Source organism: Streptomyces sp. T028 (assembly GCF_048159505.1).
Lineage (GTDB): Bacteria > Actinomycetota > Actinomycetes > Streptomycetales > Streptomycetaceae > Streptomyces.
Window position 1 is genome coordinate 57172 of record NZ_JBLRVZ010000013.1, and the last position, 55601, is coordinate 112772.

Annotated in this window: 57 protein-coding genes (1 of these 57 running past the window's edge); 40 read left to right on the forward strand and 17 right to left on the reverse strand. The window is 71.0% G+C overall.

The annotated features are described in order from the left end of the window. The 6 genes from ACLZN2_RS14560 to ACLZN2_RS14585 all read left to right on the forward strand — a co-directional run. Positions 1-176: the end of a flavin-containing monooxygenase gene (locus tag ACLZN2_RS14560; RefSeq protein ID WP_416978866.1), read on the forward strand. Its footprint begins 1825 nt before the window's first position; the window shows 176 of its 2001 coding nt (coding positions 1826-2001); its start codon lies beyond the left edge, outside the window; its stop codon occupies positions 174-176. A 74-nt stretch (positions 177-250) separates the two neighbouring features. Beyond that, on the forward strand, positions 251-1003 hold the full coding sequence (locus ACLZN2_RS14565; protein ID WP_416978867.1) for an SDR family NAD(P)-dependent oxidoreductase: 753 nt from the start codon (positions 251-253) through the stop codon (positions 1001-1003). Positions 1004-1082: 79 nt separating this feature from the next. Beyond that, complete coding sequence (locus tag ACLZN2_RS14570; RefSeq protein ID WP_416978868.1) at positions 1083-2360, forward strand: CaiB/BaiF CoA transferase family protein; 1278 nt, start codon at positions 1083-1085, stop codon at positions 2358-2360. A 35-nt stretch (positions 2361-2395) separates the two neighbouring features. After that, positions 2396-3178 (forward strand): enoyl-CoA hydratase/isomerase family protein, encoded by a 783-nt coding sequence (locus tag ACLZN2_RS14575; protein WP_416978869.1) that lies wholly within the window; start codon positions 2396-2398, stop codon positions 3176-3178. A 33-nt stretch (positions 3179-3211) separates the two neighbouring features. Further along, on the forward strand, positions 3212-4333 hold the full coding sequence (locus tag ACLZN2_RS14580) for an acyl-CoA dehydrogenase family protein (protein WP_416978870.1): 1122 nt from the start codon (positions 3212-3214) through the stop codon (positions 4331-4333). Continuing rightward, on the forward strand, positions 4330-5382 hold the full coding sequence (locus ACLZN2_RS14585; RefSeq protein WP_403834056.1) for an acyl-CoA dehydrogenase family protein: 1053 nt from the start codon (positions 4330-4332) through the stop codon (positions 5380-5382). The genes ACLZN2_RS14580 and ACLZN2_RS14585 overlap by 4 nt, the downstream gene beginning before the upstream one ends. A gap of 349 nt (positions 5383-5731) precedes the next feature. Here ACLZN2_RS14585 and ACLZN2_RS14590 read toward each other — a convergent pair whose 3' ends face one another. From ACLZN2_RS14590 to ACLZN2_RS14600, 3 genes are all read right to left on the reverse strand, one after another. Continuing rightward, on the reverse strand, positions 5732-6448 hold the full coding sequence (locus ACLZN2_RS14590; RefSeq protein WP_403834058.1) for a hypothetical protein: 717 nt from the start codon (positions 6446-6448) through the stop codon (positions 5732-5734). A gap of 54 nt (positions 6449-6502) precedes the next feature. Then, positions 6503-7369, reverse strand: a complete 867-nt coding sequence (locus tag ACLZN2_RS14595; RefSeq protein ID WP_403834060.1) for an SDR family NAD(P)-dependent oxidoreductase — start codon at positions 7367-7369, stop codon at positions 6503-6505. Between the two features lie 63 nt (positions 7370-7432). After that, complete coding sequence (locus ACLZN2_RS14600; RefSeq protein ID WP_416978871.1) at positions 7433-8890, reverse strand: FAD-dependent oxidoreductase; 1458 nt, start codon at positions 8888-8890, stop codon at positions 7433-7435. Between the two features lie 346 nt (positions 8891-9236). Between ACLZN2_RS14600 and ACLZN2_RS14605 the strand changes: the two genes are divergently transcribed. Then, complete coding sequence (locus tag ACLZN2_RS14605; RefSeq protein WP_416978872.1) at positions 9237-10085, forward strand: MaoC/PaaZ C-terminal domain-containing protein; 849 nt, start codon at positions 9237-9239, stop codon at positions 10083-10085. A gap of 238 nt (positions 10086-10323) precedes the next feature. Here ACLZN2_RS14605 and ACLZN2_RS14610 read toward each other — a convergent pair whose 3' ends face one another. From ACLZN2_RS14610 to ACLZN2_RS14620, 3 genes are read right to left on the reverse strand one after another with little or no spacing between them, the layout of a single operon-like run. Beyond that, complete coding sequence (locus ACLZN2_RS14610; protein WP_416978873.1) at positions 10324-10497, reverse strand: hypothetical protein; 174 nt, start codon at positions 10495-10497, stop codon at positions 10324-10326. Beyond that, positions 10494-10655, reverse strand: coding sequence for a hypothetical protein (locus tag ACLZN2_RS14615; RefSeq protein ID WP_416978874.1), 162 nt, complete (start codon positions 10653-10655; stop codon positions 10494-10496). Before ACLZN2_RS14615 ends, ACLZN2_RS14610 begins: the two co-directional genes overlap by 4 nt. 1 nt (position 10656) lies before the next feature. Continuing rightward, positions 10657-10884, reverse strand: a complete 228-nt coding sequence (locus ACLZN2_RS14620) for a hypothetical protein (protein ID WP_416978875.1) — start codon at positions 10882-10884, stop codon at positions 10657-10659. Positions 10885-11200: 316 nt separating this feature from the next. On the opposite strand from ACLZN2_RS14620, the gene ACLZN2_RS14625 reads away from it, so the two are divergent. From ACLZN2_RS14625 to ACLZN2_RS14685, 13 genes are all read left to right on the forward strand, one after another. Further along, positions 11201-11353: a hypothetical protein gene (locus ACLZN2_RS14625; RefSeq protein WP_416978876.1), complete on the forward strand. Its 153-nt coding sequence runs from the start codon at positions 11201-11203 to the stop codon at positions 11351-11353. A gap of 350 nt (positions 11354-11703) precedes the next feature. Further along, positions 11704-12795: an NAD(P)H-dependent flavin oxidoreductase gene (locus ACLZN2_RS14630; RefSeq protein ID WP_416978877.1), complete on the forward strand. Its 1092-nt coding sequence runs from the start codon at positions 11704-11706 to the stop codon at positions 12793-12795. 314 nt (positions 12796-13109) lie between these two features. Next, the gene (locus tag ACLZN2_RS14635; protein ID WP_416978878.1) at positions 13110-13874 is read left to right on the forward strand and encodes an enoyl-CoA hydratase family protein; all 765 of its coding nucleotides are present in this window, start codon (positions 13110-13112) and stop codon (positions 13872-13874) included. A gap of 3 nt (positions 13875-13877) precedes the next feature. Beyond that, a complete protein-coding gene (locus tag ACLZN2_RS14640) occupies positions 13878-15014 on the forward strand; it encodes an acyl-CoA dehydrogenase family protein (protein ID WP_416978879.1) in 1137 nt (378 codons plus the stop codon). Between the two features lie 9 nt (positions 15015-15023). After that, a complete protein-coding gene (locus ACLZN2_RS14645) occupies positions 15024-16058 on the forward strand; it encodes an acyl-CoA dehydrogenase family protein (protein ID WP_416978880.1) in 1035 nt (344 codons plus the stop codon). A 29-nt stretch (positions 16059-16087) separates the two neighbouring features. Next, positions 16088-17014, forward strand: a complete 927-nt coding sequence (locus ACLZN2_RS14650; RefSeq protein WP_416979003.1) for an SDR family oxidoreductase — start codon at positions 16088-16090, stop codon at positions 17012-17014. A 628-nt stretch (positions 17015-17642) separates the two neighbouring features. Next, a complete protein-coding gene (locus tag ACLZN2_RS14655) occupies positions 17643-18206 on the forward strand; it encodes a cysteine hydrolase family protein (protein ID WP_416978881.1) in 564 nt (187 codons plus the stop codon). A gap of 106 nt (positions 18207-18312) precedes the next feature. Next, on the forward strand, positions 18313-19215 hold the full coding sequence (locus tag ACLZN2_RS14660) for an alpha/beta fold hydrolase (protein WP_416978882.1): 903 nt from the start codon (positions 18313-18315) through the stop codon (positions 19213-19215). A 220-nt stretch (positions 19216-19435) separates the two neighbouring features. Beyond that, positions 19436-20758, forward strand: coding sequence for an aromatic ring-hydroxylating oxygenase subunit alpha (locus tag ACLZN2_RS14665; protein ID WP_403834087.1), 1323 nt, complete (start codon positions 19436-19438; stop codon positions 20756-20758). 1 nt (position 20759) lies between these two features. After that, positions 20760-21332, forward strand: a complete 573-nt coding sequence (locus ACLZN2_RS14670) for an aromatic-ring-hydroxylating dioxygenase subunit beta (protein WP_416978883.1) — start codon at positions 20760-20762, stop codon at positions 21330-21332. A 16-nt stretch (positions 21333-21348) separates the two neighbouring features. Further along, on the forward strand, positions 21349-21546 hold the full coding sequence (locus ACLZN2_RS14675) for a ferredoxin (protein ID WP_383708472.1): 198 nt from the start codon (positions 21349-21351) through the stop codon (positions 21544-21546). Between the two features lie 25 nt (positions 21547-21571). Further along, positions 21572-22327, forward strand: a complete 756-nt coding sequence (locus ACLZN2_RS14680; RefSeq protein WP_416978884.1) for a putative quinol monooxygenase — start codon at positions 21572-21574, stop codon at positions 22325-22327. Between the two features lie 129 nt (positions 22328-22456). After that, positions 22457-23560 carry a VOC family protein gene (locus tag ACLZN2_RS14685; protein ID WP_416978885.1) on the forward strand — a complete coding sequence of 368 codons (1104 nt, stop codon included), beginning with the start codon at positions 22457-22459 and terminating at the stop codon, positions 23558-23560. Positions 23561-23629: 69 nt separating this feature from the next. On the opposite strand, the gene ACLZN2_RS14690 is transcribed toward ACLZN2_RS14685, so the two are convergent. After that, positions 23630-24409, reverse strand: coding sequence for an IclR family transcriptional regulator (locus ACLZN2_RS14690; RefSeq protein WP_416978886.1), 780 nt, complete (start codon positions 24407-24409; stop codon positions 23630-23632). A 199-nt stretch (positions 24410-24608) separates the two neighbouring features. On the opposite strand from ACLZN2_RS14690, the gene ACLZN2_RS14695 reads away from it, so the two are divergent. From ACLZN2_RS14695 to ACLZN2_RS14710, 4 genes are all read left to right on the forward strand, one after another. Beyond that, on the forward strand, positions 24609-25538 hold the full coding sequence (locus ACLZN2_RS14695; RefSeq protein ID WP_416978887.1) for a hypothetical protein: 930 nt from the start codon (positions 24609-24611) through the stop codon (positions 25536-25538). Positions 25539-25590: 52 nt separating this feature from the next. Beyond that, positions 25591-26811: an NAD(P)/FAD-dependent oxidoreductase gene (locus ACLZN2_RS14700; protein WP_416978888.1), complete on the forward strand. Its 1221-nt coding sequence runs from the start codon at positions 25591-25593 to the stop codon at positions 26809-26811. Positions 26812-26904: 93 nt separating this feature from the next. Further along, positions 26905-27912 (forward strand): ABC transporter substrate-binding protein, encoded by a 1008-nt coding sequence (locus ACLZN2_RS14705; RefSeq protein ID WP_416978889.1) that lies wholly within the window; start codon positions 26905-26907, stop codon positions 27910-27912. Between the two features lie 138 nt (positions 27913-28050). Beyond that, a complete protein-coding gene (locus ACLZN2_RS14710; protein WP_416978890.1) occupies positions 28051-28851 on the forward strand; it encodes an IclR family transcriptional regulator domain-containing protein in 801 nt (266 codons plus the stop codon). Between the two features lie 221 nt (positions 28852-29072). Here ACLZN2_RS14710 and ACLZN2_RS14715 read toward each other — a convergent pair whose 3' ends face one another. Beyond that, positions 29073-30821 (reverse strand): FAD-dependent monooxygenase, encoded by a 1749-nt coding sequence (locus ACLZN2_RS14715; protein WP_416978891.1) that lies wholly within the window; start codon positions 30819-30821, stop codon positions 29073-29075. 274 nt (positions 30822-31095) lie between these two features. On the opposite strand from ACLZN2_RS14715, the gene ACLZN2_RS14720 reads away from it, so the two are divergent. The 12 genes from ACLZN2_RS14720 (at position 31096) to ACLZN2_RS14775 (ending at position 42967) form a co-directional block, all read left to right on the forward strand. Next, on the forward strand, positions 31096-32280 hold the full coding sequence (locus tag ACLZN2_RS14720; RefSeq protein ID WP_416978892.1) for an FAD-dependent monooxygenase: 1185 nt from the start codon (positions 31096-31098) through the stop codon (positions 32278-32280). A gap of 19 nt (positions 32281-32299) precedes the next feature. Next, positions 32300-33283, forward strand: a complete 984-nt coding sequence (locus ACLZN2_RS14725) for a dihydrodipicolinate synthase family protein (protein ID WP_416978893.1) — start codon at positions 32300-32302, stop codon at positions 33281-33283. Further along, positions 33280-34743, forward strand: a complete 1464-nt coding sequence (locus ACLZN2_RS14730; protein WP_416978894.1) for an aldehyde dehydrogenase family protein — start codon at positions 33280-33282, stop codon at positions 34741-34743. The genes ACLZN2_RS14725 and ACLZN2_RS14730 overlap by 4 nt, the downstream gene beginning before the upstream one ends. A 23-nt stretch (positions 34744-34766) precedes the next feature. Next, a complete protein-coding gene (locus ACLZN2_RS14735) occupies positions 34767-35282 on the forward strand; it encodes a cupin domain-containing protein (protein ID WP_416978895.1) in 516 nt (171 codons plus the stop codon). 193 nt (positions 35283-35475) lie between these two features. Next, positions 35476-36372, forward strand: a complete 897-nt coding sequence (locus ACLZN2_RS14740) for a hypothetical protein (RefSeq protein ID WP_416978896.1) — start codon at positions 35476-35478, stop codon at positions 36370-36372. Positions 36373-36391: 19 nt separating this feature from the next. Beyond that, entirely contained in the window at positions 36392-36964 is a 573-nt protein-coding gene (locus tag ACLZN2_RS14745; RefSeq protein WP_416978897.1) for a 3-phenylpropionate/cinnamic acid dioxygenase subunit beta, read from the forward strand. 61 nt (positions 36965-37025) lie between these two features. Further along, the gene (locus ACLZN2_RS14750) at positions 37026-38447 is read left to right on the forward strand and encodes an aromatic ring-hydroxylating oxygenase subunit alpha (protein WP_416978898.1); all 1422 of its coding nucleotides are present in this window, start codon (positions 37026-37028) and stop codon (positions 38445-38447) included. Beyond that, on the forward strand, positions 38440-39147 hold the full coding sequence (locus ACLZN2_RS14755; RefSeq protein WP_416978899.1) for an SDR family NAD(P)-dependent oxidoreductase: 708 nt from the start codon (positions 38440-38442) through the stop codon (positions 39145-39147). Before ACLZN2_RS14750 ends, ACLZN2_RS14755 begins: the two co-directional genes overlap by 8 nt. Continuing rightward, complete coding sequence (locus ACLZN2_RS14760; RefSeq protein ID WP_416978900.1) at positions 39144-40391, forward strand: NAD(P)/FAD-dependent oxidoreductase; 1248 nt, start codon at positions 39144-39146, stop codon at positions 40389-40391. Before ACLZN2_RS14755 ends, ACLZN2_RS14760 begins: the two co-directional genes overlap by 4 nt. A gap of 10 nt (positions 40392-40401) precedes the next feature. Then, entirely contained in the window at positions 40402-40590 is a 189-nt protein-coding gene (locus ACLZN2_RS14765; protein WP_381009589.1) for a ferredoxin, read from the forward strand. Between the two features lie 455 nt (positions 40591-41045). Continuing rightward, positions 41046-41591 carry a cupin domain-containing protein gene (locus tag ACLZN2_RS14770; protein ID WP_403834130.1) on the forward strand — a complete coding sequence of 182 codons (546 nt, stop codon included), beginning with the start codon at positions 41046-41048 and terminating at the stop codon, positions 41589-41591. Between the two features lie 134 nt (positions 41592-41725). Beyond that, on the forward strand, positions 41726-42967 hold the full coding sequence (locus ACLZN2_RS14775; RefSeq protein ID WP_403834133.1) for an FAD-dependent monooxygenase: 1242 nt from the start codon (positions 41726-41728) through the stop codon (positions 42965-42967). 213 nt (positions 42968-43180) lie between these two features. Here ACLZN2_RS14775 and ACLZN2_RS14780 read toward each other — a convergent pair whose 3' ends face one another. Next, positions 43181-44305 (reverse strand): cytochrome P450, encoded by a 1125-nt coding sequence (locus ACLZN2_RS14780; RefSeq protein WP_416978901.1) that lies wholly within the window; start codon positions 44303-44305, stop codon positions 43181-43183. A 187-nt stretch (positions 44306-44492) separates the two neighbouring features. Here ACLZN2_RS14780 and ACLZN2_RS14785 point away from each other — a divergent pair, with 187 nt between their 5' ends. After that, the gene (locus ACLZN2_RS14785; RefSeq protein ID WP_416978902.1) at positions 44493-45140 is read left to right on the forward strand and encodes a TetR/AcrR family transcriptional regulator; all 648 of its coding nucleotides are present in this window, start codon (positions 44493-44495) and stop codon (positions 45138-45140) included. Between the two features lie 102 nt (positions 45141-45242). On the opposite strand, the gene ACLZN2_RS14790 is transcribed toward ACLZN2_RS14785, so the two are convergent. Together ACLZN2_RS14790 and ACLZN2_RS14795 are read right to left on the reverse strand one after the other, a co-directional pair. Continuing rightward, positions 45243-45509 (reverse strand): hypothetical protein, encoded by a 267-nt coding sequence (locus tag ACLZN2_RS14790; RefSeq protein ID WP_416978903.1) that lies wholly within the window; start codon positions 45507-45509, stop codon positions 45243-45245. Between the two features lie 163 nt (positions 45510-45672). Further along, a complete protein-coding gene (locus ACLZN2_RS14795) occupies positions 45673-46275 on the reverse strand; it encodes a TetR/AcrR family transcriptional regulator (protein ID WP_416978904.1) in 603 nt (200 codons plus the stop codon). Between the two features lie 45 nt (positions 46276-46320). Between ACLZN2_RS14795 and ACLZN2_RS14800 the strand changes: the two genes are divergently transcribed. Both ACLZN2_RS14800 and ACLZN2_RS14805 read left to right on the forward strand, forming a co-directional pair. Further along, positions 46321-46731 (forward strand): hypothetical protein, encoded by a 411-nt coding sequence (locus ACLZN2_RS14800; protein WP_416978905.1) that lies wholly within the window; start codon positions 46321-46323, stop codon positions 46729-46731. Positions 46732-46833: 102 nt separating this feature from the next. Continuing rightward, complete coding sequence (locus ACLZN2_RS14805; protein ID WP_416978906.1) at positions 46834-47118, forward strand: hypothetical protein; 285 nt, start codon at positions 46834-46836, stop codon at positions 47116-47118. Here ACLZN2_RS14805 and ACLZN2_RS14810 read toward each other — a convergent pair. Then, positions 47111-49117 carry a Tn3 family transposase gene (locus ACLZN2_RS14810; protein ID WP_416978907.1) on the reverse strand — a complete coding sequence of 669 codons (2007 nt, stop codon included), beginning with the start codon at positions 49115-49117 and terminating at the stop codon, positions 47111-47113. The genes ACLZN2_RS14805 and ACLZN2_RS14810 overlap by 8 nt on opposite strands. 59 nt (positions 49118-49176) lie before the next feature. Here ACLZN2_RS14810 and ACLZN2_RS14815 point away from each other — a divergent pair, with 59 nt between their 5' ends. Continuing rightward, positions 49177-49305: a hypothetical protein gene (locus ACLZN2_RS14815; RefSeq protein WP_416978908.1), complete on the forward strand. Its 129-nt coding sequence runs from the start codon at positions 49177-49179 to the stop codon at positions 49303-49305. Positions 49306-49422: 117 nt separating this feature from the next. On the opposite strand, the gene ACLZN2_RS14820 is transcribed toward ACLZN2_RS14815, so the two are convergent. The 5 genes from ACLZN2_RS14820 to ACLZN2_RS14840 form a co-directional block, all read right to left on the reverse strand. Further along, positions 49423-50070, reverse strand: coding sequence for a DUF4158 domain-containing protein (locus ACLZN2_RS14820; protein ID WP_416978909.1), 648 nt, complete (start codon positions 50068-50070; stop codon positions 49423-49425). A 370-nt stretch (positions 50071-50440) separates the two neighbouring features. Continuing rightward, positions 50441-51298 carry a carbohydrate ABC transporter permease gene (locus ACLZN2_RS14825; protein ID WP_416978910.1) on the reverse strand — a complete coding sequence of 286 codons (858 nt, stop codon included), beginning with the start codon at positions 51296-51298 and terminating at the stop codon, positions 50441-50443. A 2-nt stretch (positions 51299-51300) separates the two neighbouring features. Beyond that, positions 51301-52242: a carbohydrate ABC transporter permease gene (locus tag ACLZN2_RS14830; protein ID WP_416978911.1), complete on the reverse strand. Its 942-nt coding sequence runs from the start codon at positions 52240-52242 to the stop codon at positions 51301-51303. Between the two features lie 66 nt (positions 52243-52308). Continuing rightward, positions 52309-53652 carry an ABC transporter substrate-binding protein gene (locus tag ACLZN2_RS14835; protein ID WP_416978912.1) on the reverse strand — a complete coding sequence of 448 codons (1344 nt, stop codon included), beginning with the start codon at positions 53650-53652 and terminating at the stop codon, positions 52309-52311. 85 nt (positions 53653-53737) lie between these two features. Further along, positions 53738-55207 (reverse strand): glycoside hydrolase family 32 protein, encoded by a 1470-nt coding sequence (locus tag ACLZN2_RS14840; RefSeq protein ID WP_416978913.1) that lies wholly within the window; start codon positions 55205-55207, stop codon positions 53738-53740. Positions 55208-55601 lie beyond the last annotated feature (394 nt).

Here is a 55601-nt window from a genome sequence, read left to right on the forward strand (position 1 = left end):
GGCAGCACCCCGGCACCGCGAACGGCTACTACCGCAACGCCGCCGGGCGGGCCTGGGTCACCTGCCCGTGGCGGCTCGTCGACTTCTGGACGATGCTCCGGGCGCCCGACCCCGACGCGCTGCTTCTGCACCGGGGGCCGGCCGGGGCCTCGGCCCACCGGACCACGGCGGACTGAACTCCCGTACGGGCACTGCACAGGACCCGGCACGGGCGGGCCCGCATCGCACGAACGAAGGGAACCGAACGACCATGGGCATGTTCGACCTCACCGGACACGTGGCACTGGTGACCGGTGCCGGCCAGAACGCCGGGGCCGGCATCGCCCGCGCGCTGGCGCGGCAGGGCGCCGCGGTGGCCGTCAACGACCTCCGGCCGGAACGGGCCGAGGAGACGTGCGCCGAGATCGAGAAAGCGGGGGGCCGGGCGGTGCCGGTTCCGTTCGACGTCACCGACATCGACGCCGTACGGGCGGAAGTCGCGCGGGCCGCGGACGCGCTCGACGGGACCGTCGACATCCTGGTGAACAACGCCGGGATCCCCGCCGACATGGGCTACGGGCCGTTCCGGGACATCGCTCCGGAGCGCTGGCGCGGTCCGGTCGAGATCAACCTGTTCGGCGCGATGAACTGCGTGCACGCCGTTCTGCCGGGCATGCGGGAGGCCGGCTGGGGCCGCGTTGTGCAGATCTCGTCGGGCGCGGGACGGACCGGCCTCGCCATCGGGGTGTCGCTGTACGGGGCGGGCAAGAGCGGCGTCGAGGGGTTCATCCGGCACGTCTCCCAGGAGGAGGCGAAGGCCGGGATCACGGCGAACACCTTGGCGCTCGGGCTGATGCAGAGCGCCGGAGGCCCGGGGATCGACCGGATCGCGGAGGGCATCCCGGTCGGCCGTCTCGGCCGGCCCGAGGACGTCGGCGCGGCCGTCGCCTTCCTCGCCTCCTCCGAGGCGTCCTGGCTCACCGGCCAGACGGTCGACCTCAACGGCGGGAGCCACACACGCTGAGTACGACGGGCGTCGGCATCCAAGGGGTGCCGGCGCCGGTCCGCTCACCGAGACCGACCGAACAGGAAGGGCCAGGACCGTGGGTTTTCCGCTGGCGGGCGTCCGCGTCATCGACGTGAGTTCCACGTTCATGGGGCCGTACTGCACGATGCTCCTCGCCCAGTGGGGCGCCGAGGTGATCAAGGTGGAGCCACCGGGCGGTGACGTGGTCCGCAGGATCGGTGACGTGCGCGGCACCTCGATGGGGCCGGTGTTCCTCAACGTCAACCGGGGCAAGCGGAGTGTGGTGCTCGACCTGAAGCAGGGCGGGGCCCGTGACCTCCTGGACCGCCTGGTGGCGGGGGCGGACGTGGTGGTGCACAACATGCGGCCCGGCGCCGCCGAACGCCTCGGTCTGTCGGCGGACGCCGTGCTGCGGGTCAACCCGCGTGCCGTGCACTGCGCGTTCCGCGGGTTCGGGGCGGGCGGGCCGTACGAGGACCGGCCGGCCTACGACGACGTCATCCAGGCGGCGAGCGGCATGGCCGCGCTGCAGGGCGGGGCGGGCGGAGCGGAGTACGTCCGCACGGCTGCGGCGGACAAGATCGTCGGACTGATGGGGACGGCGGCCGTACTGGCGGCGCTGCACGGCCGCGAGGTGACGGGCCGGGGTCAGGCGGTCGAGGTACCCATGCTGGAGACGATGACCCAGTTCATGCTCCTGGAGCAGCAGGGCGGCTGGGTGTTCGATCCGCCCGCCGGGCCGCCCGGGTACGCGCGTACGGCGTCACCGCACCGGCGGCCGTGCCGGACCAAGGACGGCCATCTGGCCGTGATGATCTACACGGACGCCCAGTGGCACGCGTTCTTCGACTGTGTCGGCCGGCCGGAGCTCGCCGACGACCCGCGGTACCGCACGATCCGGGAGCGTACCGAGCACATCGACGAGCTGTACGCCTTCCTCAACGACGAGATGGCGGCCCGGACGACCGACGAGTGGCTCGCCGAGCTGGAACGGCGGGACATCCCCGCCGCTCCGGTCAACACCGTCACCGACCTGTTCGACGACCCGCATCTGCGTGCGACCGGCTTCTTCGAGAGCGTGGAACACCCCACTGAGGGACCGCTCCGGCTGCCCCGACAGCCCGTCGGCTTCGGGCCGGACCCGCGGCCCGCGACGGCGGGGGACGGGAACGTCTCGCACGCCCCGGGTCTCGGGGAACACGGTCTCGCCGTGGCACGCGAGGCCGGCCTGGACGAGGCCGAGATCCGGCTGCTCCTCGCCTCGGGGGCACTGGGCGCACCCCGTGGCGCCGCCCCGCGCACCGGACGTCCGGCGCCCAGAGCGACGCTGGGCTCGACGGGGCGACTCGCATGACACCCGCACCACTGGCGACACCGACTGGGACGGCTATGGCAGACCTCGAGTACTCCGTGAAGGACCACATCGCGACGATTCTGCTGAATCGTCCGCACCGCAGGAACGCGTTCACCCTGGACATGGTCGACGCCTGGGCGGACCGGCTGCGCCGGGCCGAGGACGATCCGCAGGTCCGCGTCATCGTCGTCACGGGATCGGGCGGCTCCTTCTGCTCCGGGGTGGACCTGTCCGACTTCAAGGGCGAACAGCGCGACCCGCTCGGCGAGAAGGAGTTGCTGACCCGCCGGGTGCACCGGGTCGCGGTGACCCTGGAGGACGTCTCCAAGCCGGTGCTCGCCGCGGTCGACGGGCCGGCCGTGGGCGCCGGGATGGACATGGCGCTGCTGTGCGACATCCGGTTCGCGTCGCGCACGGCCCGCTTCAGCGAGGGTTACATCAAGGTGGGACTCGTGCCGGGCGACGGCGGCTGCTGGCTGCTCCCGCGCGCGGTGGGCACCGCGACCGCGCTGCGGCTGCTGTGGACGGGCGACTTCGTGGCGGCCGACGAGGCCCTGCGGATCGGCCTCGTGGAGGAGGTGTACGAGGCCGAGGAGCTCCTCGACCGTGTGTACGCCTTCGCGGCACGGCTCGCCGAACGGCCCCCGGCCGCCGTCCAGATGATCAAACGCGCGGTGCACCAGGGCGCCCGGCACGATCTGCGCACCGCCCTCGACCTCATCTCCTCCCACCAGGCCGTGATCACGTCGACCCGGGACTCGGCCGAGGCGTACGCCGCCTTCCGGGAAAAGCGTGCCGGGGTCTTCACCGGAAGCTGACCGCCGATGTCCCGAACCCCAGAGAGGCCCGTCATGAGCCCACCGCCGCCCCTCGACGCCGGCACCGAACTCCGCGCCCGGGTCCGGGAACTGACCGCGTGCTGGCGTGCGGCCGGCCGGTACGTGCCGCGCAGCGACTCCTGGCTGCGCTCCTTCGACCTGGAGTTCAGCAAGGCGCTCGCCGCGGACGGGCTGATCGCCATGACGTACCCGAAGGAGTACGGCGGCGCGGGCCGCAGCAACGTGGAGCGGCTGGCCGTCACCGAGGAACTGCTGCGGGCCGGGGCGCCGGTCGCGGCCCACTGGATCGGCGACCGGCAGATCGGCCCGGCGATCCTGAGGCACGGCAGCCCTGCGCTGCGTGCGGAGATCCTGCCTCGGATCGCCGCCGCCGAGGCCGTGTTCTGCCTGGGCATGAGCGAGCCCGAGGCGGGCTCCGACCTGGCCGCCGTGCGCACGTCCGCGACCCCGGTCACCGGCGGATGGCTGATCTCCGGACACAAGATCTGGACCAGCCACGCCCACCGGGCGACCCACGCCTACGTCCTGGCGCGCACCGCGCGGACGGAACGCAAGCACGAGGGCCTGACGGAGTTCATCCTCGACATGGACGCCGACGGTGTGTCCACCACGCCGATCCCGGACCTCGCCGGTGAACACCACTTCAACGAGGTGCGCTTCGACGAGGTGTTCGTACCCGCCCACCGGGTGATCGGGACGGTCGGCGACGGCTGGCGGCAGGTCGTCGAGCAGTTGTCGTTCGAGCGCGGCGGCGCGGAGCGCGTCCTGTCCAGCTATCCGGTCCTGGCCGAGCTGGTCGCGCACGCAGCCGAGGAGCGGGACGACGCCGAACTCCGCTCTCTTGTGGGGTCGTTGGTCGCGCGACTCGCCGTGTTGCGGCGGCTGTGCCGGGAGGTGGCCGGTCGGCTGGACGCCGGGCAGGCGCCCGTACAGGAGGCTGCCGCGCTGAAGTACCTCGGGAACGCCTTCGAGGTCGACGTCGTGGAGGCCCTGCGCCGTACCGGCCGGTGCCGCGAGCCCTCCCCCGACGGTGTCTACGGCCAGGCCCTGCTAGCCTCCCCCGGCTTCGGGCTGCGCGGTGGCGCCGCCGAGGTCCTGCTGTCCCTCGTCGCCCGTCAGGAGACACGTGCATGAGCGAGTACGCGGAGGAGTTGCGCGACCTGGTGGCGTCCGTCGTCCCCGACCGCACGTCGGCGACGGGGCCCGACGGGGCGCGGGAGGTGTGGGAGAGCCTGCGCGGTCTGGGGCTGCCCCGGATCGGCGTGCCCGAGGAACGCGGGGGCTCGGGCGGCGCCCTGGAGGACCTGCTGGTGGTCGTCGGGGCGCTGGCCGCCCGCGGCGTCGGCGTGCCGGTGGTGGAGTCGTCGGTCGCGGACTGGGTGATCTGCCACGGTCGGCCGCTGGACGACTCCCCCGCCACCCTGGTGCTGCCGGACGGGCCGCCGACGGTAGGGGACGACATGGACGGCGGGACGCTCACCGGGGAGATCCCACTGGTCCCCTGGGCACGCGACGCGGCGTTCCTGGTGGTGTGCCGGCCCGGGCTGGAGGCCCTGGTCGTCGACCTGCGGCACGCGTCGGTGAGCGTGGTGCCGGGTGAGAACCTGGCCGGAGAGCCGCGGGACACCGTACTGCTGGACGGTACGCCCGCCCTGCCGGTCGCCGCCGGGCCCGGGTACGAGGCGGTGCGCGCGCGTCTGGCCCTGCTGTGGTCGGCGGCGGTGGCCGGTACCGCGCGCGGGGCGTACCTGCTGACGAAGGCCTACGTCTGCGAACGCCATCAGTTCGGCGCCCCTTTGACACGTCTGCCGGCGGTGTCGTCGGGGCTGGCGCTGATGAAGGTGCACCTGCTGCAGGCGGACGCCGCACTCGCCCTCGCCCGGGAGGCGATGACGGCGGGCGGCCCGGACGCGGCCGGTGCCGGGCCGCGGGTTCCGGACGCCGTCGCCGTGGCGCGCCTCACCACCGCGCGCACGGCGACCGAAGTCGCGCGCATGGCACACCAGTTGCACGGCGCCATGGGCATCACCCAGGAGTATCCGCTGCACCACCTCACCCGCCGGCTGTGGGCCTGGCGCGACGCCGTGGCCACCGAACGGGACTGGGCCGACGCACTCGGCCGGCGAGCGGCGGACCTCGGCGAGACCGGTGTCTGGACCTGGCTGACAGCCACTGGAGCGTAGAGAGCCGTCGTCATGCGGTGAGTTCTCTCTGAGGAGACCATGGCGCTGGAACCGCTGCGGCGAGGAGGCGCCGCGGGTCCGTCTTCGCTCCTGGGGTCGGCTTCCTTCCCCCATCGCCTTCTTTGCGGAACCCGGTTCGGGTTCGTGGTCTTCGGGGCCGGCACGACTCTTCGCCCCTGTCCTCGATGATCCGGGGGGCTGTCACCGGTCCCGGCGGCACCGACTCGCCGGGAAGGAAGGCCGCGTGTGAGATCCGGACCGTGCCGGCGCGCTGTCGGTACCTGTCGGCAGCTCAGCGCCTCGACGACGCGATGAGCCTGATCGCCTGGCACGCCGGTGACGACGAGGTCTAGGAAATGGGCGAGTTGAACGCGTTGCGTTCGCGTCCCGGACCGGTGAAGACGAAGTCCAGTTCCACCACCGAGCCGAAGAGACTGAGTCCGGTCGCGAACAGGTCGGTGCGGATGTGGACTTGGGCGCCGTGACGACCGTAAGCGTATTCCTCGGTCCGGGAGAACACCTCGGAGGCGGCCATGCGCTCGTCGATCTCCCGGTCGCCGTCCTCACCGCGGGCCTTGAGGACCTGCAGGCCCTGAACACGGGCGGCGAACTCCGGGTTCGCCGCGATCTCCTCGCGCAGCCCGGTCACCGCGGCCTCCAGGTCCTCCAGCCGGCCGTAATGGAGACCGAAGTGCAGGTACGACTCCGGCCACTGGGACCGCTGTTCGAGGAACGCCGTGAGCGCGGGGTGCTCGTCGTCGGTGCCGGCGCCCAACTGCCGGGCGATGACGGCTTCGAGTTCGAGCTGTGCGGGCTTCAGCGCGAACAGGTAGACGATGTTGTCGGCGCGGGCGGGGGTGTCCCGGTCCATCGCGATGACGTAAAGCGGCTCGTCGGAGAACTGGTTGGGGAACTCCTGGACTCTGGCCCCGAGCAGTTCGAAGAACCGGGTCGCGAGCGCCCGTTCCCCCGGGCGGAAGTGGAGGGCGAGGTGCCCCAGGCTCGTGCTCGGCAGGGGGACCGTCGTCGGCGGTGTGCGCTCGGGTGCGGGGTTCTTCGTGGCCATGTATGGCTCATCTCCTCGGTGTCGTGGCCGGGTTCACTGGGACGGCGGCCGGATTCACTGGGAAGGCGGTGGGGTGAAGCGGCTGCGTGCGGGGGCCGGTGGGCGGCGCGCGGTCAGCTGGTCGGCGCGGTCGCGCATGGCGGCCAGCACCGACTCGGGCTGGGTGACGATGTAGAACTCCCCGTCGGCGGCCTGTTGCAGGATGGTCGCGGCGGCCTCCTCGGCGCCGATGGCCCGTTCGCGGACCCGGAACATGGCCTCGCGCTCCTTCTCGGCCGCGGCCAGGTCACCGCTGTCGACCCCGCCCGCCCGGTCGAAGATGCGTGAGGTCACGGCCCCGGGCAGCACCGCGCCCACCTGGATGTGCCCGTCTCCGGCCAGGCCGACCTCCTGGTGGAGGCACTCGGTCATGGCCAGGACGGCGTGTTTGCTCATGATGTACGGGGTCTGCAGCGGCCACGCGGTCACGGCGCCGACGGACGCCATGTTGAGCACGCAGGCCGGTTCGGACTGGGCCAACAGATGTGGCATGAAGGCCCGTATCCCGTGGAACACGCCGCTGATGTTGACCGATACGAGACGTTCGAAGTTGGCCACGGGGGTGTCCCAGAGGTAACCGAACTGCAGGATGCCCGCGTTGTTGACCAGCAGGCGCACCGGTCCGGACTCCTTGACCACGCGGTCGGCGAGTGCCTGTACGGCGGTCGCGTCCCGCACGTCCACGAGGGCCGCGGTCGCCCGCCCCCCGTCGCGCGTGATGTCGGCGCAGGTGTGCTCCAGCGCGGCCTCGTCGACGTCCACGAGGACGACGTTCATCCCGAGGGCGAGCGCGGCGTGACGGGCGAGCCCCGCTCCGACGCCGGCGCCCGCCCCCGTGATCACGGCGGTTCCACCGCCGAACACTTCCACCGAACTGGGCATGGCCTCTCCCTTCCGGCCCCTGGCCTGTGTGCATACGTCGAACCGGGCACCCGCCCCGCCGTCTCACCCGCGTGCCGCCGCGCGTCCGGCACGGCGGCCGAAGAAGCTCCCGTCGCCGAGGGAGATCCCGCTCGCGTATCCGCCCGCGGCGATCCCAGCGGTCGTACGCCCCGCCGCATACAGTCCCTCGATCGCCTCGCCGTCGACGTCGAGGACGGCGCCGTCGATGTCGGTGCGCAGGCCGCCCAGGGTGAATCCGGAGGTCTGGCCGCGCAGGTCGTAGACCCCGTACGGCGGGCGCAGCGGACGTACCCACGGGGCGGCCTTGTGGTGGACCGGGTCATGGCCCTCGGCGGCGTGCCGGTTGTAGAGGCCGAGCGTGGCCGCGAGTGCTCCGGGCGGCACGCCCATGGCCTGCTCCAGTTCGGCGATGTCCTCGGAAACCCAGGTCGGCGGAGGGACCCGCATCGACGTGGCCGCGCGGTCGGCGGCGGCCGCTTCGGCGGCCTCCTCGTCGGCGACCACGAAGCTCTGGCTGCCGTGGTGGAGGAGCAGTTCCTGGCCGATGCGGCCGGGGTAGGTGTCCTCGTTGATGACACGTTCACCGCGGCCGTTGACGACGACGCCCCGGACCATCAGGCCGGGGTCGGCGTGCACGGCTGCCTCGCAGGCCCACAGGTGGGCGGTGTCCGCGCCGACGGCCTGCGCGGCCCGGATCGCCCGGCCGTCGTGCTGCTCGACCGCCGAGCCGGGGCGCCCGCCGAGCGCCGGGACGTACCGGGCGACCATGTCCGCGTTGAAGGTGAAGCTCCCGGCCGCGAGGACGACACCTCGGCGTGCCCGGATCGCCACGTCCTCGCCGAGGCTGCGCGCAACCACTCCGCGCACCCGGCCGTCGTCGGCCACGACGAGCCGCCGGAAGCGGATGCCGTAGCGCGCTCGGGCTCCCGTCTGCTCGGCGTTGGTGGCGAGATGCAGCATGAGCTGGTAGCCGGCACCCCGTTCGCCGGTGCGCTTGTCCGCCATGCGCGGCAGGTGTCCGCGGGGTGCGGGCGGGGCGATGTCGGCGAACGGGTGGGCGTTCTCACCACCGGAGTACATCAGGCCCTCGTCGCCCGGAGGTTCCCAGGCCGGACGGTCGTGGAAGGCCGCGCGGAAGGGCACTCCGCAGCGCACCAGCCAGTCGAAGTGCTCGACGCTGCGCTCGCTGTAGACCTCGATCTTGGCGGCGTCGGCCGCCGGTCCCATGGCGGCGGCCAGGAAGCGGTGCATGGCCTCCGGGGTGTCGTGGAAGCCGCAGGCCTTCTGCACCCCGGTGCCGCCGCCCAGGTAGACGAACCCGCCCGCGAGCGCGGCGGCGCCACCCCAGCCTCCGGTGTGTTCGAGGACCAGCACGTCGGCGCCCTCCACGGCGGCGCCGATCGCGGCGGCGGCACCTGCGACGCCGTATCCGACGACCACGACCTCCGCCTCGCCGTCCCACTCACGTATGTCGGCCTCACGGCACGGCCGCGCGGTCATTCCGGCCACCCCGGGGCACCGACCGGCCTGGGCCCGGCTCCCGTCGCGTGCGGGGTACCCGAGCCCCCGGCGTCCGGCCTCTCCGAGGTACGGCGCCTCAGCGGCCGCCGCGAGGCCCGACGCTCCCGAACCACCAGCATCTCCCGCTCCCTTCGCTCCGCATCCCCCTGCCTACCGCGACCGCCCCGACAAGGCATCGACCCACTCTCACTGAGCGGGAGCCGGCCGGGAGACGCGAGGGCCACGCCACGGCGCCGTTGACTCCTCCCGGGCCCTTTCCTTACTCTCCGCCTACCAAGCGAGCGCTTGATTGGTCGACGGGATGGGCGATGCGATGGACTACCCGATGGGTGATGTGACCGGCCCGGGAGAAGGACGACTCGAATCGGCCGGCGATTGGTGTGGACGTGACCTCGGCACCAGGACGGTCTCCTACGACGAGCGGGACGCGATCCTCTACGCGCTTGCCGTGGGCGCCCGGCCCGTCGAGGACCTTGACCTGGTGTTCGAGCGCGGGCTGCGGGTGCTGCCCACCTTCGCGCTTTCCCTGGCCCAGTGGGCCCCGGACGTCCTGGCCGGACGAGGGGCATTCGGCGACGGCACCGCGCTGCACGGGGCGCAACGGCTGACGGTCCACAAGGAGTTGCCCCCGACCGGGGAGGTCACGTGCTCGGCCGCCGTGACCGACGTGTGGGACAAGGGCGGTGCGGCCGTCTTCGAAGTGGCGGTGGACAGCGCGTACTTCCACGCGGTCTGGTCCGTCTTCGCCCCGGGCCGGGGCGGGTTCGGCGGCGAACGGGGGCCGGGCCGGGCACCCGCGCACGAGGGCGACCCCAGCCACCGCACGCGGCAGCACACCTTCCCGGCGCAGGCGGCGCTGTACCGTCTCACCGGCGACCGGCACCTGATCCACGTCGATCCGGCTGCCGCGGCGGCCATCGGACAGCCTCGCCCGATCCTGCACGGCCTGTGCACCCTGGCGAGCACCGTTCTGCGGCTCGCCGATGTCCTCGGCGCCCATCCCGCCGACCTGACCGAGGTGGACGGGCGGTTCGCGTCGCCCGTCCTGCCCGGGGACACCCTCGATGTCGCCGCCTGGCGGAACGCCGAGGGGGACGGAGCGGCCTTCGAGGTGGCCCGGGAGGGGGAGGCCGTACTCACAGGCGGGCGGGTTCGTTTCGGGCGGGCCGGTTAGCCGAGCCGGTCAGCTGGGCCGCCGACCCGGAACCAGTCGTCCGCCCACCGGGGCGCTGCTTCGGCGAGCCGAGCCGCCGTGTTCCGCGTGCGGCCGGGACGCGGGAGCCGGTGTCCGGAAAACCGGAGCCGGGACAGCCTGCATTCGGGACAGCCTCCGTCGAGACAACCGAACCCGGGACAACGGTGTTCGGGACGCCGGCGTCGAGGCCCTGGCCGTCGGTTGCCCGGCTCCGCTGCTACGAGGCGATCGGCCGGTCGGCCAGATGGGCGAGTTCGGCGAAAAAGGCGCGGCAGAGGGGCTCGTCGGCGGTCGGGATCTCGTGCCGGAAGAACACCGGTGCGGCGCCTGGCCCGCTCCCGTGGATCGGTTCGCCCAGGTCCTCGGCGATGCCGAAGTACAGCCGGGTCACACCGTCTCGGCGCGCGCCTCGGCACGCACCGTCACCCAGCCCAACGGGTATGGGTACGGCCCGTCGACGCTACTGCGGCGGAAGGCCTCGAGGATCCCGCGGTCGACCTGGTTGTGCACACGCTCGTGCCGGAAGACCCGCGGCTCCGCCGGATCCATGTCAGACCACCCTCCGTTCGGCGAGCGCGGCCACCTCGGTGAAGTACACGCGGAACAACGGCTCGTCACCGGGCGGAACGAGGAACGACGGCGATGTGGTGTAGACGAAGGCGGCCTGGTCGGTGCCGTAGAGCGCGGCGTTCGGATCGCGTACGGCGCCGATGAGCAGCTTGCCCGGCTTGTCGGGCTTCTTGAAGTGCACCAGCACCCCGAGCCGTTGCAGCGGCACCCGGAACTCGGAACCGTGATTGCCGAACTGCTCGAAACCCCCCGGTCCACGCGCAGATGCAGGTACTCCTAGTCGAACGTTGGCGGCTCCATGGCGCGACGATAGCCCGGCTCCCGCGTCACGGCGCGCACACCCCCGCGACCGCCGTCACTTGCAGAGGTTCACCTACGTGTAGGCATTTCAGGTCGCCACTAGTCACGGCCTCAGCGCTTCCGCACCCTGTCCCGTCCTTCGAAGTCACGACAAGGGGTTGCCATGACCAGTTCCTCAACCAGTTCCTTTTCCGGGCGTACGGGCCGGCCGGACGGCGCCCCTCGTGGTCGGCGGGGACGACTCGCCGGGGGTGGTGCGCGTCACCGGTGACCTGCAGACCGATATCGAGCGGGTCACCGGTGTCCGTCCGGCCGTCTCCGAGGACGCCGTGCCGGAGCAGAAGGATGTCGTCCCCCACGCCACCTCGGCCCCCTGAGAGCCACCGGCGGTGAGCCCGGCCCCGTCCGGCCACATCCGGCGTCGGCCGGGGCGGTGCCGACGACGCCGGCGCTCGCCAGGGCGGACGGAGACGCCGAGCCGGTGCTCGTCCCGCCCCACCTCAACGCCGGACCTGCGCGAAGGCCTACGCAACCAATCAAGCGCTTGGTAGAGTACGTATCCGTACGATCCCGAGGGGGAGTCTTCCGATGCCGGGTCGACAGTCCGGCGAAGCGCGAACTCCCTGCGTCCCGAAGGACGTTGCTGACACACAACGGCCCCAGGATTCCCTCCGGCCTGCCGAGCACCGCCCCGGTCCGGGCGAGCGGCGTGAGAAGGAGAACCGGCATGACCGACCCCGTCGACCCCGTTCACCCCGCCCTGCGCACCCGGCTGTGCGACCTGGTCGGCGTCCGCTACCCGATCGTGCAGACCGGGATGGGGTATGTCTCGGGCCCCGAGCTCACCGCTGCCACCGCGGCGGCCGGCGGGCTCGGCATTCTGGCGAGCGCGACGCTGACCCTGGAACAGACACGGGACGCGATCCGCGCCGTACGGGAACGCACCGACGCCCCGTTCGGCGTGAACATGCGCGGCGACGCGCCGGACGTGCTGGAGCGCGGGGACCTACTGGTGCGCGAAGGCGTGCGGATCGCGTCCTTCGCGCTCGCACCCAACGAACGCGTCATCCGCACACTCAAGGACTCCGGGCTGGTGGTCATCCCGTCCATCGGCGCCCGCCGCCACGCCGAGAAGGTGCAGGCATGGGGCGTGGACGCGGTGGTCGTCCAGGGCGCCGAGGGGGGCGGGCACACCGGTGGCGTACCCACCTCGATCCTGGTCCCGCAGGTCGTGGACGCCGTCGACATCCCGGTCATCGCGGCCGGCGGTTTCCGTGACGGCCGCGGCCTGGTGGCCGCGCTCGCACAGGGCGCCGTCGGTATCGCGATGGGCACCCGCTTCCTGCTGACCAGCGACAGCACGGTGCGCGACTCGGTCAAGGCCGAGTACCTCAGACGCGGGGTCACCGACACCGTCGTCACTGCGGTTCTCGACGGCATACCCCAGCGGGTGCTGCGCACCGAACCGGTGGAACGGCTCCTGAAGGAACGGGCGCCGGCGCGTCTCGTCCGTTCCCTGCGGCACGCCGTCGCCTTCCGCAGGACATCCGGCACGTCGTGGTCCGACATGGTCCGCGAAGGCCTGGCCATGCGCCGCGGGCACGACCTGGGGTGGTCCCAGGTCATGATGGCGGCGAACACGCCGATGATGCTGCGGGCCAGCATGGTCGACGGCCGGACAGACCTCGGCACACTCGCCTCCGGCCAGATCGCGGGCGTGATCGAGGACCTGCCCGGCTGCAAGGAGCTCATCGAGGGAATCGTCGCGGAGGCCGACGCCGTACTGAGGCGCCTGACCGCGCCGGGAGCGCGGGGGTGACGGCTCGCCGGCCTTCCTCCGGCCACCGCCCCGGCCCGCCCTTGTCCCCGGCCGCCGCCCCGGTCATCCCTGGCGCCCCGGCGCTTGGGCGGCCCGACGTTCCCGGCCCGGCCCCTCTCGCCCTCCCGGCCACCGCGGTCCTCTCCTCCTCCCGGCCGCCCCGGCCCCTCGCTCACCGCCGCCCTCCCGGCAGCCTCGGCGCCTCGCGCCCTCCCGCACGCCCCGGCGCTCGCAAGCCACTCGACCCTCCCCCTTCCCTCCAGCCCCCATCCCAGCGGCCCTCCCCGGGCGCCCCGACACCCCACGGAGTCCCCATGGGCACTGACATCATCCGGACCACGATCGACGAGCACGGTATCGCCGAGGTCGTCGTCGACTGCCCGCCCGTCAACGCCCTGCCGGTGGCCGGCTGGTTCCGGCTGGCCGAGACCGTCGAGCAGCTCGGCCGCGACCCGGACGTACGGGTCGTGCTGCTGCGGGCCGAGGGCCGCGGCTTCAACGCCGGCGTGGACATCAAGGAACTCCAGGCCGACACCGGCCACACCGCGATCATCGGCGTGAACCGCGGCTGCTTCGCCGCGTTCGCCGCGGTCTACGACTGCGCGGTGCCCGTGGTCACCGCGGTCCAGGGCTTCTGTATGGGCGGCGGGATCGGCCTGGTCGGCAACTCGGACGTGATCGTCGCGGCCGAGGACGCGTACTTCGGGCTGCCCGAGGTGGACCGCGGCGCGCTGGGGGCCGCCACGCACCTGTCCCGGCTCGTCCCGCAGCACAAGGCCAGGGCCATGATGTACACCTGCGCGACCGCGTCCGCCGCCGAACTGCACGCTTTCGGCTCGGTGCTCGACGTCGTGCCCGGCGCCCGGCTGCGCGAGCGGGCCCTGGAGGTCGCCGCCGAGATCGCCGGGAAGAACACGGCGGTGATCCGCGCCGCCAAGGAGGCCTTCAACGGCATCGACCTGTGGGACGTCAAGCGCAGCTACCGCTACGAGCAGGGCTTCACCTTCGAGGTCAACCTGTCGGGCGTCGCCGCCGAGGTCCGCGACACCTTCGGCCGCGCCACGGACCAGGAGAGGTGACCGATGGACCTCACCTGGAGCGACGAGGAGCGGGCCTTCCGGGCCGAGGCCCGGGAGTGGCTCGCGGCGAACGTGCCGGACGGGCCGCTGCCGTCGGGTGACACCCGGGAAGGCTTCACCGCCCATCTGGAGTGGGAACGCGCCCTGTTCGAGGCCCGCTGGTCGGTGGTCTCCTGGCCCGAGGAATACGGCGGCCGGGGCGCCTCCCTGTGGCAGTGGCTGATCTTCGAGGACGAGTACTACCGGGCCGGGGCGCCCTCCCGGGTGACCCAGAACGGCATCTTCCTGCTGGCGCCCACCGTCTTCGCGTTCGGCACCGAGGAGCAGCAGCAGCGCATCCTGCCGAGGATGGCGGCCGCCCAGGACCTGTGGGCGCAGGGCTGGTCCGAGCCCGGCGCGGGCAGCGACCTGGCCGCGACCCGCAGCCGGGCGGTCCGTGACGAGCAGTCGGGCGGCTGGTGGCTGACCGGCCAGAAGACGTGGACCACCCGCGGCGCCTTCTGCACCCACCTCTTCGGTCTCTTCCGCACCGACCCTGACGCCGAGCGCCACCGCGGGCTGACCTACTTCCTGGTCCCCCTGGACGCCCCCGGTGTCACCGTCCGCGGCTTCGAACGCCTCGACGGCGACGAGGGGTTCGCGGAGGTGTTCCTCGACGGCGTGTTCGTCCCCGACGCCGACGTGCTGGGCGCGGTCGGGGAAGGATGGCGGGTGGCCATGGCGACGACCGGCTCCGAGCGCGGTCTGACCCTGCGCTCCCCCGGCCGCTTCCTGCACGCCGCCGACCGGCTGCTCGACCTGGCCCGCGGCACGCCGAGCGGGCCCGGGGCACACCGGGACCGGGTGGTGCAGTCGTGGATCGAGGCGCAGGCCTACGAGTTGTTCACCCTGGACCAGGTCACGTCCATGGTCGAGGGACGGCAGATCGGCGCGGAGTCCAGCCTGAACAAACTGTTCTGGTCCCGGCTCGACATCGCCCTGCACGAGACCGCCATCGACCTGCTCGGGCCAGAGGCCGAGGTCGACGGCCCCTGGAGCCGCGGTTTCCTGTTCTCCCTGGCGGGCCCCATCTACGCCGGCACCAACGAGATCCAGCGCAACATCGTCGCCGAGCGGCTGCTCGGCCTGCCGAGGAGGTGACGGCGCACCATGCGCTTCACAGTGGCCGAACAGGACACGGCCCTCGCCGAGGCCGCCGGCGAGGTGCTGGCCAAGCTGGCCGGTCCCGACCGGATCAGGGCCGGCTGGCCCGGCGGCCGTGCCGAGGAGGTCGACGCCGTGTGGCGCACCCTCGCCGGGGTCGGCGTCACCGCCGCTCTGGTGCCGGAGAGCGCGGACGGTCTCGGGCTCGACGAAAACGCGCTGCCCCCGCTCATGGAGGCCCTGGGCCACAGCGGCCTGCCGGTGCCCGCGGCGGAGAGTGTCGCGGTCGGCGCTCCGCTGCTCGCCGCCGCGGGAGCGCGCCAACTCCCCGACGTGCTCGCGGGATCGGCGACGCTGACGGTCTCGCTCGTGCCCGGGGCCCCGGTGCCCTTCGCAGCGCATGCCGACCTGATCGCCGTAGCGAGCGAGGACCGGCTGCTGCTGTACCGGCAGGACGAGGTGCGCATCGAGCCGGTCGGCTCGTTGGACGGCTCCCGCGCGCTCGCCCGGGTCACCGCCCCGGCCGGCGTGGGGCTGCCGCTGGCCGAGGGGGCGGACGCGCTGGCCGCCGCACGGTGGCGCGGGGTGCTGGCGACCTCCGCCCTCCTCGTCGGGCTCTGCCGGCGCATGCTCGATCTGACGGTGAGCTATGTCGGGCAGCGCCATCAGTTCGGCGTGCCGGTCGGCTCGTTCCAGGCGGTGAAACACGCCCTGGCCGATGCGGAGCTCGCCGTGCGGTTCGCCCGCCCGGCGGTCCTCGCGGCTGGCTGGGCTCAGGCGGCCGGGGACCCCGAGGCAGCGGTGCGAACGGCGATGGCGAAGGTCCTCGCCTCGGACGCGGCGCGTGCGGTGGCCCGGACGGCGATCCAGTGCCACGGCGCCATGGGCTACACCACTGAGTACGACCTCCACCTGTACGCCAAGCGGGCCTGGGCGCTCGCCGCGGACTGGGGTGGCCCGGCGGAGCACCGGGAGTTCATCGCGCGGCGGCTCGGACTCGCCGGGGCGGCCGACGGCATCTGCGAAGGAGCGGGACGGTGAGTGGGAACGAAAGGGAGGCGGAGGGCGGGATGGTGAGCGGGGTCCAGAAGCGGACCGGGGACGGAGTCGCGAGCGACGACGGGATCTGCCGGGACCGGGTTGTGGTCGTGACCGGCGCCGGTCAGGGGCTGGGCCGGGAGCACGCCCTGGCGTTGGCCGCCGAGGGCGCGCAGGTCGTCGTGAACGACCTGGGCGAGACCGCGAAGGCCGTGGCCGAGGAGATCGTCGCTGCCGGTGGGACGGCTGTCGCCGACCTGGGCGACGTGAGCGACTGGGACTACGCCGAGCGGCTGGTCGGCCGGGCGGTCGCCGAGTTCGGCACGCTGCACGCGCTCGTCAACAACGCGGGGCTCAACCGTGACCGGATGCTGGTCTCCATGACCGAGGCCGAGTGGGACCTGGTGATGAAGGTCGACCTCAAGGGACATGCCGCGCCGCTGCGCCACGCCGCCGCGTACTGGCGGGAGCGGAGCAAGCAGGGGAATCCGGTGGACGCCAGGATCGTCAACACCAGTTCGGGCGCCGGGCTGATGGGCAGCGTCGGCCAGGGCAACTACGGTGCTGCGAAAGCCGGCATCGCCGCCCTCACGGTGATCGCCGCCGCCGAACTCGCCCGTTACGGCGTCACCGTGAACGCGATCGCCCCGTCCGCCCGCACGCCGATGACGGAGGCGGTCGAGGCCTTCACCGACAGGATGCGGATACCGGAGTCCGGCTTCGACACCATGCACCCGGGCAACATCTCACCGCTCGTGGTGTGGCTGGCCTCCGCGGACTCCGGCGATGTAACCGGCCGGGTGTTCGAGGCCGAGGGCGGGGTGCTCGGCGTCGCCGACGGCTGGCAGCACGGCCCGCAGCGGACACGCGACCGCCGCTGGGCTCCCGACGAGGTCGGATCGGCGGTCCGCGAACTGCTCGCCGACGCCCCGGCTCCGGCTCCGGTCTACGGGGCCTGAGCGAGGGGTTCGCGAGGGGCGCCCCGACGCTCGGAACAGCGCCCGTGGTCGGACCGTCGGCGCTCTGCCGTGGAGCCCTGGAGCGGACGAGGCCGGGCAGGGACGGCAAGCCGGTTCCGGACAGCGAGGTCAATCCCACCGACGCCCGCGGCGCCCGGACCCGCGAGATCACGCACGGGCATCGCCGGACGCCACACATATCGCGTACCGGTGAGCGGAATGCAAGGTTGGGCTGGCGGGCGTCACGGCCCTACCCTGAGCGCACCTCCATGAGGTGGGTCACACGCCCTGCCTCCGGGAGCCGCAGATGTCGGGTCCGACAAGGACCGGACGCTGGATGGGGACCAGAGGGGGCACCCGACCGCGTCACTCTGGCCGCGGGGACGCGCCTCCGCCGCCGGGGCCCGGCCCGCGAGGAGGACCCGGGTACGCGCCCGCGCGGACGGCACCGGCCGTGGACAGCCGTCCACGGCGAGTGCCATCCCATGTCCGAGGCCTGTGGGGTATGCCGGTCGGACCCGGCATCACCCGGACCGTCCATGGCCCGGTCGTGGTGGCGACACTCCTGGCACCCGCCCCGTCCCTCCGCGACCCGACGTCGAACCACCAGGAGACAAGGAGCGAATTCATGGGCAACGCAGTCGTGATGGTGTGTGACATGCAGAACGACATCGCGCGCTTTCACCAGCGGCCCGAGGAGGCCGACCGTGTGGTCGGCGAGATCGGGAAGTTCATCGCCTGGGCACGGGAACAGGGCATGCCCGTCATCTACTCCTGTGTGGGCTACCGGCCCGACTACGTCGACGTGATCCCGCGACTGGCGGCCCCGATCAAGGAACACGGACTGCTGGTGGAGGGTACGCCGGGCTGCGCCGTCATCGACGAGCTGGCTCCGAAAGAGGGGGACGTGCTGCTGACTCGTCGTCGTAGCAGTTCGTTCTACGGAACCGACCTCGACCTCATCCTCAGGTCGCTGGATGTCGACACGATCATTCTCACCGGCATGTCGACGCAGCGGGTCGTGGAGTCGACGGCGCGTGCGGCCAGCGACCGTGACCTGCGGGTCCTGGTCGTCGAGGACTGCTGCAGCGCCGACTCCCAGGAGCTGCACGACGGAGCGCTGCGTGCGATCGCCGACTGGTTCGGCCAGGTCAGCAGCGCCGAAGAGATCATGAAGGAGTTCACTTCCTGATCTCCGCCACCGCCCGGCGATCCGTTCAGCGAACCGGATCGCTGGGCGTTGTGCTGCCCCTGGCCGCATCGTTCTGGTGAACGTCACGGACGACGAGGAGCAGCCAGTGAGCGCAGCAACCCCAGCGACCCCCAGGAGCACGGTGTGGGCCGACCTTCTCGGCTCGGAGGTCCGGTGGTACGACGCGGGAGGCATCCGAACCCGGTGCGTCGAGGCCGGTGACGGGCCGCCGCTGATCCTCCTCCACGGGGTCGGCGGCCACGCGGAGGCCTTCGCGCGCAACGTCGTACCGCTCTCCGAGCACTTCCGGGTGCTGGCGGTGGACCTGCTCGGCTCCGGGCTCACCGACAAGCCGGAGGGACCGGCCGACCTGGACGCGTATCTCTCCCACATGACCGCCTTCATGGACGCCGCCGGCGTGGAGAAGGCGCACTTCGGCGGGGAGTCCCTGGGCGGCTGGATCGCGATGTGGCTGGCGCTGCGCCGACCCGAGCGGGTCGACAACCTGGTGTCCATCTGTGGGGCACGGCTGAAGGTCGAGACGGACCCGGAGTCGCAGAAGTGGACCGACGCCGGCCGCGACGAACTGCGCCGGTTGACCGACCAGTTCGTGAAGGACCCCACGAGGGAGAACACGCGCCGGCGCATGGAGTGGCTCTTCCACAAGCCGGACCGGGACCTCAGCGAGGAACTGGTCGACATCCGGTGGCGCATGTACCAGCGCACCGACGCGGTCGCTTCGATGAAGGAGTCGGGGAAGATGCTCGGGAAGAACCCCGAGCGCAAGGACGGTCTGGACTTCACCCCGGACGTGCTGAAGCAGGTCACGCACCGCACGCTGATGCTGTGGAGCTCCCACAACCCCTCCAACACCGCGGCCACGGCCGAGCGGGCCGCCGCCTACCTGCCGGAGTGCGAGTTCCAGGTGATGGACGATTGCGGACACTGGCCGCAGTGGGAGGACCCGGAGACGTTCAACCGCATCCTGGCGGACTTCCTGCCGCACTGAGGCCACGGTCGGTCGCCTTCCGGCGAACGGCGCCCGGCCTCCTTCGGAGGATGCCTTTCCATTCACCGATCCGATTCGCTTTTGTCGGGGGCGCCCGGGTCGCACGATCGGAGAGTCGGGGATCCGGAGGATCCGCCGCTTCCCGGTCCGTCTCCCTCCCGAGCCGTACCCTTCCCGACCTGCCCGGTATCCGGGCTTCGACGCGAGGAGCACTGAACCCATGACCGCACTGACATCGGGGCCACAGGAGTTGGTGGGTCACTCCGCCAAGCTGCTGGCCGAGGGCATGGTCGACCGCCGGATCTACAGCGATCCCGACATCTACCGGATGGAGCAGGAGCTCATCTTCGCCCGGTCGTGGCTGGTGGTCGGCCACGACACCCAGATTCCCCGCCCCGGGGACTTCATCGAGTCCTACATGGGCGAGGAGTCGGTGATCGTCACCCGCAACCGGGAGGGCGAGATCCGTGTCATGCTCAACACCTGCCGTCACCGCGGCAACAAAGTCTGCCGTGCCGAGCTGGGCACCACCCGCGCCTTCATGTGCCAGTACCACGGCTGGACGTACGACATCGACGGGAACTTCGTCGGCGCCCCGCAGTTCGAGAAGGTCTACGAGAACGACCTCGACAAGTCGAAGTGGGGTCTGCACCGGGCCAGGGTGGCGCTCTACAAGGGGCTGATCTTCGCCACGTTCGACACGAGCCTTCCGCCGTTGGAGGAGTACCTGGGTGACTTCACCTGGCTCCTCGACATGAGTCTCGACCCGCGGCCCGGCGGCGTCGAGGTCGCCGGCGGTTTCCTGCGCTGGAACATCAAGACGAACTGGAAGTTCGGCGCGGAGAACTCCGGTGGCGACCTCTACCACGGCGGTACGACCCACCGTTCGGCCGTCGACATCGGCCACCGGGCGATCGCGACCGGCAAGAACGACCCCAAGCACACCACCGACGAGGAGCTCGACCCGGGCGGCACCATGACCAGCTCCTTCGGACACGGGGTGAACTGGAGCGACCGCCGACCCGAGCCCGAGGGCGGCGCCCCCGTCCCGCCGGACGAGACACCGCTGGCACGGTACCTGCGCGAGAACCGGGAGCTCACCCGGCAGCACCTCGGCGACTTCCGCGGCACGACGATCCGGCGCTACAACGCCAACATCTTCCCCAACGCCGGATTCCACTCCAGCGCCCAGACCATCCACATCTTCCACCCGCGCGGGCCGGGCCGGTCCGAGGTGTGGCTGCTCCCCCTGGTCGACAAGGCCGCCCCCCAGGACGTCAAGGACTGGGTGCGCCGGCACACCGACTCCCACTTCGGTCCCGGCGGCTTCTTCGAGGAGGACGACGGCGAGAACTGGGAGCAGGCCACCGCCGCCACCCGGGGTGTGGTCGCCTCGCGGCTGCCCTTCAACTACCAGATGGGCTTCGGGCGGGAGAAGGTGATCTCGGAGCCGGGCGTCCCGGACCGGATGGACGGCGGCTTCAACGACTACGGACAGCGCGCGCTGCTGGAGCGCTGGCACGACATGATGAGGACTCCCTGACATGGCGACGAGCAAGAGTGACCTGGTCCTCGACCCCGGCTCGGTCGGGACGCCCGACGGCGTCGTGGACGACCCCGCGCTGTACCGGCGGGTGACCGCCTGCCTGTACCGCGAGGCGTGGCTGCTGGACGACGCCCGGTTCGAGGAGTGGCTGGAGTGGATGTCGCCGGACATCCGCTACTGGATGCCGACCCGGTTCGTCCGCAAGGCGACCGAGCGGGACCTCGAGTTCGCCACGCTGGAGCGGGGCGTCTCCTTCCTCGACGAGGACTACGAGGCCCTGGCGATGCGGGTGTCCAAGACGCGCCACCGGATGTCGTGGACCGACAACCCCGCCGGGCGGACGGTGCACTCCGTCAGCAACATCGAGATCGTGTCGGTCGTCGACGGCCGGGCCGTCGTCCGGTCGGTCGCGAGCGTCGAGCGCAGCCGGTTCGCCAACGAGTCCGACCGCTGGGTGTTCCGGCGCGAGGACACCATCAACATCGGCGAGGACCCCTGGAAGCTGGAGGAGCGGAAGATCTTCTACGCCTCCCCGGTGCTGGAGTCGTCCAACCTGGCGATCTTCTTCTGAAGGGAGAGTGACGGACATGAAGGTCTCCGTCGACGAATGGCTGTGTGCGGGACACGGGCTGTGCGAGGCCGCTTCCCCCGAGGTGTTCGAGGTCAACGACGACGGCATCGCCGTGGTGCTCCAGGAGTCCCCCGCGGAGTCGTTGCTGCCCTCGGTCAAGGACGCCGTGCGGCTCTGCCCGGCCGACGCCATCCTCCTCAAGGAGAATTCCTGATGTCGCCGGCGATCGTGAGGCCGGCATGAGCCTGCGCGTGGTCCACCAGCGTGTGGTCGAACCCGCCGCACAGGCGGCATGGTCGACGCACGCGGCCGGACTGCGCGACAGCAAGGGGTGCCTGGAGGCGGAGGTCTACCGCTCGCTCGACGATCCGGAGCGGTTGGCGCTGGTCGAACTCTGGGAGGACGACGCTGCGTTCGGCCGGGCCTGGGGCGAGCTGCTCACCGAGGGCACGCTGCCGCCCGGCCTGTCCTCCGGTCCGCCCGAAGGCGTGGCCGGGGACGGCTCGGTGTCCGAGTTCTACCGGCACGGCTACACGGACCGCGCCTCCGGCAACTGGCTCCCGACCGGCCGGGCCGACGAGGCCTGGCGGGTGGCGTGGCCGGCCCGGGGGCCGGTACGTGTGGTCATCCAGACCAGCACCCGCCCGACCCCCGAGGAGCCGTGGCCCGGCGGGGTCGACGCTCTGCTGGAGACCCGCCGCGAACCGGGCTGCCTGCAGTTCGAGGTGTTCGCCGGTGTCGAGTTCGACCAGGACGGACTGCTCCTGGAGCTCTGGGACGACCAGGCCAGGTACGACGCGCACTGGCGGCTGCGGACACGGGTGCGTGAGGCCGGCGGAGCGGGAGGCGGCGGCGCACGGCCCGTCCAGCACGAGCGCGGGCAGGGGGACAACGGGGTGGAGTTCTACCGCCGGCAGTCGTTCGTCCACCTCTACGACCGCTGGCTTCCCGCCGATCCCGAGGCCTGGTCCGACACGGTCGCCTGGCCCGACTGACACCGCCGACCCCGTACCGGGGACGGCACATCACGCGGGGACGGGAGCCCGGACCGGGCTCCCGCACCACGACACCTTGACGGGATCCCGTACACACGGCGATCCCGTCCGTACGTTGAAGGAGGATCCATGTCCGGACTGATACCGGTCGACCGCCTCTACTCGATAGGCGTGGTCGTCCGTGATCTCAAGGCGGCCACGAGGCGCTACGCCGAACTGTTCGGCATCGACGAGTGGGAGGTACGCGACTTCGGGCCGGAGCGCGTGACCTCGGCGACGGCGCACGGCCGGCAGGTCACGCCGACGTTCCGCACGGCGACCGGGACCTCCGTGCCGCCGGGCGAGGGCACCTCGCTGATGGGCAACCCGATCATCCCGGTGACCTTCGAGCTGGTGCAGCCCCTCACGGGAGAGAGCCCGTTCCAGGAGTTCCGTTTCGTCCGCGGACAGGGCGTGAGCCACCTGACCCTGGCCGTGCGGGACCGGGAGGAGTTCGGCCGGCTGCGGGCCCGGCTGGAGGCGGAGGGGCTGTCGCTGGCGGGCTCGCTCACCCTCGACGACCGCCTCGAACGGCACTTCGTCGACACCCGGTCCACGCTCGGCGGCTACCTGGTGGAGATCCGGGTGCCGCTGGCCGGGGACGGCGCGTTGGAGGTCACCGAACACTGGGACCACTCGGGCGGCTACACCCGGCCCGAGGGCAGGGAGCCGCTGGGGCTCAGCGGGGTCAACCACCTCGGCATCGTGGTCCAGGACGTGATGGCGGCCCTCCCCCACTACGACCGGCTCCTCGGTGTTCCCACCTGGAAGATGCGCGACTGGCGCACCGAGAAGGACCGGCTGGAGCAGCCCCACTACCGGGGCGAGTCGGTCGACCACGAGTACTTCACGGCGCGCGCCCAGATCGCCGACTTCGGGTTCGAGATCATCCAGCCGACGCTCGGTCCGAGCCACTACAACCGGGAGTTCGGCGACCGCTTCGGCTCCGGGGTGCACCATCTGATGCTGCACATGACCGACGACGAGAAGGTTTGGCACGAGGACCAGCAGTGGCTGGTCGACGCCGGTGTCCCGCTGGCCATGGGCGCGGTGCTCTACGGGGGCGGCGTCGAGTTCGCCTATCTCGACACCACGGCGGACCTGGGCGGCTTCGTGCTGGAGAGCGTGCTGATGAAGGGGCCCCTCGACCGCGAGCTGATGAAGCCCGACTACGTCATCGACTTCTCGGCGTAGAACGGGCCCGCAACGGGTGTGGGACGGGTCTGGAGGGGAGCTGTCCCACACCTTTCGGCGTTGTACCCGTCACTGACCGCCGCTGTCCTGGTTTCCTGTCGACCCGACCCACTGGCGGTTGATGCCGAGGGCCGTCGTACGCACGGCCGCGGCGACCCGTTCGGGATGGAAGCGGCTGGTCGGGCCGGTGACCGAGATGGCGCCGCGTCCTCGTCCGCTGCGGTCCAGCAGGGGGCTGGCGACACAGGTGACGCCGAGGGCGTACTCCTCGCGGTCGTAGGCGACCCCGCTCTCGCGTATCCGGGCCAGTTGCTGGTGCAGCAGGCCCGGAACCGCGATGGTGTGGCGGGTGCGGCGCTCCAGCCCCTGCTCGACCACCGTGGCGAGCAGTTCCGTGCCCGAGAACGCGAGCATGGCCTTGCCCAGGGCCGTGCAGTGCAGGGGTTTGCGGTCGCCGACCTCGGTGGTGGAGGAGGGCCGGCGCCGTCCGGAGATCTTGTCCAGGTACAACACCTCCGTGCCGTTGAGGACCGCGAGGTGGACGGTCTCGTGCACGGCCTCGTAGAGGTCCTCCAGGTAGGGCGTGGCCACCGCGCGCAGAGCCTGGCTGCGGGTGCCGGCGCCGAGCTCGAAGAGCTTCTGGCCGAGCCGGTACTCCAGTCCGTTGCGCTCCAGGATCTTCAGCTCGACGAGCTGCGTGGCCAGCCGGAACGCGGTCGCCTTGGGCAGCCGGGCGCGTCTGGCCAGCTCGGCGAGACCGAGGCCCGGAGCCTCCTCACGCAGCACGTCCAGGAGCATGAAGGCCCGGCCGAGCACCGTGGTGCCGACCCTGTCGTCGGTGATCCTCATATCCGGATCGTGGGCGCGTCATCCGCGCATGTCAAGGCTGTGGGACGTCGCGATGACGGCTGTGTGACGGTCGAGGTCAGAGGCGCATCGTTCCATTGGCCGACCCGGAACGCTGGCGGTGACCGGTGCCGGATTCCTACGGTCGTGGAGCCGGGTGCGACACCGTCCCGCCCGGCCACGACCCCCCTGGAGGTACACCATGCTTGCCCTGGGAATCGCCCTCTCCCACTCACCGACGATGTTCGTCCCGGTCGAGGAGTGGCCCGACCTTCACAAGTCACTGGTCGGCGACGTACCCCAGCCGAAAGCTCTCGCCGACGAGACGCCGGAGGCCAACGTCGTCTCCAAGGAGCGGATCGACGCGGGCCTGGACACCCTGAGCGCCAAGATCGCCAAAGCCGAGCCGGACGTGGTGGTGATCGTCGGGGACGACCAGAGCGAGGTCTTCGGCAAGGCGTTCAACCCCACCCTGGCCGTGTACGCCGGGCCCAAGGTCAGCGGAGTGACCCTGCGCCGCTTCCAGGACAAGCCCGGCATCAACCACGACCTCACGCTCACCTGTGACGCCGACTTCGGACTCGAACTCGCCACCGGGCTGATCGACCGCGGCTTCGACCCGGCGGTGATGACCGAGCTGCGCCCCCTGAGCCGCCCCGAGGGCCTGGGGCATGCGTTCACCCGGCCGGCCCATCGCCTGGGGATCGCCGAGGCCGACATCCCGCTGGTCCCGGTCTTCCTCAACGGCTACCACGACCCGCTGCCCACCGGGCGCCGCTGCTGGGAGCTCGGCGAGGCGCTCCGCGAGATCGCCGAGGCCAGCGACAAGCGCGTCGTGCTCGTCGCGTCGGGCGGGCTGACCCACGACCCGATGGGCCCGCGGGCCGGCTGGATCGACGAGCGGCTGGACCGGTGGGTGCTCAGCCGGATCTCGGAGGGCCGGGGCGAGGAACTCGCCCAGCTGTTCGCCTTCGACTCGGACACCCTGCGCGGCGGCAGCGGTGAGATCCGCGCCTGGATCACCGTCGCGGGGGCGTTCGCCGGGCGCGCGGGCACGGTCGTGGACTACATCCCGCTGCACCACGCGGTGACCGGCCTGGGCCTCGCGTACTGGGAGCCCGAGGGCGAGTGAGCACATTCCCCGTTCAGCGGTCCAGGCCCGTACGTCGCCTTCCGGAGGAAGCATGAGTGGCACCGAGCAGTACGTCGTCGTCGGGGGCTGCGCCGCGGGCGTCTCGGCAGCGTTCGCCCTGCGCCAGCACGGGTTCGAGGGCTCCGTGGTCCTCCTTGAGGCCGGGACGGAGGCCCCGTACCGCCGGCCGCAGCTGTCGAAGGTGCTCGGGGACACCCCGGACGCGCTTCGTCCCATCGCCGACCCCGAGTCGTACGCCGACCGGCGCATCGACCTGCGCCTCGGTACCCGGGCCGAACGTCTCGACCCGGCCACCCGCACGGTGCATCTGGCCGACGGCACGTCGCTGCACGCCGACAAGGTGCTGCTCGCCACAGGGGTCGCGGCCCGCCGCCCGGATCTGCAGGGTATCGGCCTGGACGGCGTACTGAGTCTGCGCGACCCCGACGACGCGCTGCGGCTCGGCAAGGCGATCCGGGATGGCGGCCCGGTCGTCGTCCTCGGCGGTGGCTTCATCGGCATGGAGGTCGCCGCGGTGGCCCGGACCGCTGGCTGTGAGGTGACCGTGCTGGAGGCCGCGCCGGCGCCGATGCTGGCCGCGCTCGGCCGGGAGCTCGCCGACCTCGTCACCGCGTTCCACCGCGAACGAGGCGTCCGCGTGCTGACGGACGCCAGGGTCACGGCGCTGGACGGGAACGGCGCGGTCGAGGCGGTGGTCCTCGCTTCCGGTGAGCGGATCCCCGCGACCACGGTGGTGGTCGGGGTGGGGGTCGTACCGAACGACCGGCTCGCCGCCGAGGCGGGCGTGCGCTGCGACGGCGGCATCGTCGTCGACCTGCACGGGCGCACCTCCGATCCCTGGATCTTCGCCGCCGGCGACGTCACCGTCCAGCCGCACCCGCATCTGGCGGCGGCGGGGCGGATCGAGCACTGGGACAACGCCCAGCAGCAGGGCGTCGTCGCCGCGCAGGCCATGCTGGGCGAGCTCCACGACCACGACACGGTCCCGTACTTCTGGTCCGAGCAGTACGGCCTGCAACTGCAGATGGTGGGCCGGCCGCGCCCCGGCGACACACAGGTGCTGCGCAAGGACGCCACACCCAGCAAGTTCATGGCGTTCTGGCTGCGGGACGGCGGGGTCGTCGCCGCCGCCGGTCTCGACACCGTCCGGGACGTGGTGGCCGCGAGACGGTTGATCGCGCGGTCGGCCTCGTTCCCGGTCGCCCAGCTCGCCGACCCCGGCACCGACCTGCGCGCCCTCGCGCGATCGTGACCCCCACCTCCCCGCGTGCCGGTTGTCAGACGGCGCACGGGGCGGGCAACGCATGTGAATCCTTCGTACAGCGAAAGACCAAGGAGGGCCCCCGTGGCCAACACCACCGTCCGGATGCTCTGCAGCGACATCTCACACATGGCGATCGGCCATGTCTGGCGTGAGAGCGGCGTGACCCAGAAGCACGGCTTCGACCTGGTCACCCACGTCGCGAACGCCGACGTTCCCGGCCAGCCCCGGGTGGAGATGGGTGAGCGCGGGCCGAAGGTCCTCGCCGGCGAGTACGACTTCATGAGCGGCCTGCACCACGACACCTACGCCTACCGGGCCCGGGGCGACAAGCGCTTTGTCTACCTCGCCCAGGCGCAGAACGACTGGGACGACGTCCTGGTCGCCTCGCCTGCGGTCGACGGCCTGAAGGGGCTCGAGGGCAAGCGGGTCATCGTCAGCACCTCCGCCCCCTGCGTCTACGGCAACTTCCGGCGGGCGCTGACCCACGCCGGCGTCGACGTGGACGCGGTGGAGTTCGACGTCTGGAAGGAGCAGGGCACCGGAGTGGCGCTGCGCGCGGTCCAGGCCGTCCTCGACGGTGAGGCCGACGCCGCCGACGTGGACATCCCCTTCGACCGCTACGGCACCCAGCGCGGCCTGCAGGTGCTCGGCCTTCCGCAGATGCCGGTGATCCACAACACCACCATCTGCGCCAACCGCGAGTGGGTGAAGCAGAACGAGGACCTCACCCGCTCGTTCCTGCGCTCGATGATCGAGACCGTGCACTTCTTCAAGACCCGCCCGCAGGACGTCTGCGACATCCTGCAGGAGCACCTCGCCCCCCAGATCGGGATCGAGGACCCCGAGGACATCGCCCACCTCCAGCGCTTCTGGTCGCAGGCACTCAGCCCCAAGCCCTACCCGCACCCCCTGGCCATCTGGAACGTCTACCAGCTCGACACCCTCAAGGACGAGCGGTCCAACCACATCGGGCCGCTCGAGATCTGGGACACCGGCTACCTGCGGGACATCGACGACACCGACTTCATCGACTCCCTCTACGGAGGGATCAAGAACACCGCCGCCCCGGCGGTGAACGCCCTCATCTGAGTCACCTTCCGGATTCGCGGCAACGTCGTCGTGAACGTGGGCGGCATCGTGAGCGCCGCCGGAAGACTCGTCGCCCTCGACCGCCCCGAGCGGAGGCGAGTTTGACACAGCCCTCCGATGTTCGTATAACGAATAATTGTGCTGAACCGTGGTGAGCAGAAGAGCCCTCCGGCAGCGTCCGGCAGCCCGGCGCGCCAGGAGGTCATGGGCGGCCTGGCCAAGGGGCTGGCCATCCTGGAGGCCTTCTCGCCGCTGCGGCCCCGGCTCACGGTCACGGAGGCATCGCAGGCCTCGGGAACGACCCCTGCGGCCGCGCGACGCTGCCTGCTGACCCTCATGGAGCTGGGGTACCTCAGCCACGACGGCAAGTACTACACCCCCACACCACGGGTGATGCGGCTGACCGCCGCCTGGACCGCCACCGCCGTGCTGCCCTCCCTCGCCCAGCCGCGTCTGGTGGCTGTCCGCGACGAACTCGGCCAGTCGGCCTCGCTGGCGGTGCTCGAGGGCGGTCAGTCACTGTTCGTCGCACGCGCCGAGGCCACTCGTATTGTCTCGGCGGGGGTGCGGCTCGGAGCCACGCTCCCCCTGCTGGGCTCGGCCACCGGCCGGATCCTGCTGAGCGGATGGCCGAACGAGCAGGTCGAGGAACTCATCGCAACGGCCCCCGTCGAACGCAAGACCCCCCGCACCGTGGTGGACCCGGTCGAGTTGCTCGCCCGAGTCGAAGAGGCGCGCCGCGAGGGCGTCGCCTACACCGACGAGGAACTCGACCTCGGCGTGCGCACCATGGCGGTCCCCGTGCGGGACATCGCCGGCGTCCTGCACGGGGCCATGAGCGTGAGTGCCTTCGCCGCACAGGTGAGCATCGCAAAGATGCGCAAGGAGTACTGGCCGGTCCTCGACCGGGAGGCCAAGCGCCTTGGGCGGATGCTCTGAGGGTGCCCGCGCGGAATCAGGACCGCCCCCGCGGACCGTCCCCGACCGGCCGACGCTCGCCATGAGGCCAGGCAACGCGGGCTGACGCCCCGACGGCACCCGCCGTCAGCCAGAACCGCCCCCGCAGGTCTTCACCGACAAGCCGCGACGCCGCGGCATACAGCCCAGACGGGATGTATGCCGCGGCGTCGCGGGCACATGAAGGTCCCTGAGCGGGCGTCCTAGGAAACCCCCTGGCCCGCCATCGCGGAAGGCGTGCGGTCGAAGCCGCACAGCAGACGCAGCATGCGTCGGCCGTCCTCGGGCGCCTCGTCGCCCGCCCACGCGACATGCATGTCCGGACGCACCAGCACCAGCCGCGGGTCGTACACGGTCCCGGCCTCGTCGGGTAGGTCGAGGACTGTGAGGGGGATCCCGGCGTCCCTTGCGGCCTCGACCAGCTCGGCCGGCTCGGGGGCCTCGGAGCCGACCCGCAACAGGGTCATGCCCTGGCCCAGCCGGTCGAACACCGCCTCACCCTCGGTGAGCCAGAAGTGAGGCAGCCTGACTCCCGGCAGCACGCTGGGCACGTAGCTGCCCATACCTCCCCCCTCTTCCGGCGGCTCCGCGTCAGCGCCTGCCGCTAGCCCCGGCGAGCCGACGTACCGAGTGCCGAGCTGTATGCCGAGGCTGTGCCACTGGGCACGGTCGACCTCGTGCAGCCGTGCGCCGACCTTGGTGCGCAGGGCCGACCCCTCGGCGGTGTCCTCGTGGAGCAGCGGATCGGCAAGGGCGTCTTCGAGGTAGCTGCCGATCGAGGCCGCGGCACGTGAGGTCGACTCTCCGACCGACCGCCGCTCCAGGGCGTAGTCGTCGAGCAGGTCCGGGGTCCCCCACCCGGCGTGGATCGCGGCGAGCCGCCAGCTCAGGGCCACGGCGTCACTGATCCCGGCGTTCATCCCGAAGCCCCCCAGGTTGACCCAGATGTGGGCGGCGTCGCCGGCGAGCAGCACCCGGCCCTGGCGGAAGGTGTCCGCGACCATCCGGCGCGGCGTCCAGCGCACCACGTCGATGATCTCGTAGGGGAAGTCTCGGCCGACGGCCTCGCGCAGGGCGAGGTGCGGATCGGCGGTTGCGAGGTCCTGACCCTCCCGGACCCGGGCGTGGCAGAGGTACTGGGAATGCCCATCGAGCTGCATGAACGCACCGTGGTGGTGCTCGCCGTGCCACCAGTACCACCACCCCGGCCGCGGACCCGGGATCTCGAGCTTCTCGCTGCGGAAGTGGATGGACATCCGTCGGTCGCCCACCCTCGGGTCACCCACGAACCTGGCGCCCGCCGCCCGGCGCACCTCGCTGGCCCCGCCGTCGCAGCCGATCACATACCCGGCGCGGTAGCTCACGGGCCGCCCGGTGGCCACCTCGGTCCCGTGCACCGTGACCGAGTCCTCGTCCTGTGTGAGCCCCTCGACCCGGACACCCCGTCGGACGGTGACGCTCGCGTAGCGTCGCAGTTCCTGTTCGAGGATCGGCTCCAGGTAGATCTGGGAGATCCGGTGCTGGAGTTCGGGCGTCGGCCACTCGGCCGCCTCGGGCGCGGTGCCCGCGAACACCTCGTCGGAGGAGGACAGCCGGAAGCGGGTCAGCTCGTACCCGGTGATGCTCGTGGTGTAGACGGCGTCGGTGGCCTGGTCGCCGGGCAGCCCGGCACGCCGGATCCGGTCGGCCAGTCCCCAGCGCCGGAAGTACTCCATCGAGCGGGCGTTGGTGGTGTTGCAGCGCGGGTTGACCGTGGTGTGGGTGTTCTGTTCGAGCAGGATCACGGGGATGCCGCGCCAGCCGAGGTCGAGAGCCAGACTCATGCCGACCGGGCCGCCACCGACGATGACATAGGGCGCGTCCAGACCGGCGGAGGTCGTCGCGGCGCTCGCGCCGGGACGGTCGGCCTGCGCGGGGCTCGCCGTCGAGGACGCGTTCCGCCGGCCCCTCATGACTCCACCGCCGAGGTGCGCACGGGCCCGCATGCCGCGGTGCACGCGAACCGGTTTCCAGTGGGCCGGGCAGCCCGGTGCCGCCCGCGCGGGGTGAGCCGTCGCCCCCGCCCCCGCAGCGTCGGCGGCGACGCTTCGCCCGAAGTCTCACACGGGCGGGGCCACGACCGCGGGCCCCGCCGGTTAAGTGACAAGGATGCTCGAACTGTTTGACAGGCCATGACTCCGAAGATAGCTTAGCGAACATATTTCGTATAGCGAAACGAGGTGTGTTGTGGTCGATCAGATCCGCGTGGCGGTGGTCGGAGGGGGGATCGGAGGACTGGCCGCGGCCGGGGCCCTTCTGCACCGTGGCGTCGATGTCCACGTGTACGAGCAGGCACCCGAGCTGGGCGAGGTGGGCGCAGGTGTCCTGGTCACCCCCAACAGCCTCCGGCTACTGGAGCGCATCGGCCTCGCCGAAGAGCTGGCCCGGGTGGGCGGGCCCGTCGGAGAGGGATCCACCTACTACCGGCACGACGGTCAACCGGTCTCCCGGATCCTCACCACCGACTCCAACGGCTGGAACGGCATGTACGGCATGCACCGCGCCGATCTGCTCGGGGTGCTGGCCGACGCTCTCCCCGCAGAGCGGGTGCACACCGGCCACCAGGCCGTCGACTTCCACCAGGACGCAGACGGCGGCACGGTGGTCTTCGCGAACGGCGAGGAGATCCGTGCCGATGTCGTCGTCGCCGCCGACGGCATCAACTCCACGCTGCGGCACCACGTCGCGCCCCCCGTCCAGGCGATCGACTCCGGCTCGGTCGCCTACCGCGGTCTGGTCCCCGCCAAGGCGGTCCCGTCATGGCGGCCGGGAGTCTCGCAGCTGTGGATGGGAGAACGGAAGCACTTCCTGACCTATCCGCTGCGCCGCGGCGAGCTGATCACCTACATCGCCTTCGTGCCCTCCCACGAGCAGGCCGCGGAGTCCTGGTCCGCGCCGGGGGACGCCGACGAGCTGCGGGCCGCCTTCGCGGGCTGGGACGAACCCGTCACCACCCTGCTCGACGCGGTCGAGACCACCTACTGGTGGGGGCTCTACGACCGGATGCCCCTGGATCGCTGGACCTCGGGCCGGCTCACCCTGCTCGGCGACGCGGCGCACCCGATGCTCCCCCACCTCGGTCAGGGCGCCAACCAGGCGATCGAGGACGGCTTCGCCCTTGCCGCCCACCTCGCGACCGCCGCCGACGCCCGCTCCGCCCTGCCGGCCTACGAGGCCCAGCGTCGCCCGCGCACCAGCCGGGTGCAGCGCGAGGCGCGGCTCAACGGTCTGCGCTACGACTCCCACTTCGACGACCTCACGGAGCGGGACAGCCAGATCACCAACACCGTCGACCTGCGACTCTGGCTGTACGACCACGACGTCGAGCTGGAAGCTCTCGGCGATACGTCCTCTCAGATCCAGGCCGGCTGACCCACGAAGGAGGCACAGCATGCGTATCCAGCTCGACGACATCACGGGGGTCCTGGCGATCATGCCGACCCCGGCGACCCCGGACGCGTCGGATCCCTCCGTGCTCGACACCGTCGATCACGCGGAGTCACGCCGGGCCGTCGACGCCCTGATCGCCGACGGTGTCGACGCCGTGATGATCACCGGCACCTTCGGTGAGTGCGCCACGCTCACCTGGGACGAACACCGGGCCTTCGCGACCACGGTGGTGGAGCAGGCGGCCGGCCGGGTGCCGGTGTTCGCCGGCGCGACCACGCTGAACACCCGCGACACCATCGCGCGGGCCGGGGTCCTCGCCGACATCGGTGTCTCGGGCCTGCTGCTGGGCCGACCGATGTGGTCGCCCTGCGACGACTCCGCGGTGGTCGGGTTCTACCGTGACGTGGCGGCCGCCGTCCCCGACCTCGGCATCGTCGTCTACGACAACCCGGTCTCCTTCGGCGGCAAGATCTCTCCCAAGGCCTACGCCCAGCTCGCCGCCATCCCGCAGGTGATCGCCGCGAAGTACCCCGTCCTCGGCCCGTCCTTCCTCGCGGACCTCGACGCCATGGCGGGCCGGATGCGACTGCTCCCCATCGAGCGGGACTGGTACTACACCTGGCGCTGGGCGCCGGACGCGATGACCGCATGCTGGAGCGGCAGCGCCTCCTGCGGTCCCGCCCCGGCGGTCGCCTTGCGAGACGCGATTCGCGAGGGCCGCGCGCAGGACGCCGAGGCCATCGCCCGCGGCTACCGGCACGCCGCGCAGACCTTCTTCCCCCAGGGCAGCTTCGAACTGTTCTCCAAGTACAACGTGCAGTTGGAGAAGATCCGGATCGACGAGGCCGGCTACCTGCGAGCCGGTCCGAGCCGGCCGCCGTACGTGGAGTGCCCTGACACGTACGCCGAAGGGGCCCGTGAGTCCGGCCGGAGGCTGGCCGCGCTGCACCGCAAGTACGCCGCCGTCCCCACCGCGGCGCGATGACGGCCACAGCGAACGAGAGGACGCTGTTCCACCTCGTCGGCGGATCCTACGAGGCAGGGCGCGGCAGCTTCGAGGTGCGCGATCCCGGCCGCCCCGACGACGTGGTCGCCGTCGTCGCCGACGCCGGTGCGGCGGAGGTGGACCGTGCCGTGGCCGCGGCACGGGCCGCGGGTCCCGGTTGGGCCGGCACCGACGTCTCCGAGCGGATAACCCGGATCAAGGCCGGCCTGGACGCGGTGTCCGCCGCCGTTGAGGATCTGGCCGAGACCCTGGCCCGCGAGAACGGCGCCCTGCGACGGGAGGCCCGGCTCGACATCGACCGCAGCATCGCCCTGTCCCACAGCATGCTCGATCTCGCCCCGGCCCACCTTGAACCCGTCGTGCTCGACAGTTGGACCGACCGGGTGACGATCCACAAGAAGCCGGTCGGCGTCGTGGGCATCGTGGTGCCGTGGAACTCCCCGATGGTGCTGGCCGCAAGCAAGATCGCTCCGGCCCTGGTCACCGGCAGCACGGTGGTGGTCAAACCGTCCCCGGAGGCCCCGGTGGCGCTGACCCGGGCGCTGGCTCTGCTGGCCCGGGCCCTGCCCGACGGCGTCCTCAACGTGGTCAACAGCACCGGCGACGCCGGCCCGGCACTGACCGCCCACCCGGATGTCCGGAAGATCTCCTTCACGGGCAGCACCCAGGTCGGCCGGCAGGTCATGGCGGGTGCTGCGGGCACCCTGAAGCGGATCAGCCTGGAGCTGGGCGGCAACGACCCGGCGGTGCTACTCGACGACATCGACGTCGATTCCGTGGTCAGGCCGCTGGCCTCGGGCGCGTTCGCCCGCGCCGGTCAGATCTGCTTCGCCGTGAAAAGGGTCTACGTCGCGCGCTCACGGTACGACGAGCTCGTCGAGGCGCTGCGCGCGCACCTGGCCGGCTTCACCGTCGGTCACGGCCTCACCGACGAGGTGTCCTTCGGCCCCGTCATCAACCAGGCCCAGGCCGGCCGGCTGCGGGACCTGGTCGACCGTACCCGCGCGAGCGGGGCGAGCGTGGCCGAGCTGGGGTCGCTCACCGACGAGGCGGCCACGAGCGGTGGCGCCTACCTCCTGCCGACCCTGGTGACCGGCATCGGCCAAGACTCCGAACTGGTCGCCACCGAGCAGTTCGGGCCGGTGCTCCCGGTGCTCCCGTACGACACCGTGGACGAGGCGGTGGCGCTGGCCAACGACAGCGAGTTCGGGCTCGCGTCCTCGGTGTGGGCGACGGATGTCGACCGCGCCAGCGAGGTGGCACTGCGGCTGGAGGCGGGATGCACCTTCGTCAACAGCCACAACCTGTGGTCGTTGTCGTTCGCGATGCCCTTCGGAGGCGTCAAGCAGAGCGGCATCGGCCGTGAGCGTACGGCCCTCGGGCTGCAGGAGTACGTAGAAGACCATGCGATCCGCTGGATCAAGCCGAGCGGTTCCTGAGCCGAGAAACAGGAGACGAGGACGTGACGACAGACGACGAGCTCGCCGAGTTCCGTCGGGGCATCGCCGAGCAGCGTGAGCCGCTGCCCCGCGGCAACAAGCAGGCGCGGATGGTCATCCGGGGGGCCGACCTGAAGTGGTACACCCCACCCGGCCACAACCCCTCGCATCTCGCACCGGTGCTGGGCACCCCCATCCGCTCCTTCGAGCTGTTCATGCAGGAGCTGCCCCCAGGCATGGCCTCGGACATGCAGCAGCACCATCACGAGGCGGTGCACTGCATCCTGTCCGGCAGCGGGTACAGCGAGATCGGTGACCAGCGCTGGGAGTGGGAGGCGGGCGACTTCGTCTGTGTCCCGCCGATGGAGTGGCACCGCCACTACAACGGCAGCGACGAGCATCCGGTCCGGATGCTGCTGGTGGAGAACTCCCGGCTGCTGGACGCCCTGGGGCTGAACTACCGGGCCTCGGAGGGTTTCATCACCTGGGCGGAGCTGGTGGAGCGCCAGCGCGGCAACACGGATCAGCAGGGGTCTTGACGCACCGCTCCGGATCCTGCGACCGGCGGGGTGCGTCCACAGCGCTCCGCCGCGGTCGCATCACCCCCCACTGGCCCCCTGTGCCGATGGTGCCGCGAGGCCCGCCACTGGAAGCCCGAACGGTGTCTTGACGCCACAAGTCATCCGTGATTAATCTGAAAAAACTTTCGGAATACGAAAAAAGGAGCCCGAGGTGAGTCAGACCACCGTCCAGAGCGGGGTCGAGACGGATCGCGCCTGGGTGTGCCTGTCGCACAGCCCCTTCATGACCCTTCCCGGCAACCAGGACGCGGGGCCCGACTACCGCGCCGCCGTCGAGGACGTGAAGAAGTTCATCGCCGACTTCGCACCCGACCTGGTGGTGATGTTCGCGCCCGACCACATGAACATGCTCATGGAGGTCCGGCCCCCGTTCACCGGCGTCCTGTCCGGCTCGACCCTGCCCGAGTTCGACATCCCGAGGATTCCGCTCACCGTCCACCCGCTCGCCGCCGAGGTCTACACCTCCGTCGTGCAGAACGGCGTCGACCTCGCGGTCGGCGAAGGGGTCAGTGTCGACCACGGCACGGGGCTGACACTGCTGCAGCTCTTCGACGAGCCGGGCGCGGTGCCGCTGTTGCCCGTCGTGGTGAACGCCATCGGCTTTCCGCTCTTCCCGGTCTCCCGGGCGGTGCGTCTCGGAGAGGCCTTCGGACAGGCGCTCGCGGCACGCGAGGAGCGCGTCCTCTACATCGGCACCGGTGGCCTGAGCCACCACCCGCCGTTCCCCGAGCCCCAGCCCGGCGCCCGCCGCTTCGACCCCGAGCAGCGCGCGGCCTCGCTGGCCACGGCCCTGGACTATCTCGATCCGGAGTGGGACCAGGCGCTGCTGGCCGGCATGGCGGGGGGGCAGGCAGACCTGTTCGCCCGGGTCGAGCAGCCCGAGATCGACCCGCGGGGCGGCGGCGCCAACGAGATCCGCACCTGGGCCGCGGCCTGGGCGGCAGGCGGCTCCACACCGGCTACCCACACCTCGTACGAACTGGTCGAGAAGTGGATCACCGGGATGGGCGTGGCCTTCGGATCGGGCCGCCGGCCCGTGAGCAGCTGAGGCAGGAAAGGTGCCCCCCATGAATTCCGTCGTCAACGAGCTCGGCAACGACACCGTCGAGCACACCCTCGACCAGGTCGACCCGCGCGCCATGGCCCTGCAGTGGAGCATCGCGCAGTTCCTGTACCGGGAGGCCGACCTGCTCGACGAGCGCCGCTTCGACGAGTGGCTCACCCTGCTCCACGACGACGTCGAGTACCAGGTGCCGATCCGCCGCAACGTCCACTCCGGCGAGCTCGCCCGCGAGAACACAAGGGGCGGCCAGGACGCGATGTGGTTCGACGACGACAAGCGCACCCTGACGATGCGGGTGACCCAGCTGAGCACCGGCGAGCACTGGGCCGAGGAACCGGTCTCCCGGGTCTCGCACCTGGTCACCAACGTCCGCCCGGTCCTCGTGGCGGACGACCGGGTCGAGGTCACCAGCCGTTTCGTGGTCCAGCGCAACCGTGTCGACACCGAGAGCGATCTGTTCGTCGGGCGGCGCCACGACACGCTCGTACCCGCCGCGGGCTCGTGGCTGGTCCGCAAGCGGGTGGTGCTGGTCGACCAGAGCGTGCTCCTCGCCAAGAACCTGACGATCTTCCTGTGAATCATGCCGAGGCGCACCCGACGGGACGGGCAGCGGCTGAGCAGAAATGAGAGCAACAACGATGACACCCGGTGAACGCAACGATCCTCTCGACCTCTCGACGCTGGTCGACGCCGAGCAGGGGATCATCAGCCGCAGGATCTTCGTCGACGACGACATCTTCAAGGCCGAGCTCGCCCACCTGTTCCGGCGCGCCTGGCTGTTCGTCGGCCACGAGTCGCAGATCCCGGAGCCCGGGGACTTCTTCTCCTCACGGATGGGCACCGACTCGGTACTGCTGACCCGGGACACGGAGGGCGAGGTGCACGTCCTCCTCAACTCCTGCCGGCACCGGGGCATGAAGGTGTGCCGCTACGACTCCGGCAACACCCTGGACTTCACCTGCCCCTACCACGGCTGGTCCTACTCGGTCGACGGCGAGCTGGTGGACGCCCCCGGGGACCTGTTCGGAGTGCCCCACCTGCGCAACGCCTACGGCGGCAAGCTCCGCCGCGAGGACTGGGGCCTGGTGCGGCCGGGACGGACCGAGAACTACCGCGGGCTGATCTTCGCCACCTGGGATCCCGACGCCCCCTCCTTCGAGGACTACGTCGGCAGCTTCCGCTTCTGGCTCAACAACCTCGCCGACAGCCTCGGCGGAATCGAGGCCGGCGCCGAGACGATTGCCGGGGTGCAGAAGTGGCGGGTGCCCGCCAACTGGAAGTTCGTGGCGGAGAACTTCCTCGGCGACTCCTACCACGCCGACACCACCCACGCGAGCGTCGAAGCGGTCGGCATCGGTCCCGCGGGGGCGGGCGGCACCCGGCACGGGACGGGGCCGGGCGCCCTGGCCGCCCGGCGGGCCACGTTCCAGCGCTCGGTCTCCTGGCCCGACCTCGGCCACGGCGCCTGCGACTCGCCCGACGAGGACCGGCCCTCGCCGACGTTCGCCGACCACCCCGAGCTGACCGAGTACTTCGCCGAGCTCTCCCGTTCCCGCCGCGAGACGAGGCTCGCCGCCGGTCACCCGGTCGGTGCGAACGGTCCCGCCACCATGTTCCCGAACATGTCCCTGCACGCACTGGGCTTCCCCAAGACCATCATGGTCGCCCATCCCGTCTCGGCCCACGAGACCGAGATCTGGCGGTGGTACGTCGTCGACAAGAACGCCCGCGACGACGCCCGCGAGTGGCTGCGCCACTACTACCTGCGCTACTCCGGCCCGGGCGGGCTGACCGAGCAGGACGACCTGGAGAACTGGGACTACGCCACACAGGCCAGCCGCGGCACCCGCGCGAGCGAGCTGCCGTACAACTACGCCCAGGGTCTGGGCATGACCCGCCCCGCCTCTGTCGAGGGGGCGCTGGAGTCGACCCACTGGTCGACCGAGGAGAACGCGCGCAACTTCTACGCCCGTTGGGCCCGTCTGGTCCAGGGTGAGAGCTGGGAGTCCCTGATGAAGCCGGCCGGCACGCGCCACCAGACCGAGGTGAACCATGGCTGAGATCCGACGCACCGCGATCGTCACGGGTGCCGGCTCCGGCATCGGAGCCGCCGTGGCGACCCGTCTGACCGCCTCCGGCTACGAGGTGGTCGCACTCGACAGGTCCTTCCCCGAAGCCACCTCCGGAAAGGCCCAGCACCGTGTGACGGGTGACATCTCCGATCCGGACACCGCGCGGGCGGCCCTCGACCGGGTGAGCGGCCCGGTGGACGCGATCGTCAACGCGGCGGCCATCCGTCCGACCGGTCCGGCCACCCAGGTCTCCGACGACGACTGGCGGCGCACCTTCGAGGTGAACGTCGTGGGGTCGGCGTCGTTGGTGAAGGCCGCCGCGCAGCGGTTGCGCGACGACCACGCCTCCATCGTCAACATCGCCTCCGGAGCGGCGTTCGGAAAGCCGAGCCTCGGCGCCTACGGAGCGACCAAGGCCGCGCTCGTGAGCTGGTCACGCACCCTCGCCACCGAGTTGGCGCCGCGCGGCATCCGGGTCAACGTGGTGGTGCCCGGCGCCACCGAGACGGGGATGCTGGTCGAGGCGAGAGCCACCGGGACCGGGACGGACAGCGCTCGGGCCGCGCGGAACCTGGGCGGCGTGGTGCTGGACCCGGACACGGTGGCGGCGGCCGTCGAAGGTGTCATCGGTCTGCCCGCGGTCACCGGAGCCATCATCCCGATCGGCCTGCTGCCATGGGTGTGGTGAGGGTGCCCGAGCAGGTGGTGGTGGTCGGCGCATCGCTGGCCGGCGTCCGTGCCGTACAAGCCCTGCGCGAAGAAGGTCACACCGGGCGGATCGTGCTCGTGGGCGAGGAGCCGCATCTCCCCTACGACCGGCCGCCGTTGTCGAAGCGGATACTCACGGAGAACTGGCCGGTCCAGCAGATCGCCCTGCTCGACCAGGAGGAGTGGGACGAGCTCGAGGTCGACGTCCGGCTCGGGAGCAGAGCCGTGGGGCTCGACGTGTCCGCCCACGAGGTGCGTCTCGCCGACGGCGAGGTCGTCGCCTACGACGGGCTGGTCATCGCCACCGGAGCCGGTGCGCGGACACTTCCGGGGACACCCGTGCCGGCCCCTGGCGTGCACACGCTGCGCTCCCGCGACGACGCCCTCCGGCTGCGCACGGCGCTGCGCGGGTCCCGGAGCCTGGGCGTGATCGGCGGAGGCTTCATCGGCTCCGAGGTCGCCTACGGCGCGAGCGGCCTGGGCCTGGAGGTCACGGTGCTCGAACGGGGGGCCGGTCCGATGGCCGAGGTGCTCGGCCCGGACGTGGCCGAGGGCCTGGCGAAACTGCAGGCCGCCTACGGGATCGACCTACGGACCGGGGTCGAGGTGACCCGGCTGGTGCCGCGCGACGCCTCCGGCTCCCGGGTCGAGGTGCACAGCGCCGACGGGAATGTCCTCACCTTCGACGAGGTCCTGGTCAGCATCGGTTCGATGCCCCGCGTCGAGTGGCTGGAAGGCTCCTCGCTCCGGGTCGACCGCGGACTGCTGTGCGAGCCCACCCTGTTCGCGGGTGACGACGTCGTCGCCGCCGGGGACGTGGTGCGCGTGGTGGACGCCCACGGCTCGGTCGGGCGCCGCGTGGAGCACTGGACCGACGCGTCCCAGCAGGGCGAGCTCGCCGCTGCCAACCTGTTGGCGGGCCGCGGGAACGCCGAGCCCTACACGGCACTGCCCTACGTGTGGTCGGACCAGTTCGGGCTGCGGATCGAGGTCCTCGGCGACCCAGCCGGGGCGGACGAGGTGGTCGAGGTTTCCCTGGCCGACGGCCGCACGGCCGCCGGGAGCGGGAGCGGCGACCCCCGTCTGTACCGCTACCACCGGCGCGACGAGACCGTCGCGTACGTCGGCATCGATGTGCCCAAGGAGATCCTGGCGCTGCGCCGGGCCGCCCCGACCCCCTCCGACCTGACGCGGGTCCCCCAGGAAGTCAAGAGCAAGAGCTAGAGGTGACCTCATGAAGATCGAAGCCGACCAGTCCGCCTGTATGGCCTACGGCAACTGCGTGGCCGTCGCCCCCGATGTCTACGACCTCCCGGACCAGGTGGTCGAGGTGATCCTGCCCGAGCCCCCGCCGGAGCTCGAGGCGGCGGCCAGAAAGGGTGCCCGCCGGTGCCCGGCCAAGGCCCTGACGGTCTTGGACTGACTGACCGGCCCATGCGCCTTGTCCCTGCCCTGGAACGAGCCACGGACCGGGCGTCAGGCCGATACCGGGACGGTATCGGCCCCACCGAATGGGACTTGGACAGGGCGGCCCTCGCGGGGGTTGGTTGGTCGTACGACCTACCGGCTTCCGGGCGGCTCGTCGTCGGGGCCTGCCCTCCCGGTCAACGGGGGCCCGAGTCGCCGCGCCCCGCCCGTCCGGAAGCAGAAGCAGACCTTAGGTCGAGATCGTTTCCCCCCACACTCCTGGCCACCGCGAGCACGCGTTCGACGCCGACGAGACCGGTGCCGACCGGCAGGTGACCAGGCCGGGCCGGCCACCTGATGCAGGAGACGGGCCACGGTGCGTCCGCGCTGCGGGACGGAGCCGATCGGACCCGGCGTGGACCGTGTCCGCGCCGAGCACGTCTCATACGCACACCATGGAGGTAATCACACATGACCACCACACCCGAGTCCTCCGAGGATGAGCCGACCACGGTACGCCCACTGGTCTGGGACCCGGAGGAGATCCAGAAGCGGGTCTCGCTCGTCGAGGCCGGAGACGGCGAGATCACTCTGGACGGCACGCTGCAGATGAAGCTGCTGGAGGCGGGTGACACCACCGCCGGCAGGTTGGCCGTGGGGATCGCGACCGTGCAGAAGGGCCGCAACTCGGGACTCCAGCACCGGCACCAGAAGCACGACGAGGGCTTCTACGTCCTGTCCGGCCGGGTGGAGTTCAGCGTCGAGAAGGAGACGCGGATCGTCGGCCCGGGCACTTTCATCATGGTCCCGCCCGGGGCACCGCACGGCTTCCACAACCCCTTCGACGAGGAGGCCGTGATGTTCTGCACCTTCTCGCCGAGCCTGTACGTCGGCCTGTTCCGCGAGATGGCCGAGATCATGCGCAAGGACCCCACCCAGCTGGGTCCGGTCCAGGAAGTGGCGAGGCGCTACTTCACCGAGTTCTCGGAGGAGTACGCGCGGCCTCCGATCGACTAGCGGCCGGCCGTCGCTGACGGCCGGAGCACCAGACACGGACCGCACCGACGCCGGTGGTGCGGTCCCGCCGGGACCTTGTGGGTCCCGGCGCGCAGGACCGCGCCGGCATTCACTCAGGGACAAGGAAGTTTCTCGTGAAGAACCAGCTTCGTGTGGGAATAGTAGGCGGCTCGCTCGTCGGCATGACCGCAGCGGTCCTGCTCCGGCGCCAGGGACACGCCGTGACCGTGTTCGAGCGATCTACGGGGACCTTGGACGAACGGGGTGCGGGCCTCGGCCTTCCGCACACCTTCCTCGACGAGCTCACGGAACTCGGGCTGTTCGACCCCGAGGCGCGCGGTCTGCGCAGCTCGGTCCGTCGGGTGTTCTCCGTCAACTCCGGGGATCTGCCGCTGGGCAGGGTCGTCGGCACCCAGCCCATGATCGTCGAGATGCAGCACTGGGGCCTGGTCTACCGGCAGATCTCCTCCCGGGCCCAGGACGTGGACATCCGTCGGGGCACGACCGTGTCGAAGGTGGTCCCGGGCGAGCGGACCTCCGCGGTCCACCTCCCCTCGGGCGCCGTCGAGGAGTTCGATCTCGTCATCGGCGCGGACGGCTACCGCTCCCGCGTCCGGGCCGATCTGTTCCCGGACGCGCGCCCCGTTTACAGCGGGTACCCGGTCTGGCGCGGGGTCGTGGACGAGGAGCGGATCGCCGACATCTCTCCGGTGGAGGACAGCTTCCAGAGCATCGGCACCAAGAACGGTGGCACGGCCATCTACCTGGTCCCCGGCCACAAGGGCGAGCACGCGAAGGGACGGCGCCGGCTCAACTGGGCCTGGTACGACGGCAACGCCCCGCTGGATGTCCTCGGTGCCGAGTACGACGACGAGGGCCGGGTCTCGAGCCTCCAGGCCGTCAGCGCGGGCGAGAAGATGCCGGACGCCATGCTGGAGTACCTGCGCTCAGCAGCCGCCACGTACCTTCCCCCGTGGCACCGCGACATCATCGTGAACACCCCCGACCCGGCCATGCAGGGCATCTGGGACCTGGAGCTGCCCCACTACGTGAACGGCACGGCCTGTCTGGCGGGCGACGCCGGCAGCATCGCCCGTCCGCACACGGCCAGCGGAGGCGTCAAGGGGATCACGGACGCGCTGGCGCTGGCACGCCTGGTCGCGGCGTCCGACACCCTCGACGAGGCACTCGCCGCCTACGACATCGAGCGACCCGCCGCCGGTGCCGCCCTGGTGAAGGTGGGCCAGGCCTTCGGCTCGCAGCAGGTCCTCAACGCGCCCGACTACAGCACCATGGACCAGAAGGGCTTCGAGGCCTGGATCGCCGAGGGCGCGAGTGCCATGCACTACGCCTTCCGGGAAGCGGCGAAGGCCTGAACGTCGAGGCCTTCGGCGGAGGTCGGGGAGCGGCGAGGATCCGGTTTCGGCCGTTCGTCGCGCCCGGCCTCCGCGCTGACTGACCTCCCCTTGCAGCCATCCGGTGAACCGTACGGGGTGGTGCGCCCGGCTGTGGATCGAGTCGCGCGCACCACCCCATATCCATGAGCGTCTCCCGTCCGGCCTTCTGACCGGTTGGTACACGGGTCGTGCTCAGCGGGCGGTCCCGGTGTACACGGGGATCTCCAGGGGACCGAAGATGCTGGACTCGTGGCGGAACCGCAGTTCGGAGACCGGCACGGCCAGGCGCAGACCGGGGACCCGCCTGGTCAGCGTGCCCAGGGCGATTTCCAGCTCCGCACGGGCCAGGTTCGCGCCGAGGCACAGATGGGGGCCGAACCCGAACGCGAGATGCTGCCGGCTCGCCTGGTCCGGGTCGATCACGTCAGGGTGCGCGACCGCCTCGGGGTCGTGATTGGCCGCGTTCGTCAGCAGCAGGACGCCGTCCCCGGCCCGGATCTGTCGGCCGTACAGCTCGACGTCCTCGATGGCCACCCTGACGGTGACCCTCTCGGCGATCGTGAACCAGCGCAGCAGTTCCTCCACCACGTCGGGGACACGGTCGGGTTCGGTGCGTACGACCTCCCAGAGGTGGGGGCGCTGCAGGAGTGCGAGGGTGCCGAGCCCGATCATGCTCGCCGTGGTCTCGTGTCCCGCGACCAGCAGCAGCACACCAAGCTCCACGAGGTAGTCGTGGTCGGCGCCGTCCCTTGCCTGGCGACCGAGCAGGTCGTCGGTGGGGCGCCGTTCCTTGTCCGCGACCAGGGAGTGCATGTAGTCACGCAACTCCTCGAGCGCCGCCGCCCGTTCTTCCCGGCTCGCAGCAGCGGACAGGAAACGGCTCGACCTCTCCTCGAAGAACGCGTGATCGCGGTAGGGCACGCCGATGAGTTCACAGATGACCAGCGAGGGAACCGGCAACGCCAGGACCTCGAACAGGTCGACGGGCCGCGCCACCTCGAGCAGTCGGTCGATCCGCTGATCGACCACCTCCTGGATCCTCGGTCGCAGCTGGTTGATCCGACGTGAGGTGAACTCCTGGGTCACCGCACGCCTGGCCCGGGGGTGCTCGGGAGGGTCCATCGTGATGATGTTGCGCGGTACGTCGCGCCGCCGGGCGGGCTGGCTGGCGCTGAGCAGCGGATAACCCTCCCGTCTGCGATCGGTGCTGAACCGGACGTCGTTCAGCACCTCACGGACGACCGAGTGCCGTGCGACGGCCCAGACCTCACGCCCGTCGTGCAGCGTGGCGGGGAAGACAGGTTCGAGTGCCAGCATCCCGGCGTAGTCCGCCGGGGGTGCCAGTCCGTCCTCCCGACGTACCGGCAGATGGACTACGGGACAGGTCCTTTCAGAAGTCCGTTGCATGGGCGGCCCCATCTCTAAGTGGACGGATTCTATCCACTTGACGGTAGCTAGGCTGGACCCGAATGTCGAGGGATGGCCGGCCACCGAAGGAGGAACCGTGGGGACGCACCCGTCAGGAGCCACGCCGACGAGGCTGCGCGGCGACGCGCGCCAGAACCGCGACCAGATCCTCCAGGCCGCCCGTCAGCAGTTCAGCCGCTACGGGTTCGACGTGGCCATGCAGGATGTGGCCCGTGCCGCCAGGGTGGGCGTCGGGACGCTGTACCGGAGATTCCCGAGCCGGGAGGCGCTGGTGAGCGCGGTCGTGCTCGACAGCCTGGAGTTGGCGATGCACCGCATACGCGAGGCGCGCGCCACGGAAGCGGACGCGTGGAGTGTGCTGGAGCGGGTGATGGCCGAGGCCGCCGCGCTGCAGCTCGCGATCGACGCGACCCTGCACGGCGCCGGGTCCCGCGCCGAGCTGCAGTCACCCGAAGTCCTGGCCGGGCGCCGGCGTCTCCTGGACCTTTTCGAGGAGATCGTGGACGCGGCCCGGTCCGAGGGGGCGCTGCGTGCGGACGTGGGCGTGGGCGACGTGGCCATGGCGGTCGCGATGCTCGCCGGCGTACGCCCTTCAACCCTTCCGCAGGGCGCTCACCGCCGGCTGCTCGCCATGCTCATGGCCGGCCTGCGGGCCGACGGGACGTTGGTCGCACTGCCCGGAGAGCCGGTCACCCGCGACGACTACGAGACCCGGAGCCACTGAGCCCGGCGCCTCGTCCAAGCTGCACGTCAGACGGGCCGGGTGCTCGAAGGCGTCGAGCGGCTGGTGCCGCGGCAGGTCCGGGGCGATGGTCCATCGTCAGGATCATCGACAGCGGATGACTTCCCGGCCTGTCAGCACGAGCCGGGCTCGCACCAGCACCGTCGCCCCCTTCGGGTCGGTTCGGACCCTGCGGAGGTCGCGCCTCTTCTCGAGGTGGGCGAAGCCGTGCCCGACGGGTGCCCGGACGGCCGCCAGCGCCTTGTCGGACAGTTTCTGGCCGCAGGTCAGGAGCCGGTCGCAGGCCGTCTCGCAGCCACAGATGACCGCCGGGTCGGCGTCCGGAGTATCCGCACCATGGTGGGCGGCCATCGACCGGCCCGAGTAACCCACTTGTCATTCACCCCAGACCCGATACCTGCGACTTCTCGCTGCACACCGCTCAGCGAGCAAGCGGCGCGCAGCGAGAAAGGTTCTGACTGATCACGGATGCCATGCGGGACCCGGCCGAACTCCTGACGGTGCCGCACGTGCGTCATCCCTGCTCTGGGAACGTTCCGTTCGCAGACGGCCCCTGGTTCAAGGCGGTGATGGCGGTCCGCAGTTCAGCCAGCACTTCGGCGGCCAGGGCGGAGACATCCCGGTCGTCGGAGGCTTCGATCCAGCGGGTGTAGGTCGCGTGGGAGGCCAGCCCGATCAGGGCGAGGACCACGTCCGGGAACATGCCGTCCAGGCCCTTGTCCCGCAGGGCCGTCGCGATCGCCTCGTTCTGGGTCTGCCGCTTGATCAGGTCACGCTCGCGCAATTCGGGGTTGTGATCGACAACCGCCTGGCGGCGCCCGTACCAGGTGCGCTTGCTCGGGTCGAACACCTCGACGATCGCCTGCAGGACCGCGTCGACGAGGTTGAAGGCCGTGATCCCGGGCGCAACGGCGGTGACCGCGGCCGCGGCTCGGTCGGCCATCTCACCCGTGCCGACGAACAGCACCTCGCGTTTGTCGGTGAAGTGACGGAAGAACGTGCTCTTCGACGTCCCCGCCCGCTCGGCGATCTGCGCGGCGCGGTGGTGTTGTCGTAGCCGCGCTCGAACAGCTCCAAGGCAGCGTTCTACATGCGCTCGCGAGTGTCCGGCTGCCATCTGCCCATGGGCCCATCGCAAGTGGTGGGACCCGGGACCCACAACATGGCCGAACGGCGGTACGCGGCGAACGCTCCGGGCAGCAGGGTCTTCCGCCACGTGTCCGCCGGCCACGAGATCCGCTCCTACGACTTCGACAGCGGACCCTACGACGGCTCCGTGGTCATCACCCTCGCCCCCGGCCACACCGCCGGCTCGGTGATCGTCTTCGTAACCCTGCCCTCCGGCACACGGTACGCCTTCGTCGGCGATCTCACCTGGCAGCTCGACGGCATCCGCAACCGGGTCGAACGGCCTTGGCTCATGCGGAGGTTCGCCGACCACGATCCCACGTCCGTGCGGCAGCACCTGCTGCGGACGGTCGCCCTCGAGAATCTCATACAGATCGTCCCGGCTCATGACCTCGACGCGTACGGCGGGATCCCCGGGCCGGCTCCCGCCGAGCCACCTTGCTGAGGGCGTCCCGGTTGTGGGGGGTCGAGTAGGAACCACGCAGAGAGTGCACTTTGGTGTCACATGATTTGACACCCAGGTTGAGCTGCCTGTTCGCTGTGGCTCGTGGATGAGGTGAGTGACCCCCGGGTGGGGTTCCTGCGCTCCGATGTGGAGCGTTTCTGCCGGGAGTTGGACGGGCTGGCCCCGGCGTTGCGGATGCGACTGCTGGAGGAGCTGCGGAGCACGCTGGTGGGCGCGTTGGACGAGGCCCGGGTGGAGGCGATGGCGGCGGCCTCGGATGAGGGGTGGGGGCTGCGGCGGATCGGTACGTTCTGCGGGGTCTCGCACGAGCAGGTACGGCGGCTGCTCGCCGAGCGGCAGGCCGGGGGCGGCTCGCCGGTCAGCTGACGACCGTCTCCCGCGTCGCGCGGAGCGGGCGGAGCTTGCCGGCGGCGAGTTCGGGCGAGAGTCGGAAGTGATAGCGGCCGATCATGCGGATGTGGTCGTGGCCGAGTGGGGAGAGCCGGGCGAGGTCGGCGTCGGAGACGTGGTGGCCCTCGGCGCGGAGCTGGTTGACCACTTCCTGGATATGAACCGAGTTCCACAGAACACAGGCATTCAGGACGAGTCCCAGTGCCGACAGCTGATCCTCCTGCCCCTCCTTGTACTTCTGCCTCAGTTCGCCCTTCTGTCCGTAGAAGATGCGGCGGGCGAGTTCGTGGCGGGACTCCTGGCGGTTGAGCTGGGTGTTGATCTTCCGGCGGAAGAGTTCGCTGTGGTAGTAGCGGGCGAGGAAGGCGGAGCGGTCCAGGCGGCCGATCTGCATGACCGCGCGGCCGAGCGGGCTGGGGCGGCCCTGGCCTGCGAGGACGGGCAGGATCTGGGAGGCGCGGACGGTGCCCTCGCGCAGGGAGCCCGCGAGGCGCAGCAGGTCGTCCCAGTTGTCGGTGATGGTCTGCTGGCGGATGCGGCCGGTGGTGAGCGGGTTGAGGGGGCCGTAGCCGGCGCCTGGGTCGGCGCGGTAGAGCTGGGTGTGTCCGGCGTCCGCGAGGCGTGGGGAGAACTGGTAGCCGAGGAGCCGGAACAGGCCGAAGATCATTTCGGACGCGCCTGCGGTGTCGGTGGCGATCTCGGTGGGGTTCAGCGAGGTGGGCTGGTCGAGGATGCCGTCTAGCAGGTAGAGGCTGTCGCGGCGGGTGCCGGGGATGACGATGTGGTTGAAGCCGCTGTACTGGTCGGAGAGGTAGTTGTAGAGCGTGATGCCGCGGGCGGCGAAGTACTTCGGGTTCGGCCCGGAGTTGAGGACGCGCAGCGGGGTGGCGAAGCGCAGGCCGTCGGCGGAGGCGAGTTCGCCGCCGCCCCAGTGCCCGACGATCGGCAAGGTGGCCTGGTAGTCGACCAGGACCGCGTTGGCCAGGCGGAGGGTCTCGGCGCGCAGGTAGTTCTGCTCGACCCAGAACAGCTGATCGCGGGAACGGCCAGGCTCGTCCTCGGAGACCATCGCCTGTATCCCGATGTTGCACGCCTCGGCCACGAGCACCGCTGCCAGCGACACGACGAGGTGTTCGGCGCGGCTGCCAGCCTCGGAGACGTGGTGGAAGTGGTTCAGGAACCCGGTCCAGGCATGGACTTCGAGGAGGAGTTCAGGCAGGTCGACGGTGGGGATACGGGCGTCGACGGCCTCGCGCAGGTCTTTGAGGCTGGCCGGTTCGGTGAGCTTGTCCAGGCCGGTGAGCACGAGGTGGTCGCGCAGTCGTCGTCGAGTTCCCGGCACCAGCGGCCCAGATCGACGCCGGGCGTCGCGGACAGGCCGAGGCTGCGGCACACCCGGGGGCAGCGTTTTCCCAGGCGTCGTCCTGGAGCAGTGCTTTGCGGGGGTCGCCCCACTTGTCCAGGCCGGGGACGAACACGTCGTGACGCCGTAGGGCGCCGCGCAGGGCCTCGGCGGTACCGACGATCCAGGCGTGCTTGTCGACACCACCGGCCATCTCGCCCTCGGTGGGAACACCCTCGTCTGCCACGTGGGGCCGAGGTGGCCCACGGGGACGGAGGGGAACAGGTCACGCTGGTGGCTCTTGGCCAGGGTCCGCTCCAGTTTCGGCAGGAACGCCAACGCCTCCATCAGGGGGCCCGCCTCTTCAAGGCCCTCCAGACCGAGGTGTTTCGCCAGGCGCCGCAGCGGCTGGTTGATGGTGCGGTAGCGGGCGGTCAGCTCGGCGGCGATGGCCTCGGCCTGAGGCCGGGCCAGTTCACCGACAGTGCGGGCGGCCTGGTGCATGGCGGTGATGTCGAGCAGGTCGAAGCCGGACCGGGTGTCGCCCTCGGGATCGGCGGCTGCGTGGCTGAGGGTGATCCATGCCTCGCGCAGCATCAGGGCGGCGGAGTCCAGGTCGCCCATGGTGCGCATGCGCTGCTTGGCGGCCAGGTTCGCGGAGGTGCGGGCCAGGTCGGACAGCGGACATCAGCATGTCGAAGACCTCGATCGCCTCGTCCGCGGAGCGGGTGCGCATTGCCGCGGCGAACGCCACCAGGGTGGCCATCCGGCGCGGCTCGGCGAGGTCGGCGACCGCCTTGGCGCGCACCGAGGAGGCGTAGCGGGACAGCGCGTGCAGGCAGCTGGCGGGGATGGCGGACAGGTCCCAGGCGCTCGCTCCGAGTTTGTTGAGCTCGATGAACCGTTCGATGGCCTTGCCCGCGCCGGGGCCGGTGATGTCACGCGGGGAGCGGCGCAGCCGGTCCAGCTTGGAGGTACGGCGGCTGTCCTCGACCGGCAGCAGCGCGGCCAGGGCAGCCCGCTGCTCGGCGGTGGGCTTGGCGGCCAAGGGTGCGCCAGGTCTTGCGGTTGGTGTGTTCGCGGATGGAGGTGACCATGCGTTCGAGGACGGTGGCGCCGGGCAGCAGCACCTTGTTCTCGACCATGTGCAGGGTGGCGAGGTCGAACAGGGCGATGGGGCGTTCGTTGCCGGACCAGCAGCGGTCCCACAGCCAGCGGGCCAGCTTCCACCAGGCGTCGCTCTTGAGGTCGCTGTAGCCGTAGGCGTCCTTGATGGCGTTCTGGTGGTCCCAGCGGGTGCGCTCGGCGCCGTACCCGGTCAGCACCGATGGGACATGGCCGAGTTGGTCGGCGACGTATTCGACGACTTCGGCTGGCGCGTCCTCGGGGTTGGCCAGGAAAGTGCCCAGGAACCGCACGGTGCCCAGCTGGATTGCGTAGCCGAGCTGCGACCTCGCGCCCCGGCAGGCCATCGCCCGCCGCCGAGCCTCGCGGTCCAGGAGGAAGTAGCCGGCCAGCTGCCCGTCGTCCGGCACCTGCGTGAACGTGCCGTAGCTGCGGCGCTGTTCGTCGGTCAGGAACGCCACCCGTCCCGCCCCTCCCCATCGCTTCCCCTGGTGCTGTGACGGCGCTCACCTTAAGTCACATGATCAGCGGATGCGGTCGCGGGGCCTGTTGGTTCGGGCGGTCGGACGCGTTCCAGTGTCAGCCGGTGGCCCGGAGACGTTCGAGGAGTTCACCGGCGCCTGGCGAGGTTGGCGAGGGTGCTGGGCTCGGGGGCGCTCACACTGCCGGTCGGGACGACTCCGGGGGGCGGTGAGGTGGTTGCGGAAGAAGGTGCCGAAGACGTCGTGGGAGACGCGGGCGAGGAAGCGGGTGGGGCGACGGCGGTGATGCCGCTGGCGGCCGGGCTCATGGGCTGCCTCTGTGCGGATGAGGCGCAGTGTGCGGAGGGGATCAGCCCTTGACCGCCGAGCTGGCGACGCCTTGGACGAACCAGCGTTGGAAGAAGACGAAGACGATCAGTACGGGCAGGACGAGAAGGACGCCGAAGGCGAGGGTCTGGCCCCAGTCGGGGGGCTGCTGGCCCTGGAAGACGCTCATCTCCAGCGGCAGCGGTCGTACCGAGGGGTCGGAGACCATCAGGACCGGCCACAGGAAGGAGCCCCACTGGGTTAGGAAGGTCAGGATCGCGACGGAGGCGAAGGCCGGCTTCGACATGGGGACGATGATCGCGAAGAAGGTGCGCCAGGGGCCTGCGCCGTCGAGGCGGGCGGCTTCCTCGATGCTCGGCGGGATCGAGTGGAAGAAGGTGTGGAACTGGTAGACCGAGAAGGCGTTGGCGATGAAGGGGAGCGCCAGGATGAACAGGGTGTTGCGCTGGTCGTTGAACATGTAGAAGAGCGGGACGGCCACCGACTCGAACGGGATCAGCATCAGCAGCAGGACGAGGGTGAAGACGGCGCCCTGGCCGCGCCACTTCAGGCGTGACAGCCCGTACGCCGCCATCGAGTTGACGAACAGGCCACCGGTGACGACGACGAACGCCAGCAGCACCGAGATGCCCAGGAACTGCCAGAAGTAGCCGGTGCTGTCGGAGTTGAGGCTGTCCAGGACGGCGGTGTAGTTGTCGAAGGACAGGTGGGTGGGCAGGAAGCCGGACAGGCCGTTGAGTACTTCGTCCGACGGCTTGAGGCTGCCGATGAACAGGTAGATGGCGGGCAGCGCGAAGACGAAGGCCAGCACGCTGAGCACGGCGTAGTCGAGGAAGCGGCGCAGCGGGGTATGCGTCAGGCCGCTGGTGTTCGTGCTCATGGTCAGTCCTCGTGGTCGGGCCGGACGACGCGGCGCTGGATGAGGGTCAGGGCGACGACGATCAGGAAGAAGACGACGGTGATCGCGGATGCCTGGCCGATGTTGTTCTGGTCGAAGGCGGTGGTGACGGCCTGGTACATCACGGTGCGGGTGGCGTCCTCGTCTAGGCCGCCCCCGCGCACGAGGACGTAAACCTGGTCGAAGACGCGGAAGGAGAGCACCGAGGTGAGCATGGCGACGAAGACGAGCGTGCCGCGGATGCCGGGCAGGGTGACGTGCCGGAACTGCTGCCAGGGCGTGGCGCGGTCGAGCTGGGCTGCTTCGTAGAGCTCGCCGGGGATCTGCTGGAGTCCGGCGAGGAGGATGACCATCTGGAAGCCGACGCCCTGCCAGATGGACAGCACGATGATCGAGGCCATCGCGGTCAGTCCGTCGCCGAGCCAGTCGAAGGCGCCCCAGTGGCCGAAGGTTACCGCGTGCAGCGCGGAGTTGAGCATGCCCTGGTCGCTGCGGGCGAGGATGAGCCGCCAGATCACGGCGACCAGTGCCATGGGGAAGACGACCGGCATGAAGAAGAAGGAGCGGAACAGGCCGATCGCCTTGAGCTTGCGGTTGAGGAGGATCGCCAGGCCGAGGGCGAGAGCGGTCTGGACGGGTACGACGACCACGGCGAAGGTCAGGTTGTTGAGCAGGGCCCGCAGGAACGGGCCGGACAGGTCGGGGTCGGTGAACAGCCGCCGGTACTGCTCCAGGCCGAAGAACGTGGGCGCCAGCGGGGAGCCCAGGCGCACGTTGTAGAAGGAGAGGACGACGGCGTAGCAGAAGGGGATGCCGACGAAGGCGATGAGTCCGGCGACGGCGGGCGTGGACATGAGCAGTCCGTGCAGCCAGTCGCGGTTCTTGCGCCCTGGGTGTGCCGGACGCGCGGGCTTGGCGGAGGTCACAGGGGGGTCCTGTTCCCGGCGGGGCGGGCGCGGCGTGGGCCGCGCCCGNNCCCCGGCCGATCGGTCCTACGGGATCTTGTAGCCGGCGTTGTCGGAGAAGTCCTGGTCGATGGCGCGGGCGGCCTTGGCCAGGGCGTCCTTGGGGTCGGCGCCGCCGTAGATGGAGTTCAGGGCCTCACCGAACTTGGCGGTGATGGTGGGGTATCCGGCGGTCACCGGGCGCGTGACGGCGACGCAGCTCTTGTCGATCTGGCTGTCGCCGCAGGGCTTGGCGAGCTGGTCGGCGAAGAGCTGGAGCGGGCCGCCCTGCTTGTACAGCTCGCTGGCGGCGAGTGCTGTCGTGGTGGCGGGCGGGGCGCCGTTGGCCTTGGTCATCGCGGTGACGTTGGTGTCGTTGAGCAGGTAGTCGATGAAGGTGCCGGCGGCCTTGGCGTTCTTGGTGTCGGCGCCGATGCCCCAGGCCCAGGAGCCCTGGCCGGTTTTGGGGCCGTTGCCGAAGTCGGGCAGGGGCAGGACGACGAGGTCGTCACCGAGGGCCTTGCTGTAGGTGGGGTAGTTCCAGTGGCCGACCCAGCTGAGGGCGACGCGGTCCTTGGCGAAGGCGTTGCCGTCGGTGTTGGGGTCGACGTAGGTCTTCCAGGACTGGAAGGTCTTCAGGGCGGAGACCGCGGCCGGGGTGTCGAGGGCGCCTTCGGCCTTGCCGTCCTTGAGCAGGGAGCCGCCGGCCGACCAGACGATGGGGGCGAAGCCGTAGGTGCCCCACTCGCCGGCCAGACCGTACTGCTCGGAGATGTCGAGGGTCTTGCCGTCAGAGTCCTTGGCCTTCAGTGCCTTGAGCGCGGCCGTGAACTCGGCGGCCGTCCAGGCGTCGGCCACGCTGGTCGGGTACTTGACGCCGGCCGCGTCCAGCAGCTTCTTGTTGCCGTAGATGCCCAGGCCGGAGTCGTACATGCCCAGGCCGTAGTGCTTGCCGCCGATCTCGCCCTGCGCCTTGCTCGCGTCGGTGGCGTTGCCCATCGTCTTGACGGAGACGTAGTCGTCGATCGGGGCGAGCTTCTTGTTGTAGACGAAGTTCGCCATCGTCGGGCCGTCGAACTCCAGCACGTCCGGCAGCTTGGACGCCTCGGTCGCGGTGACCGTCTTGGTGTAGTCGTTGCCGGGCAGCAGCTTCAGTTCGACCTTGATCTTGCTCTGCGAGGAGTTGAAGGACTTCACCGCGGCCTGCAGCACGGCGTCCTCGCTCTTCTGGCCCTGGTGGGCCCAGACGCTGATGGTGCCCTTGCCGCTGCCGCCCTCGGCAGAGGCGTCACTGCCGCCGCTCCCGCCGCAGGCGGCCAGCGCCGCCAGGGGCAGGACGAGGGCGAGGGTGGTACATGCCGTGCGGCGAGGTCTGCTGTTTCCGGCGATCATGGCGGGTGCCTTCCGTATGCGGTGCGGGGTGAGGGTGGGTGGTGCGGTTGTGCTGGGGTGTGGGGTATCTGGGTGGGAGCCGGCCCTACGGCGATGTCGGCGCCGGCTCTGCGGCGTCGGCGCTGGGCTCCTTGATCACGAGCGGGTGCAGATCCCACGCGTCGACCGTGTAGCCGAGTCGTGTGCCCGGGGTGGTGCGGGCCTGAAGCCGCCAGGGGCCGTGACCTGTCGGGTAGAAGCGCAGTGTGAGGACCTGGCCGGTGGTGGTCAGGAAGATTTCGGCGATGGAGTGGTCGACGACCACGCGCACTTCGACGGGCTGACTGGTGGGGCAGGGCATCCGGTAGGAGCCGCCGCGGGCCCGGGCGTCCATGGAGGCGTGGTCGCGGTCGACGACTAGTTCGCCCGCGACCGCATCTAGGCGGATGTCGAGGTACTCGGCGCCGTCCGGGGTGGTGAGCAGCCGCAGACCGGCCGCCGTCTCCGCATCCAGACGGACTGTGAGGTCGAAGGCGCGGCCCACGCTGCCGAGGTCCACCGGCTGCGGGCCGTGCAGCTCGCCTGCGGCGTGGAGGGTGTGCTCGCCGCGCAGCGCGAGCAGTTCCGTTGCGGGCTGCTGACGCAGCGAGCCGTCGTCGCCGACAGAGATCTCGCGCGGAACGGTGAGTGTGCCGGTCCATCCTCCTGCGACGGCCCAGGCTTCTTCGCGGGCTTCCCCGGACCAGCCCCACAGCAGCCACCGGCCGGCCGGTGCGCGCAGCAGTGCGGGTGCGTAGCAGTCCGGACCATGGTCGACGAGAACCGGTGAGTCGGCGTCGAAGACGTCACCGTGTTCCTCGCCGACCAGGGCGACGACGCACCGGGGGCTGTCGTCGTCGTTCCACGCACTGAAGATCAGGGCCCCAGCTCCGGAGCCTGCCGGGAGGTACTGCGGACATTCCCAGCCCTCACCGGTGTGCAAGCCGGCATCGCCGACAGATTCCGGCTCGCGGGCGTCGAAAGGCCCCCGATAGGTCCAGGTCTCCAGGTCGGGCGAGTCGTAGAGCAGGGCCGCGCCGCGCCCGTCCGCGAGGGCGGCGCCGACCAGCATGCGCCAGCCGTCGCCGTGCCGCCAGACGTACGGGTCGCGGTACATGGTGCAGTCATCGGGCAGCTCGGGGATGAGCGGCTCTCCGCGCGGGCGCAGGGTCCGGCCGCCGTCGCGGGAGGTGGCGCAGGTGACCGGCTGGTGCTGCGGGCGCTCTTGGCGGTGGGCGGAGTAGAAGGCGACCATCCTCTCGCCGTCGGAGACGGCGTTGCCGGAGAAGCAGCCGTCGGCGTCGAGGCTCCCCGGGGTAGGGGACAGGGCGATCGGCAGCGGTTCCCAGCTGATCAGGTCGGGGCTGCGGAAGTGACCCCAGTGCATGTTCGCGTGGGTCGCTCCGTACGGGTTGTACTGGAAGAAGACGTGGTACTGGTCGTCGTGGAAGACGAGCCCGTTGGGGTCGTTGATCCAGTTGCTCGGCGGGCGCAGGTGCACGACGGGCCGGTACGGATCGAGGGGTGCGGTGGACACACACGTGCCTTTCGGTATGTCAGAGAGCGTGCCGCGGCCAGCCGGGGACCGGCCGCGATCTACGCGAAGGCGTCGGCTTCCACCAGCGGCGAGTGGATGGCGGCCGTGATGCCGCCGCGGCCATCCGGCCCGGAGGATCGATCCGCTGCCCGGTGAGCGGGGGCGGATGAACGGCCGGCCTGACAGGGCTTTATCTGGGCGGCGCCCCGCACGCGGGGCGGGCAGGGCACGGGGCGCCGCGGTCGAACCGGTGGACCAGGCAGGTCAGGGATGCCTGGCACACCGGCCGTTCGGGAACGCACCCGCGATCTGGGATGGGCGCGTTGCTGCGGTGGACCACTGCGGCCGGCTCGGCCGGGGTGGTGCGCCGTACACAGGGACACGGCGGCTCAGC

What these genes read in the sequence shown, in the direction of transcription:
- ACLZN2_RS14755 (WP_416978899.1), top strand. Translation starts at nt 38,440, where the DNA reads ATGGCTGAGATCCGACGCACCGCGATCGTCACGGGTGCCGGCTCCGGC.
- ACLZN2_RS14585 (WP_403834056.1), top strand. Translation starts at nt 4,330, where the DNA reads ATGAGCGAGTACGCGGAGGAGTTGCGCGACCTGGTGGCGTCCGTCGTC.
- ACLZN2_RS14750 (WP_416978898.1), top strand. Translation starts at nt 37,026, where the DNA reads ATGACACCCGGTGAACGCAACGATCCTCTCGACCTCTCGACGCTGGTC.
- ACLZN2_RS14640 (WP_416978879.1), top strand. Translation starts at nt 13,878, where the DNA reads ATGGACCTCACCTGGAGCGACGAGGAGCGGGCCTTCCGGGCCGAGGCC.
- ACLZN2_RS14810 (WP_416978907.1), bottom strand. Translation starts at nt 49,117, where the DNA reads ATGCGCACCATGGGCGACCTGGACTCCGCCGCCCTGATGCTGCGCGAG.
- ACLZN2_RS14730 (WP_416978894.1), top strand. Translation starts at nt 33,280, where the DNA reads ATGACGGCCACAGCGAACGAGAGGACGCTGTTCCACCTCGTCGGCGGA.
- ACLZN2_RS14695 (WP_416978887.1), top strand. Translation starts at nt 24,609, where the DNA reads ATGCTTGCCCTGGGAATCGCCCTCTCCCACTCACCGACGATGTTCGTC.
- ACLZN2_RS14665 (WP_403834087.1), top strand. Translation starts at nt 19,436, where the DNA reads ATGACCGCACTGACATCGGGGCCACAGGAGTTGGTGGGTCACTCCGCC.
- ACLZN2_RS14645 (WP_416978880.1), top strand. Translation starts at nt 15,024, where the DNA reads ATGCGCTTCACAGTGGCCGAACAGGACACGGCCCTCGCCGAGGCCGCC.
- ACLZN2_RS14685 (WP_416978885.1), top strand. Translation starts at nt 22,457, where the DNA reads ATGTCCGGACTGATACCGGTCGACCGCCTCTACTCGATAGGCGTGGTC.
- ACLZN2_RS14835 (WP_416978912.1), bottom strand. Translation starts at nt 53,652, where the DNA reads ATGATCGCCGGAAACAGCAGACCTCGCCGCACGGCATGTACCACCCTC.
- ACLZN2_RS14690 (WP_416978886.1), bottom strand. Translation starts at nt 24,409, where the DNA reads ATGAGGATCACCGACGACAGGGTCGGCACCACGGTGCTCGGCCGGGCC.
- ACLZN2_RS14595 (WP_403834060.1), bottom strand. Translation starts at nt 7,369, where the DNA reads ATGCCCAGTTCGGTGGAAGTGTTCGGCGGTGGAACCGCCGTGATCACG.
- ACLZN2_RS14725 (WP_416978893.1), top strand. Translation starts at nt 32,300, where the DNA reads ATGCGTATCCAGCTCGACGACATCACGGGGGTCCTGGCGATCATGCCG.
- ACLZN2_RS14770 (WP_403834130.1), top strand. Translation starts at nt 41,046, where the DNA reads ATGACCACCACACCCGAGTCCTCCGAGGATGAGCCGACCACGGTACGC.
- ACLZN2_RS14580 (WP_416978870.1), top strand. Translation starts at nt 3,212, where the DNA reads ATGAGCCCACCGCCGCCCCTCGACGCCGGCACCGAACTCCGCGCCCGG.
- ACLZN2_RS14715 (WP_416978891.1), bottom strand. Translation starts at nt 30,821, where the DNA reads ATGAGGGGCCGGCGGAACGCGTCCTCGACGGCGAGCCCCGCGCAGGCC.
- ACLZN2_RS14745 (WP_416978897.1), top strand. Translation starts at nt 36,392, where the DNA reads ATGAATTCCGTCGTCAACGAGCTCGGCAACGACACCGTCGAGCACACC.
- ACLZN2_RS14575 (WP_416978869.1), top strand. Translation starts at nt 2,396, where the DNA reads ATGGCAGACCTCGAGTACTCCGTGAAGGACCACATCGCGACGATTCTG.
- ACLZN2_RS14655 (WP_416978881.1), top strand. Translation starts at nt 17,643, where the DNA reads ATGGGCAACGCAGTCGTGATGGTGTGTGACATGCAGAACGACATCGCG.
- ACLZN2_RS14600 (WP_416978871.1), bottom strand. Translation starts at nt 8,890, where the DNA reads ATGACCGCGCGGCCGTGCCGTGAGGCCGACATACGTGAGTGGGACGGC.
- ACLZN2_RS14670 (WP_416978883.1), top strand. Translation starts at nt 20,760, where the DNA reads ATGGCGACGAGCAAGAGTGACCTGGTCCTCGACCCCGGCTCGGTCGGG.
- ACLZN2_RS14825 (WP_416978910.1), bottom strand. Translation starts at nt 51,298, where the DNA reads ATGAGCACGAACACCAGCGGCCTGACGCATACCCCGCTGCGCCGCTTC.
- ACLZN2_RS14790 (WP_416978903.1), bottom strand. Translation starts at nt 45,509, where the DNA reads ATGGCCGCCCACCATGGTGCGGATACTCCGGACGCCGACCCGGCGGTC.
- ACLZN2_RS14680 (WP_416978884.1), top strand. Translation starts at nt 21,572, where the DNA reads ATGAGCCTGCGCGTGGTCCACCAGCGTGTGGTCGAACCCGCCGCACAG.
- ACLZN2_RS14605 (WP_416978872.1), top strand. Translation starts at nt 9,237, where the DNA reads ATGGGTGATGTGACCGGCCCGGGAGAAGGACGACTCGAATCGGCCGGC.
- ACLZN2_RS14815 (WP_416978908.1), top strand. Translation starts at nt 49,177, where the DNA reads ATGTCGAAGACCTCGATCGCCTCGTCCGCGGAGCGGGTGCGCATTGCC.
- ACLZN2_RS14765 (WP_381009589.1), top strand. Translation starts at nt 40,402, where the DNA reads ATGAAGATCGAAGCCGACCAGTCCGCCTGTATGGCCTACGGCAACTGC.
- ACLZN2_RS14615 (WP_416978874.1), bottom strand. Translation starts at nt 10,655, where the DNA reads ATGGATCCGGCGGAGCCGCGGGTCTTCCGGCACGAGCGTGTGCACAAC.
- ACLZN2_RS14590 (WP_403834058.1), bottom strand. Translation starts at nt 6,448, where the DNA reads ATGGCCACGAAGAACCCCGCACCCGAGCGCACACCGCCGACGACGGTC.
- ACLZN2_RS14700 (WP_416978888.1), top strand. Translation starts at nt 25,591, where the DNA reads ATGAGTGGCACCGAGCAGTACGTCGTCGTCGGGGGCTGCGCCGCGGGC.
- ACLZN2_RS14795 (WP_416978904.1), bottom strand. Translation starts at nt 46,275, where the DNA reads ATGGCAGCCGGACACTCGCGAGCGCATGTAGAACGCTGCCTTGGAGCT.
- ACLZN2_RS14650 (WP_416979003.1), top strand. Translation starts at nt 16,088, where the DNA reads ATGGTGAGCGGGGTCCAGAAGCGGACCGGGGACGGAGTCGCGAGCGAC.
- ACLZN2_RS14630 (WP_416978877.1), top strand. Translation starts at nt 11,704, where the DNA reads ATGACCGACCCCGTCGACCCCGTTCACCCCGCCCTGCGCACCCGGCTG.
- ACLZN2_RS14565 (WP_416978867.1), top strand. Translation starts at nt 251, where the DNA reads ATGGGCATGTTCGACCTCACCGGACACGTGGCACTGGTGACCGGTGCC.
- ACLZN2_RS14800 (WP_416978905.1), top strand. Translation starts at nt 46,321, where the DNA reads ATGGCCGAACGGCGGTACGCGGCGAACGCTCCGGGCAGCAGGGTCTTC.
- ACLZN2_RS14635 (WP_416978878.1), top strand. Translation starts at nt 13,110, where the DNA reads ATGGGCACTGACATCATCCGGACCACGATCGACGAGCACGGTATCGCC.
- ACLZN2_RS14675 (WP_383708472.1), top strand. Translation starts at nt 21,349, where the DNA reads ATGAAGGTCTCCGTCGACGAATGGCTGTGTGCGGGACACGGGCTGTGC.
- ACLZN2_RS14780 (WP_416978901.1), bottom strand. Translation starts at nt 44,305, where the DNA reads ATGCTGGCACTCGAACCTGTCTTCCCCGCCACGCTGCACGACGGGCGT.